The 55,895-nt window shown below is 71.5% G+C and carries 52 protein-coding genes and 1 pseudogene (1 of these 53 running past the window's edge); 27 read left to right on the top strand and 26 right to left on the bottom strand.

Annotated features, from left to right (window positions below; genetic code table 11):
• A protein-coding gene (locus ACIBJH_RS26050) for an O-antigen ligase family protein (RefSeq protein ID WP_399119317.1) crosses the window boundary here: on the bottom strand, window positions 1-603 show its 5' portion. The gene continues 465 nt to the left of window position 1, outside the view; 603 of the gene's 1,068 nt are visible here — the first part of the coding sequence; it begins with the start codon at window positions 601-603; the stop codon falls past the left edge of the window.
• Window positions 604-835: 232 nt separating this feature from the next.
• On the opposite strand from ACIBJH_RS26050, the gene lnt reads away from it, so the two are divergent.
• Together lnt and ACIBJH_RS26040 are read left to right on the top strand one after the other, a co-directional pair.
• Entirely contained in the window at window positions 836-2,446 is a 1,611-nt protein-coding gene (lnt, locus tag ACIBJH_RS26045; protein ID WP_399119262.1) for an apolipoprotein N-acyltransferase, read from the top strand.
• A 76-nt stretch (window positions 2,447-2,522) separates the two neighbouring features.
• Window positions 2,523-3,002 carry an NUDIX hydrolase gene (locus tag ACIBJH_RS26040; RefSeq protein WP_399119261.1) on the top strand — a complete coding sequence of 160 codons (480 nt, stop codon included), beginning with the start codon at window positions 2,523-2,525 and terminating at the stop codon, window positions 3,000-3,002.
• Window positions 3,003-3,078: 76 nt separating this feature from the next.
• Here ACIBJH_RS26040 and ACIBJH_RS26035 read toward each other — a convergent pair whose 3' ends face one another.
• The 7 genes from ACIBJH_RS26035 to ACIBJH_RS26005 all read right to left on the bottom strand — a co-directional run bounded on the left by ACIBJH_RS26035 (window position 3,079) and on the right by ACIBJH_RS26005 (window position 11,197).
• Window positions 3,079-3,441 carry a hypothetical protein gene (locus ACIBJH_RS26035; RefSeq protein ID WP_399119260.1) on the bottom strand — a complete coding sequence of 121 codons (363 nt, stop codon included), beginning with the start codon at window positions 3,439-3,441 and terminating at the stop codon, window positions 3,079-3,081.
• A gap of 109 nt (window positions 3,442-3,550) precedes the next feature.
• Entirely contained in the window at window positions 3,551-5,110 is a 1,560-nt protein-coding gene (locus tag ACIBJH_RS26030; RefSeq protein WP_399119259.1) for an MFS transporter, read from the bottom strand.
• Between the two features lie 73 nt (window positions 5,111-5,183).
• Window positions 5,184-6,536: an alpha/beta hydrolase gene (locus tag ACIBJH_RS26025; RefSeq protein WP_399119258.1), complete on the bottom strand. Its 1,353-nt coding sequence runs from the start codon at window positions 6,534-6,536 to the stop codon at window positions 5,184-5,186.
• A gap of 145 nt (window positions 6,537-6,681) precedes the next feature.
• The gene (locus ACIBJH_RS26020; RefSeq protein ID WP_399119257.1) at window positions 6,682-7,542 is read right to left on the bottom strand and encodes a PaaX family transcriptional regulator C-terminal domain-containing protein; all 861 of its coding nucleotides are present in this window, start codon (window positions 7,540-7,542) and stop codon (window positions 6,682-6,684) included.
• 109 nt (window positions 7,543-7,651) lie between these two features.
• Window positions 7,652-8,200, bottom strand: a complete 549-nt coding sequence (locus ACIBJH_RS26015) for a hypothetical protein (RefSeq protein ID WP_399119256.1) — start codon at window positions 8,198-8,200, stop codon at window positions 7,652-7,654.
• Window positions 8,201-8,356: 156 nt separating this feature from the next.
• On the bottom strand, window positions 8,357-10,477 hold the full coding sequence (gene ligA, locus ACIBJH_RS26010) for an NAD-dependent DNA ligase LigA (RefSeq protein WP_399119255.1): 2,121 nt from the start codon (window positions 10,475-10,477) through the stop codon (window positions 8,357-8,359).
• A gap of 72 nt (window positions 10,478-10,549) precedes the next feature.
• Window positions 10,550-11,197, bottom strand: coding sequence for an Lrp/AsnC family transcriptional regulator (locus tag ACIBJH_RS26005; protein WP_399119254.1), 648 nt, complete (start codon window positions 11,195-11,197; stop codon window positions 10,550-10,552).
• Window positions 11,198-11,358: 161 nt separating this feature from the next.
• Between ACIBJH_RS26005 and ACIBJH_RS26000 the strand changes: the two genes are divergently transcribed.
• The 8 genes from ACIBJH_RS26000 (at window position 11,359) to ACIBJH_RS25965 (ending at window position 20,227) form a co-directional block, all read left to right on the top strand.
• Window positions 11,359-12,945, top strand: coding sequence for an ABC transporter substrate-binding protein (locus ACIBJH_RS26000; protein WP_399119253.1), 1,587 nt, complete (start codon window positions 11,359-11,361; stop codon window positions 12,943-12,945).
• Window positions 12,920-13,999: an ABC transporter permease gene (locus ACIBJH_RS25995; protein ID WP_399119252.1), complete on the top strand. Its 1,080-nt coding sequence runs from the start codon at window positions 12,920-12,922 to the stop codon at window positions 13,997-13,999. Before ACIBJH_RS26000 ends, ACIBJH_RS25995 begins: the two co-directional genes overlap by 26 nt.
• 20 nt (window positions 14,000-14,019) lie before the next feature.
• Window positions 14,020-14,886 (top strand): ABC transporter permease, encoded by an 867-nt coding sequence (locus tag ACIBJH_RS25990; RefSeq protein ID WP_399119251.1) that lies wholly within the window; start codon window positions 14,020-14,022, stop codon window positions 14,884-14,886.
• Window positions 14,883-15,668 carry an ABC transporter ATP-binding protein gene (locus tag ACIBJH_RS25985; protein WP_399119250.1) on the top strand — a complete coding sequence of 262 codons (786 nt, stop codon included), beginning with the start codon at window positions 14,883-14,885 and terminating at the stop codon, window positions 15,666-15,668. The genes ACIBJH_RS25990 and ACIBJH_RS25985 overlap by 4 nt, the downstream gene beginning before the upstream one ends.
• Window positions 15,665-16,600, top strand: coding sequence for an oligopeptide/dipeptide ABC transporter ATP-binding protein (locus tag ACIBJH_RS25980; RefSeq protein ID WP_399119249.1), 936 nt, complete (start codon window positions 15,665-15,667; stop codon window positions 16,598-16,600). The genes ACIBJH_RS25985 and ACIBJH_RS25980 overlap by 4 nt, the downstream gene beginning before the upstream one ends.
• 216 nt (window positions 16,601-16,816) lie before the next feature.
• The gene (locus tag ACIBJH_RS25975; RefSeq protein WP_399119248.1) at window positions 16,817-17,980 is read left to right on the top strand and encodes a M24 family metallopeptidase; all 1,164 of its coding nucleotides are present in this window, start codon (window positions 16,817-16,819) and stop codon (window positions 17,978-17,980) included.
• A 52-nt stretch (window positions 17,981-18,032) separates the two neighbouring features.
• Window positions 18,033-18,515 carry a DUF4440 domain-containing protein gene (locus ACIBJH_RS25970; protein WP_399119247.1) on the top strand — a complete coding sequence of 161 codons (483 nt, stop codon included), beginning with the start codon at window positions 18,033-18,035 and terminating at the stop codon, window positions 18,513-18,515.
• 101 nt (window positions 18,516-18,616) lie between these two features.
• The gene (locus ACIBJH_RS25965) at window positions 18,617-20,227 is read left to right on the top strand and encodes a protein kinase (protein WP_399119246.1); all 1,611 of its coding nucleotides are present in this window, start codon (window positions 18,617-18,619) and stop codon (window positions 20,225-20,227) included.
• A 21-nt stretch (window positions 20,228-20,248) separates the two neighbouring features.
• On the opposite strand, the gene ACIBJH_RS25960 is transcribed toward ACIBJH_RS25965, so the two are convergent.
• The 3 genes from ACIBJH_RS25960 to paaI all read right to left on the bottom strand — a co-directional run bounded on the left by ACIBJH_RS25960 (window position 20,249) and on the right by paaI (window position 22,970).
• Entirely contained in the window at window positions 20,249-21,037 is a 789-nt protein-coding gene (locus ACIBJH_RS25960; RefSeq protein ID WP_399119245.1) for an SAM-dependent methyltransferase, read from the bottom strand.
• Between the two features lie 158 nt (window positions 21,038-21,195).
• Window positions 21,196-22,542, bottom strand: a complete 1,347-nt coding sequence (gene paaK / locus ACIBJH_RS25955; RefSeq protein ID WP_399119244.1) for a phenylacetate--CoA ligase PaaK — start codon at window positions 22,540-22,542, stop codon at window positions 21,196-21,198.
• A complete protein-coding gene (gene paaI / locus ACIBJH_RS25950; RefSeq protein WP_399119243.1) occupies window positions 22,539-22,970 on the bottom strand; it encodes a hydroxyphenylacetyl-CoA thioesterase PaaI in 432 nt (143 codons plus the stop codon). The genes paaK and paaI overlap by 4 nt, the downstream gene beginning before the upstream one ends.
• A 94-nt stretch (window positions 22,971-23,064) precedes the next feature.
• On the opposite strand from paaI, the gene ACIBJH_RS25945 reads away from it, so the two are divergent.
• The 9 genes from ACIBJH_RS25945 to paaE all read left to right on the top strand — a co-directional run bounded on the left by ACIBJH_RS25945 (window position 23,065) and on the right by paaE (window position 29,992).
• Window positions 23,065-24,270, top strand: a complete 1,206-nt coding sequence (locus ACIBJH_RS25945; protein WP_399119242.1) for a thiolase family protein — start codon at window positions 23,065-23,067, stop codon at window positions 24,268-24,270.
• Entirely contained in the window at window positions 24,267-25,037 is a 771-nt protein-coding gene (locus tag ACIBJH_RS25940; RefSeq protein ID WP_399119241.1) for an enoyl-CoA hydratase/isomerase family protein, read from the top strand. The genes ACIBJH_RS25945 and ACIBJH_RS25940 overlap by 4 nt, the downstream gene beginning before the upstream one ends.
• Window positions 25,034-25,900, top strand: coding sequence for a 3-hydroxyacyl-CoA dehydrogenase family protein (locus ACIBJH_RS25935; RefSeq protein ID WP_399119240.1), 867 nt, complete (start codon window positions 25,034-25,036; stop codon window positions 25,898-25,900). Before ACIBJH_RS25940 ends, ACIBJH_RS25935 begins: the two co-directional genes overlap by 4 nt.
• Before the next feature lie 127 nt (window positions 25,901-26,027).
• On the top strand, window positions 26,028-27,020 hold the full coding sequence (gene paaA / locus ACIBJH_RS25930; protein ID WP_399119239.1) for a 1,2-phenylacetyl-CoA epoxidase subunit PaaA: 993 nt from the start codon (window positions 26,028-26,030) through the stop codon (window positions 27,018-27,020).
• Window positions 27,017-27,301 (top strand): 1,2-phenylacetyl-CoA epoxidase subunit PaaB, encoded by a 285-nt coding sequence (gene paaB, locus ACIBJH_RS25925; RefSeq protein ID WP_033278572.1) that lies wholly within the window; start codon window positions 27,017-27,019, stop codon window positions 27,299-27,301. The genes paaA and paaB overlap by 4 nt, the downstream gene beginning before the upstream one ends.
• Before the next feature lie 9 nt (window positions 27,302-27,310).
• On the top strand, window positions 27,311-28,147 hold the full coding sequence (gene paaC, locus ACIBJH_RS25920; RefSeq protein ID WP_399119238.1) for a 1,2-phenylacetyl-CoA epoxidase subunit PaaC: 837 nt from the start codon (window positions 27,311-27,313) through the stop codon (window positions 28,145-28,147).
• Window positions 28,141-28,647, top strand: coding sequence for a 1,2-phenylacetyl-CoA epoxidase subunit PaaD (gene paaD / locus ACIBJH_RS25915; protein ID WP_399119237.1), 507 nt, complete (start codon window positions 28,141-28,143; stop codon window positions 28,645-28,647). The genes paaC and paaD overlap by 7 nt, the downstream gene beginning before the upstream one ends.
• On the top strand, window positions 28,647-28,883 hold the full coding sequence (locus ACIBJH_RS25910) for a hypothetical protein (protein WP_399119236.1): 237 nt from the start codon (window positions 28,647-28,649) through the stop codon (window positions 28,881-28,883). Before paaD ends, ACIBJH_RS25910 begins: the two co-directional genes overlap by 1 nt.
• The gene (paaE, locus tag ACIBJH_RS25905) at window positions 28,880-29,992 is read left to right on the top strand and encodes a 1,2-phenylacetyl-CoA epoxidase subunit PaaE (RefSeq protein WP_399119235.1); all 1,113 of its coding nucleotides are present in this window, start codon (window positions 28,880-28,882) and stop codon (window positions 29,990-29,992) included. Before ACIBJH_RS25910 ends, paaE begins: the two co-directional genes overlap by 4 nt.
• Window positions 29,993-30,059: 67 nt before the next feature.
• On the opposite strand, the gene ACIBJH_RS25900 is transcribed toward paaE, so the two are convergent.
• Entirely contained in the window at window positions 30,060-31,682 is a 1,623-nt protein-coding gene (locus tag ACIBJH_RS25900; protein WP_399119234.1) for a protease pro-enzyme activation domain-containing protein, read from the bottom strand.
• A gap of 142 nt (window positions 31,683-31,824) precedes the next feature.
• The gene (locus ACIBJH_RS25895; protein ID WP_399119233.1) at window positions 31,825-34,710 is read right to left on the bottom strand and encodes an AAA family ATPase; all 2,886 of its coding nucleotides are present in this window, start codon (window positions 34,708-34,710) and stop codon (window positions 31,825-31,827) included.
• 198 nt (window positions 34,711-34,908) lie between these two features.
• Between ACIBJH_RS25895 and ACIBJH_RS25890 the strand changes: the two are divergent.
• Window positions 34,909-36,600: pseudogene (locus tag ACIBJH_RS25890) on the top strand (amidohydrolase).
• Here ACIBJH_RS25890 and ACIBJH_RS25885 read toward each other — a convergent pair.
• Together ACIBJH_RS25885 and ACIBJH_RS25880 are read right to left on the bottom strand one after the other, a co-directional pair.
• On the bottom strand, window positions 36,578-37,237 hold the full coding sequence (locus tag ACIBJH_RS25885; protein ID WP_399119232.1) for a YceI family protein: 660 nt from the start codon (window positions 37,235-37,237) through the stop codon (window positions 36,578-36,580). The pseudogene ACIBJH_RS25890 and the gene ACIBJH_RS25885 overlap by 23 nt on opposite strands.
• 158 nt (window positions 37,238-37,395) lie before the next feature.
• Complete coding sequence (locus tag ACIBJH_RS25880; protein WP_399119231.1) at window positions 37,396-38,178, bottom strand: polysaccharide deacetylase family protein; 783 nt, start codon at window positions 38,176-38,178, stop codon at window positions 37,396-37,398.
• Between the two features lie 320 nt (window positions 38,179-38,498).
• On the opposite strand from ACIBJH_RS25880, the gene ACIBJH_RS25875 reads away from it, so the two are divergent.
• Window positions 38,499-39,071 (top strand): hypothetical protein, encoded by a 573-nt coding sequence (locus ACIBJH_RS25875; RefSeq protein ID WP_399119230.1) that lies wholly within the window; start codon window positions 38,499-38,501, stop codon window positions 39,069-39,071.
• 48 nt (window positions 39,072-39,119) lie between these two features.
• Window positions 39,120-39,425: a hypothetical protein gene (locus tag ACIBJH_RS25870; protein ID WP_399119229.1), complete on the top strand. Its 306-nt coding sequence runs from the start codon at window positions 39,120-39,122 to the stop codon at window positions 39,423-39,425.
• Between the two features lie 71 nt (window positions 39,426-39,496).
• Here the strand turns inward: ACIBJH_RS25870 and ACIBJH_RS25865 are convergent, their stop codons facing one another.
• Window positions 39,497-40,111 (bottom strand): PASTA domain-containing protein, encoded by a 615-nt coding sequence (locus tag ACIBJH_RS25865; protein WP_399119228.1) that lies wholly within the window; start codon window positions 40,109-40,111, stop codon window positions 39,497-39,499.
• A 277-nt stretch (window positions 40,112-40,388) separates the two neighbouring features.
• Between ACIBJH_RS25865 and ACIBJH_RS25860 the strand changes: the two genes are divergently transcribed.
• The 5 genes from ACIBJH_RS25860 (at window position 40,389) to ACIBJH_RS25840 (ending at window position 45,332) form a co-directional block, all read left to right on the top strand.
• Window positions 40,389-41,870 (top strand): purine-cytosine permease family protein, encoded by a 1,482-nt coding sequence (locus tag ACIBJH_RS25860; RefSeq protein WP_399119226.1) that lies wholly within the window; start codon window positions 40,389-40,391, stop codon window positions 41,868-41,870.
• Complete coding sequence (locus ACIBJH_RS25855) at window positions 41,867-42,421, top strand: cysteine hydrolase family protein (protein ID WP_399119225.1); 555 nt, start codon at window positions 41,867-41,869, stop codon at window positions 42,419-42,421. Before ACIBJH_RS25860 ends, ACIBJH_RS25855 begins: the two co-directional genes overlap by 4 nt.
• Complete coding sequence (locus tag ACIBJH_RS25850) at window positions 42,418-43,125, top strand: GntR family transcriptional regulator (RefSeq protein ID WP_399119224.1); 708 nt, start codon at window positions 42,418-42,420, stop codon at window positions 43,123-43,125. The genes ACIBJH_RS25855 and ACIBJH_RS25850 overlap by 4 nt, the downstream gene beginning before the upstream one ends.
• Before the next feature lie 35 nt (window positions 43,126-43,160).
• Entirely contained in the window at window positions 43,161-44,165 is a 1,005-nt protein-coding gene (locus tag ACIBJH_RS25845; protein ID WP_399119223.1) for an ADP-ribosylglycohydrolase family protein, read from the top strand.
• 252 nt (window positions 44,166-44,417) lie between these two features.
• Entirely contained in the window at window positions 44,418-45,332 is a 915-nt protein-coding gene (locus ACIBJH_RS25840; protein ID WP_399119222.1) for a PfkB family carbohydrate kinase, read from the top strand.
• A gap of 13 nt (window positions 45,333-45,345) precedes the next feature.
• On the opposite strand, the gene ACIBJH_RS25835 is transcribed toward ACIBJH_RS25840, so the two are convergent.
• From ACIBJH_RS25835 to ACIBJH_RS25790, 10 genes are all read right to left on the bottom strand, one after another.
• A complete protein-coding gene (locus tag ACIBJH_RS25835; protein ID WP_399119221.1) occupies window positions 45,346-46,767 on the bottom strand; it encodes a family 2B encapsulin nanocompartment shell protein in 1,422 nt (473 codons plus the stop codon).
• A gap of 195 nt (window positions 46,768-46,962) precedes the next feature.
• A complete protein-coding gene (locus ACIBJH_RS25830) occupies window positions 46,963-48,345 on the bottom strand; it encodes an FAD-binding oxidoreductase (RefSeq protein ID WP_399119220.1) in 1,383 nt (460 codons plus the stop codon).
• Window positions 48,346-48,373: 28 nt separating this feature from the next.
• On the bottom strand, window positions 48,374-49,480 hold the full coding sequence (locus tag ACIBJH_RS25825; RefSeq protein ID WP_399119219.1) for an acyl-CoA dehydrogenase family protein: 1,107 nt from the start codon (window positions 49,478-49,480) through the stop codon (window positions 48,374-48,376).
• Entirely contained in the window at window positions 49,477-50,487 is a 1,011-nt protein-coding gene (locus tag ACIBJH_RS25820) for an ABC transporter substrate-binding protein (protein ID WP_399119218.1), read from the bottom strand. The genes ACIBJH_RS25825 and ACIBJH_RS25820 overlap by 4 nt, the downstream gene beginning before the upstream one ends.
• A 44-nt stretch (window positions 50,488-50,531) precedes the next feature.
• Window positions 50,532-51,632, bottom strand: a complete 1,101-nt coding sequence (locus ACIBJH_RS25815; RefSeq protein ID WP_399119217.1) for an LLM class flavin-dependent oxidoreductase — start codon at window positions 51,630-51,632, stop codon at window positions 50,532-50,534.
• A gap of 24 nt (window positions 51,633-51,656) precedes the next feature.
• Entirely contained in the window at window positions 51,657-52,625 is a 969-nt protein-coding gene (locus ACIBJH_RS25810; RefSeq protein WP_399119216.1) for an ABC transporter substrate-binding protein, read from the bottom strand.
• Window positions 52,622-53,338: an ABC transporter ATP-binding protein gene (locus ACIBJH_RS25805; RefSeq protein ID WP_399119215.1), complete on the bottom strand. Its 717-nt coding sequence runs from the start codon at window positions 53,336-53,338 to the stop codon at window positions 52,622-52,624. Before ACIBJH_RS25805 ends, ACIBJH_RS25810 begins: the two co-directional genes overlap by 4 nt.
• A gap of 2 nt (window positions 53,339-53,340) precedes the next feature.
• Entirely contained in the window at window positions 53,341-54,225 is an 885-nt protein-coding gene (locus ACIBJH_RS25800; RefSeq protein ID WP_399119214.1) for an ABC transporter permease, read from the bottom strand.
• The gene (locus tag ACIBJH_RS25795; protein WP_399119213.1) at window positions 54,222-55,067 is read right to left on the bottom strand and encodes a sulfurtransferase; all 846 of its coding nucleotides are present in this window, start codon (window positions 55,065-55,067) and stop codon (window positions 54,222-54,224) included. The genes ACIBJH_RS25800 and ACIBJH_RS25795 overlap by 4 nt, the downstream gene beginning before the upstream one ends.
• Window positions 55,064-55,774 carry an alpha/beta hydrolase gene (locus ACIBJH_RS25790; protein WP_399119212.1) on the bottom strand — a complete coding sequence of 237 codons (711 nt, stop codon included), beginning with the start codon at window positions 55,772-55,774 and terminating at the stop codon, window positions 55,064-55,066. The genes ACIBJH_RS25795 and ACIBJH_RS25790 overlap by 4 nt, the downstream gene beginning before the upstream one ends.
• Window positions 55,775-55,895 lie beyond the last annotated feature (121 nt).

The following is a 55,895-nucleotide window of genomic DNA, read 5'->3' as shown; positions in this document are numbered from 1 at the left end:
GAGCCCGTCCGGCAGTACGTTCCCGGCGATGGCCCAGGTCGCCCCGGTCACCAGCGCGGCGGCCAGGCCGAGGCCCACGACACCGAGACCGCGGAGTCGCATCCGGCCGGCGGCGAACGAGCACAGCAACACCGCCGTGCACGTGACGAACCCCGAGACCGATCCCAGGACGAGCGCGGTGACCGTGATCCCGGCGGCCAGCAGCCGCAGTGCGAGGCGCAGGGCCGGGGCCGGGGCGGCCCAGGCCGCGCAGCACGCGGAACCGACGGCCAGGGTCAGCAGCGCCGCGGTGGCACCGGCGTGGCCGAGCGGGGCGGTGAACTGGGGGCCAGGGGCGAGCCGTGGTTCGGCCAGTGCCAGACCGAGGCCGGCCAGTGCACCGGTACAGGGCGCGGCGACCGGCACGAGCGCTCCGGAGATCCGCCCCGACGCGTACCCGGCGGAGACCGCCAGGACCGCGAGCAGCACCCCCTCGGGCCTTCCGTCGTGCATCGCGGCGGTGATCAGCGACCACGCGGCACACGCCCCGAGCACCGCGACACCCACGGCATCCGAAACGTTTCGTCTCTCACTGTCGGCGTCCGGACCGGTCGCCGACGCCATCCCCGTGGAACCCACCCCGCCGCCCCCTGAACCGAGCCCCCCGACCCGTGACAGACCCCGGCCGCCGGCCTGGACCGACCGCACGACAGGGGCTCCGGCACACCGTAACGGGTGATGACCGATTTGTGGACGAGTTGCGCAGGAACGATGCGGCTCCCGGCCTGTTCAGTGCCCCGTGCTGCGATCCGGACCGTGCTGTCGGCCCCAAGGTCAACCGCCGTACACTCCCGGAGTGACCGTCACCGCAACTTCCGTGGACGAGTCGGACCAGCTGGAGCCCCAGGCCGCGCCCGCAGCGCGCCTCGCCCGGCTCGTCCGTCTGGTCCCGGCCGCCGTAGCCGCCCTCTCCGGAGTGCTGCTCTACGTCAGTTTCCCGCCCCGCACACTGTGGTGGCTGGCGCTGCCCGCCTTCGCCTGTTTCGGGTGGGTGCTTCGTGGCCGCAGCTGGAAGGCGGGCCTGGGCCTCGGCTACCTCTTCGGCCTCGGATTCCTGCTGCCGCTGCTGGTGTGGACCGGCGTCGAGGTCGGCCCCGGCCCCTGGCTGGCGCTGGTCGCGGTCGAGGCGATCTTCGTCGCGCTGGTCGGCGCGGCCATCACCGCGGTGTCGAAACTGCCCGCCTGGCCGCTCTGGGCGGCGGCACTGTGGATCGTCGGCGAGGCGGTACGCGCGCGTGCCCCTTTCCACGGCTTCCCCTGGGGCAAGATCGCGTTCGGCCAGGCGGACGGCGTCTTCCTGCCGCTCGCCGCGGTCGGCGGCACCCCGGTCCTCGGCTTCGCCGTCGTCCTGTGCGGCTTCGGCCTGTACGAGATCGTGCGCCTGGCCCTGGAGACCCGGCGCACCCATGAGGTACGGCGGTCCGCCGCGGCCGTGGCCCTGCTGAGCGTGGCCGTACCCGTCGTCGGCGCGCTGGCGGCACGGTCCCTGGTGAGCGACAAGGCCGAGGACGGCACCACGACCGTCGCGGTCATCCAGGGCAACGTCCCGCGCGCGGGGCTGGAGTTCAACGCCCAGCGCCGTGCCGTCCTCGACTACCACGTCAAGGAGACCCTGCGGCTGGCCGCGAAGGTCAAGGCCGGCAAGGTCGCGAAGCCCGACGTGGTGCTGTGGCCGGAGAACTCCTCCGACGTCGACCCCTTCGCCGACGCCCAGGCGTACACGGACATCGACGAGGCGGCCAAGGCGATCGGCGCGCCCATCTCGGTCGGCGGCGTCGTCGAGCGGGGCGGCAAGCTCTACAACGAGCAGATCCTCTGGGACCCGGTGAAGGGCCCGACCGACACCTACGACAAACGGCAGATCCAGCCGTTCGGCGAGTACCTCCCGATGCGCTCGCTCCTCGGGGCGATCAACAAGAACTGGACCAGCATGGTCCGCCAGGACTTCAGCCGGGGCACCAAGCCGGGCGTGTTCACCATGAACGGCGCCAAGATCGGCCTGGTCACCTGCTACGAGGCCGCCTTCGACTGGGCCGTGCGCTCCGAGGTCACCGACGGTGCCCAGCTGATCTCCGTGCCCAGCAACAACGCGACCTTCGACCGCAGCGAGATGACCTACCAGCAGCTCGCCATGTCCCGGGTCCGCGCGGTCGAGCACAGCCGGACCGTCACGGTCCCGGTCACCAGCGGCGTCAGCGCGATCATCATGCCGGACGGGAAGATCACCCAGAAGACCGGCATGTTCGTAGCCGACTCCCTGGTCCAGAAGGTGCCGCTGCGCTCCTCGGAGACACCGGCCACCAAGCTCGGCATCCTGCCCGAGATGGCCCTGGTGCTCGTCGCCGCGGGCGGCCTGGGCTGGGCGATCGGCGCGGGTGTGCGCCGACGGCGCGCGGGCGACGCCTAGCCATCGCCCGTCGTATATCCGCCGCACGCACGACAGTTCGTGGAGTGGCCATGGATCGTCCCGTTAGGGTCTGACCATGGCTACTCCTGATTTCATTCGTACGATCCGGGAATCCGCCGGGCACCAACTGCTCTGGCTTCCCGGGGTGAGCGCCGTGGTCTTCGACGACGCGGGACGCGTGCTGCTGGGCAAGCGGTCGGACAACCACGAGTGGGCGTTGCCCTCCGGCATTCCCGAGCCCGGTGAGCAGCCCGCCGTGTGCGCGGTGCGCGAGGTGTTCGAGGAGACGGCCGTCGAGTGCGTGGCGGAGCGGGTCGTCATGGTCAACGCCGGGGGCCCGATCAGCTACCCGAACGGTGACGCCTGCCAGTTCATGGACATCACCCTGCAGTGCCGGGCCGTCGGCGGCGAGGCGGCCGTGAACGACGACGAGTCCTTGGAGGTCGGCTGGTTCGAGCTGGACGCACTGCCCGAACTCAGCGACCACCAACTGTTCCGGATCAAGCAGACCCTGGCCGACGCACCCACATGGTTCGACACCTCGACTTCTGACTGAAGTGGTCTCCCCGCGGCGGTGACCCTGTGTCGGGGTGCTCATTGCGAACTCCGCATGGCGAAGTCCTGACGCGGTCCTACGAGGCCGCGTCGGCTTCGGCGTTCACCTCGATCACTCGTGCCCCGGCGATTCCCAGTGCCTCGACGATCCGGTCGGCGGCGGACGAGGAGAAGAGGCCGCTGGTCACGCTCAGGAGGAACAGAGGCGTGGGAGGATGCTCGGCCTCGCGCAGCAGGAGGAACGCTTCGCCCTCCGCCGGAGAGAAGGCGAAGCAGAGCCACTCCCCGAGGCTGTCGTAGGCGGTCTCCGCACCACCCCAGCGTTCCTCCAGCACCTCACGGTCGACCTCGACCCCGGCGAGCCACTTGATGTCGCGTGAATTGACATCTCCTTCAGGGATCCGCTTCAGCGCCGCGGGGTCCAGGTCTCTCAGGTTCATCCCTACCGTGTCTCTGTGACGATGAGCGGAGCTCCAGGCCTGCCGCCCCACTTCGGAATCCTGCCCTACGGCCCTGCGTCGTCACCCGGCCGCGTGCCCGCTCTCGCGGTCAGGATGAGGAAGCTCTGCGGCCGCGGAGCGTGGCGAGGGCCAGCAGCGCCGAGCACAGGGCCGCGCTGCCGCAGACGACGAAGCCGATCGAGTAGCCGTGGCCGAGGGCGTCCAGGGCGAGGGGGTGCAGGTCGGCCAGTTTCGGGGAGGCCGCCGAGGCGCCGTTCACCGCGAGCGGGCCGCCCTCCTCCAGTACGGCCGTGCCGGCGCCCTTCAGCGCCTGGGGCAGGGCGGAGTTGTCGAGGGAGTCGGTGAAGCTGCTCGCCGCACGGCTCAGGGCGACGGCGCCGATGACGGCCGGGCCGAGGGTGAAGCCGAAGTCGCGCAGCAGGTTGGTGGTGGCGCTCGCCATGCCCGCCAGGTGGGTCGGCACGGTGTTCACGGCCGTCGCCGTGATCGACGAGACGGTGATCGCGAAGCCCAGGCCGACCAGACCGAGCGGCAGGATCAGTGAGGTGAAGGCGGTGTCGGTGATCGGGAGGGTGGCCGCCCAGTAGTCGCCCGCCGCGATCAACAGCAGCCCGGCGCCCAGGAGCAGACCGGGGGCAACGGTGCGCAGCAGTCGTTCCGTCAGCGGCAGCATCGCCAGGGTGATGCCGTTGAGGAGGACGAACGCCAGGCCGGTGCGCATGGGTGCCTGGTCCTGCACGGGGCCGAGCCGGATGCTCACGGAGTAGGCGGTGCCGAGGAAGGCGAACATGCCCACCACCGCCACGACCGAGGCGACGGCGAAAGCGCGGTTGCGGAAGAGGTCCAGGCGCAGGAGCGGGGACTTGGCGTGTTTCTCGGCCAGGACGAAGGCGGCGAGGAACACGGCGGCCAGGACGAAGGCGATGACGATCGAGGGCGAGGCCCAACCGTCCGTCGGGCCCTGGATGATGGCGTAGAGCAGGGCGAACAGGCCCAGGCCGATGGTGACCTGTCCCGCGATGTCGAGTGAACGGCCTTCAGGGGCGCTGGAGTTGACGGCGAACAGGGCGCTGACCGCGACGCTCGCCACGGCGACGGCGGTGACCACGACGAAGGACCAGCGCCAGGAGCCGTAGGTGGCGGTGACGCCGCCGAGCAGCGGGGCGATGAACCCGCCGGTGGAGAGCAGTGCCGCCCACATCGCGATGACGCGGGCGCGTTGCGCGGGTGAGGTGGTGCCGGCGGCCAGGACGGCCAGCGAGGTCGGGAACAGCGCGGCGGCACCCAGACCCGCCAGGGCCTGTCCGGTCCAGAGTTGGTGGACGCCGGAGGACGTGGCGCTGACCAACTCGCCCACGGCCAGCAGCGAAGCGCCGCCGACCAGCAGCCGCTTGCGGCCGAAGAGGTCGCCGAGCAGGCCGAAGGTCAGCTCCAGCACGGCGACCGGGAGCAGGAACGCGTCGGAGATCCAGGTGAGTTGGGAGCCGACCGGATGCAGGTCGGACTGGAACAGCCCGTTGAGGGTGGCCGGTATGGCCAGGCCGATCTGCGCGAGGCAGACGGCGAGAAGACCGGCGACCAGGGTGCCGGTGGTCAGACCGGGGCCGGTGGCGGTTCTGGTGGAGGGTTCGGTCGGTTCGGTCGTCATTGACACGGAGGCTCCTGATGCGTGCAGGACGCGCGGGGACGGTAGTTGGGAGATGCGGGCGGGGTCTTCGGCGTCAGCGCGTGCCGGTCAGACGGCCCGGGCGGTAGTCCGTGAACGCGGCGCCGTCGAGGCCCAACTCGTCGGCCCCGCGCTGTAGTTGGGCGGCGGAGGCGGAGCCGTCCCAGTGCCCGGTGTCCAGCCGGTGTTCCACCGCGTGCAGACCGGCGACCACTTCGGCGGTGGTGAAGTTGCAGTGGCTCTGGCGGGCCACATAGGCCTGGCGCAGGAGTGAGGAGTCTCCGGCCGCGCGCACCCGCCCGGCGAAGGCCGATTCCTGTTCCACGGGCACGAGTTGGTCGGCGGTGGTGTGGATGTCCAGCAGCGGCACGGCCAGGCCCTGCCCGGCGGTCGAGGTCTGCTTGAGACGGGTCACCGCGGCCGGGTCGGCCGTGATGTCCGCTCCGCGGGTGAGCCGGTTCAGATCGGTGCGCAGGTCGAGCCCGGCGTCGCGGTAGAGCGCCTCGACCTGCTTCGCGTGGGTGGATCCGCGCAGCAGCCCGGCGTAGTCGACGCCCTTGTTCCAGGACGTGTTGCCGCCGGCCGACTGTTCCACCGACCAGCGCGCCGGGACGATGAACCCCAGCAGGCCCTCAGCCAGCCACGCGTACTGCTGCTGCTCCTGGCCCGCGAAGTCCCCGCGTGCGGGCGGCTGTTGGCCGGGTGCCCAGTCGGTCAGGTTGAGGTAGGCGGCGGCCAGGGCGATCCGGGCGCGTCCCGCCGGAGTCTGCTGCGCCGCTTCCACGGCCTTCGTGAGGCGGTCGGCGAGGGCGCCGCCGTCGGCCTGGCTGTCCAGGTTCACCAGGGCGTCGGCGTCGGCGGGGTCGAAGAACGTGGCCAGGGTGTACTCCGCGTCCAGCTGGTAGTTGTCCAGATCGACACCGCCCGCGACCAGGCCGCACAGCCCGAGCGCACCGTCGACGCGTCCGGCGCCGTCGCGGGCGATCCGGGCGTTGACGAGACCGCCCATGGACTGGCCCACGGAGATGACGCGGGTCGGTGTACCGACCTCCCGGCGGAACGCGGTGAGCGCGGCGAACTGGTCCCGCTCGGCCGAGTCGAGCGCCCACATCGAGCCGTTCGGGTCGTAGGAGGAGCCGGCGAGGGCGTAACCGGCGGCCAGCAGGGCCTGGGCCACCGCGGGCGACGGGGCGTCGGCAGCGGTCGTAGGGCCGAAGCCGTGACTGAACAGGAGCAGGGTGCCGTGCCAGTTTTCGGGTGTGTCCGCGATCCAGGTGGCTCCGTCGGTCAGCGTGCCGGAGTAGTGGGCGGCGGTGGCGGCGTGGGCGTCGGCCACCGGACCGAGGAGGGCGGTTGCGAGGGCGGTCGCGCAGGCTGCGGCGAGGGTTGAGAAACGGGGTCGGGGCATGACGGCGGCTCCGCGGGTCGAGTGGGAGGCCGAGCTGGAAGAGCGCTGCGAATGTAGGGCTCTTTTTTCATTGCCGTCAAGAGACTGACCAATAAAGGGTCGGACGTGTCCGCGTGGGGCGCACCGGATCCAGTGCGAGTCGGGATCAGTCCAGCGTCAGGGTGTCCAGCAGGCGTGCGGCGGCGCGTGCCGCCGGGCGGTCCCAGCGGCTGGCCAGGCCGCGGAAGACGGTCTCCGCCTGGGCGGCCGGCCAGTCGGCGGGCAGGTGCTCGGCGGGCAGATGCGGGTCCCGTCGTACGAGGTCCAACCAGTCGGTGTGCAGCAGGAGTTGGCCCGCGAGTTCGTCGCCGGAGGCCGTCGCGGGCAGCGGGTCGGTGCGGTCCCAGCGCTCCAGGAACGCCCGGTAGCGCGCGCCGATGGCCGGTACGTCGAACGCCTGCTCAAGCACCTCGCGGACGTCGGTCGGCGACTCCACCTCCGCCCGGAACACCCGCAGATACGGCTCCAGGCCGAGGCCCGCCACCATCTCGCGGACGTCGACGGGTGCCGGGGCCACCCACAGGCCGTTCTGCAGGGGGCCGAAGCCCGCCCAGATCAGCCGGGAGCGCAGATCGTGCCGCTCGCGGCTCCATGCCTCGGGCAGCGAGAAGCCGACCATGGTCCAGCGGCCGTCCCAGTCCCGGTTCACCGCGCCGGTGCGCCAGATGCGGTCGCGGCCGTCCGTCAGTACCTGGACGGCGTGCGGTGTGAGGCCGAAGTAGGTCTTGCGGCCCTGGCGGCTGCGCTCCAGCAGATCGCGTTTGACCATGCGGTTCAGGGTGGTCCGCACCGCTTCCTCGGTGCTGCCCAGCCTGCCGAGCGCGGCGATCACGCTGCCCGACGACACGGCGATGGGCCGCCCCAGCACATGGGCACCGAAGAAGGTCAGCATCAGGGACTGGGTGCGCGGCTCGGGGCCGCTCTCGGCGGCGGGTCCTGCGGCGACATCGACACTGGTCACCGGCACAGCCTAGGCCCGGGGCGGGCGTGCGGTGCCGGTACGCCATGAACTGTGTCAAGTCTGTAACGGCGGTTTGTTGTGTGCCGAATGACGATGTTGCCGGACTCCGAGGGGGTCAGAAGGCGAACGCCTCCGTCAGGCGCAGGTTGTAGCCGTCCTCTTCCATCAGGACGACCGTGACGCCGAACGGCGAGGGGTGGTCCAGATCGAGGGGCGTGAAGGCGTAGTCGACCGCGGCCTGCACGGGCGCCACCAGTTTGGCCTCGGGCTGGGGAGCCGGGGCCGGCTGCCAGTGCGGTGCGGCCGATGCCGGGTCCTCGGTGTAGGGGAACTGGTGGAGCGTGTGGCCCTCCTTCGTGGCGTGCACCATGTTGAGGCACGGCGACGGGCCGTCGACGGGGAGTTCGCAGACGGTGGCGACGTCATGGGTCTCCCAGGCGAGGACGATCTCGTCGGCGCTCGCCGCCGCGGCGATGTTCGAGAGCGACGCGATCGCGGTGAGGGCGTCCCGGCCGGGTTCGACCGGGCGCAGCCAGATCAGCCCGACCAACTCGCCACGCACGAGCGGCATGATGACCGGGCGGGGCACGGCGCCTTCACTGAGACCCGCGACGTACGCGCTCTTCATCGACTCCGTCAGCGCGTCGAACGTACGCGTGTCCATGAACTCCCCATCCGCAGCGGCTGTGTGGCGTCCATTCTGCCCTTGTCGCGGAGTGCGGGAGGTCGCTCCTGGGAGTGAAAGGGGCCCCGACCGGACGGGGGAGACCGGCCGGGGCCGCACACCATGAAGGACGGCCGACCGGCCCGGTTCGTTCCCTCAGCCGAGGTAGTCGGCGATCAGGACCGCGAACTCCTCGGGGGTGGCCAGCCGGATGCCGAGCGATTCGGCCTTGGCGCGCTTCGACCCCGCGTTGGCGCCCGCGACGACCAGGGTGGTCTTCTTGGAGACGCTGGAGGAGGAGCGGCCACCGGCACGTTCGACGAGTTCGTTCATCTCGTTGCGGCTCAGCTTCTCCAGCGGGCCGGTCATCGCGCCGGTGACGACCACCGCCATCCCGGCCAGCGGACCGTCCGCCGTGGCCGCACCCGCACCCGCACCCGTATCAGCGTCCAGCGTGCCGTCGCCTTCGGCCGCCGCCTCGTCCGTCACGGGCGTCGGCGGCGTCGCGCCGGGTTCGGTCATGTTGACCCCGGCGGCGGCCAACTTGTCGATGAGCGGGGCCAGTTCGACGAGTTCGGCGACGATCGAGGGTGCCTTCTCGGTGCCGATGCCCTCGACCCTCTGCATCGTCTCCGCGTCGGCGGCGCGGATGTTGTCCATGGTGGCCAAGTACCGGGCGATACGGCGTGACATTGACCGGCCGGTGCCGCGTACCCCGAGCGCGCACAACACCCGGGACAGCGGCTGCCCCTTGGCCGTGACAATGGCGGCGAGGAGGTTGTCCGTGCTGGTCTCGCCCATCCGCTCCAGGTCCAGGAGTTGCTCGCGGGTCAGGGCGAACACGTCGGCGAGATCGGCGACCAGGCCCGCCTCGACGAGCTGGACGACGCGGGTGTGGCCCAGGCCCTCGATGTCGAGCTGGTCGCGGCCGGCGGCGTAGGACAGGGCGGCGACCAGGTGGCAGTTGCGGCCCTGTTCGCAGCGCCAGCGCAGTTCGCTGGTGTCGATGCCGGAACCGCAGCGCGGGCACACCTCGGGGAAGGCGATGGGCTGTTCCTCGCCGGTCCGTAGATGCGCGACGGGCGCCTCGACGCGCGGGATGACATCGCCGGCCCGGTGGACCATGACGTGGTCGCCCAGACGCAGATCGCGGCGGGTGATGTCGCCCGGGTTGTGGAGGGTGGCGTAGGTGATGGTGGCCCCGTCGATCTCCACCGGTTCCAGGACGGCGCGCGGGGCGATGATGCCGGTGCGGCCCACGTTCCACTCCACCTCCAGCAGTCGGGTGATCTTCTCCACGGCGGGGAGCTTGTAGGCGATCGCCCAGCGCGGGGCCCGCGAGCCCGCCCCGGCGGCCCGCTGGTCGGCGGCGAGGTCGGCCTTGATGACGATCCCGTCGATCCCGAACGGCAGCCCGGCCCGCAGCGCGGCGATCTCCCGCACCCGGCTCAGCACCTCCTCGACCGTGTCGGCGGTGATGCCGGGCACGGGTGTGGTGGCGGTGGTGTTGACGCCCAACTCGGCGGTCCGGTCCATGAGTTCGCTGTGCGCCAGCTCGCCCAGCCGCTCCGCGAGTCCCGCCTCCGTGTCGGCGAGCGGCAGCAGGCCGTAGCCGAAGAACGTCATCGGCACGGTGTAGGCGCGCTCCTTGGCGCGCAGCGTGCCCGCCGAGGCGCCGCGCGGGTTGGCGAACGGCTGTCCGTCGTGCGCGGTGCGGACCTCGTTGGCGTGCTCGAACTGGGCGGTGGTCATGAGGACTTCGCCGCGCACCTCGACGGTGACCGGCTCGGTCAGCTCTGCGGGCAGGCCCTCGATGGTGCCGATCGCGTGGGACACGTCCTCCCCGGCCGTCCCGTCGCCGCGGGTGATCAGCCTGGTGAGGCGACCGTCGACGTAGCGGGCCGCGATCGCCAGGCCGTCGAGCTTCGGCTCGACGCTGAAGCGCGTGATCTCGTGGTCGGTTCTTCGGGCCAGCGAGACGGTCCAGGCGGTGAACTCCTCTGGGGAGAACACATTGTCCAGGCTCAGCATCGCCACCGTGTGCGGGACATCGCCCTCGACCGCGCCGCCGGCGACCTTCCCGGACGGGGAGTCGGGCAGCACCTGATCGGGATGGTCGGCCTCCCACGCGGCGATACCGCGCACCAGCCGGTCGTAGGAGTCGTCGTCCAGCGCCGAGGTGCCCCCGGTGTAGTAGGCGGCCGACGCCTTCACCGCGTCCTCGACCGCCTGCGCGTAGCCGGCGGCATCCACGATCACTGCAGCTGCTGTAGTCATGACCTCATCCTGCCTGCCACCACTGACAATGCCCCGGGCGTGAGCGGCCGGGGCGCACGGAGTCCGTGCCCGTCAGTCCTCCGGATCGGAGGTGCGCTGGAGGTCGGCCCGGCCCTCGGCGGCGCGGATGAAGCGGGTCATGCCGAACTGGCTCGTGCCCGAGGCGTCCTGCGGAGCGCCGGTCGTCGTCTCGCCGGAGCGGGGCGCGGACGGCAGGACGTAGGGGCGGCGGAGCACCTCGTCCAGGATGATCACCGTCTCGGTGGCGCGGACCGCGGGGATCGTGGACAGCCGGTCGGTGACCAGGCGGTGCACGGCGGTGACGTCGGCCACCCGGATCTGGATCATGGCGTCGTGCTGTCCGGTGGTGACGGCGCAGTACTCCACCTCCGGCATCTGGGCGAGCGCCGTGCGGAACTGCTTCCACAGTTCCTGGCGGACCGTGACGAAGATCAGGGCGCAGATCTCAAGACCGACCCGGTTGTGGTCGACGCGGGCGCTGAAGCCGTTGATCACACCGTCGGCACGCAGGGCTTCGAGGCGGGTGTAGGCGTTCGCACGCGAGACACCGACGCGTTCCGCGAGGGCCGCGACGGAGATACGGCCCTGGGTGCGCAGTACATCCAGGATCTTGAAATGCACCGAATCCAGGGCAAGGCCGATGCCGATCCGTCCAGAGCGGCGTTCGGGAGGGGTCTCCGGAGTCGACAGATCTTCCATGTTCGCGCCTCTCCGTTGCATTTCGTCTCGCGGTGATCCCGTCGGCCGAAAGTCCTGGTTAGTTTCAGCCCACCCTAACGGCGAATCGTCCAGGTCCCCTCCCGGTGCCCGTCCGTTCCCGCCCCGCCTTCTTCCGCTCCGCCCTGCTCACGGAGGCACGCATGCCCAGATCCAGTGCCGGGTCGTACCCGGTGGCACTCTCCCTCGTCGCGGTCGCGGCGCTCGCCCTGAGCGCCTGCTCCGGCGGTACGAGCGCCTCCGGTTCCTCGGCCGGCAAGACCCTGGTCGTCGACACGTCGTTCAACCTGAAGACCGCCGACCCGGGCCGTGAGTTCGAGCCGACCGGGCAGATCGTGGACAAGGCGCTCTACGAGACGCTGCTGACCTTCAAGGGCTCCGACGTCACCAAGCCGGTGCCGGGCCTCGCCTCCTCGTACGAGCAGTCCGCGGACGGCAGGACGCTCACCCTGCATCTGCGGTCCGGCGCGAAGTTCGCGGACGGCAGCGCGGTCACCGCCGACGACGTCGTGTTCTCGCTGAACAGGGTGATCGCGCTCAAGGGCAACCCGTCGTTCCTCCTCGACGGCGTGACGGTCACCAAGACGGACGCCTCGACGGTCACCCTGGTGTCGAAGAAGGCCAACCCCGCCCTGCCCTTCATCCTCCCCAACCCCGCGCTCGGCATCCTCAGCGCCAAGACCGTCCAGGCCCACGGCGGCTCGGCGACCTCGACGGACGGGGCGGAGAAGTACCTCAACACCACGTCGGCGGGCTCCGGTCCGTACACGCTGACCTCGTTCAACACCAACACCGAGGTCGTCCTCGCGAAGAACCCCAAGTACACGGGCGCGGACAAGCCGACCTACGACAAGATCGTCATCCGCAACGTCCAGGCCCCCACCCAGAAGCTGAACGTCCAGCGCGGCGACAGCCAGATCGCCCTCGACCTCACCTCCGACCAGGTCACCGGGCTCGCCGGGGGACTCAAGGTGGACAGCGGCGCGTCCTCGGACGTGATCTTCCTGCTGCTCAACCGGAACACCAAGGTCAGTTCCACGACGGCCGACGCGAAGTTCGCGGAGGCGGTGCGCAAGGGCATCGACTACAAGAGCCTGCTCTCGCTCGCCGGCAGCGGCTCCGTCCAGCCCGCCGGGATCATCCCCTCGACCTTCCTCGGCGCCCTGCCCGCCTCCGCGGCCGCCGGCCGCGACCTCGCCGGGGCGAAGGCGGCCCTGAAGGCGAGCGGCATCGCCAAGCCGTCCGTGACGCTCGGCTACGCCAGCGACCTGACCGTCGACGGACTGTCCCTGCAGACACTCGCCGAACGGGTCCAGGCCCAGCTGAAGGAGGTCGGCATCACCGTCACGCTGGCCCCCGCGCCGACCACCACGGAACTGGACAACTACCGCAACGGAAAAGAGCAGTTGGGCCTCTGGTACTGGGGCCCGGACTACCCGGACCCCAGCGACTACCTGACCTTCCTGCCCGGCAACCTGGTCGGCCTGCGCGCGGGCTGGAAGGCCGGCGCCGACCCCGCCCTCACCGCGCTCGGCGACAAGGCCGCCACCACGATCGGCGACGACGCCCGCAAGACGCTGTACGAGCAGATACAGACCAAGCTGAACACCGACGGCCCCTTCATCCCGCTGATGCAGCCGAGCCGCAACACGGTCTACGCCGCGTCCGTCACCGGCGTCGCCTACAACCCCGTATGGACGATCGATGTCGCCGCGCTGGGCACGAAGTAGGGACACAAGGGGTGGCAGGCGGCTCCTCGCCCGCCACCCCCTGGCCCGCTTCCTCCTCCGCCGTACCGCCACCGCCGTCCTGCTCGCCGTCGGCGTGACCCTGGTGACGTTCGTCCTCACCAACCTCGTCCCGGGCGACCCGGCGGCGGCCAACCTCGGCCAGCGGGCGATCGGCGACCCGGCGATCGTCGCGCAGTGGCGGCACGCGAACGGCCTGGACAAACCGCTGCCCGTCCAGTACGTCACCTACCTCGGCAACCTGCTCCAGGGCGACCTCGGCGAGTCCCAGCAGAGCCATCAGCCGGTCCTCACCGACCTGTCCACCGCCGTCCCCGCCACCCTGGAACTCGCCGGGGCCGCGATCGTCGTCTCGCTGATCGTGGGCGTGGCGTTCGGCGTCGTGGCGGCGCTGCGCCGGGACCGCTTCACCGACCAACTCCTGCGGGTCGTCAGCCTGTTGGGCGTGTCGGTGCCGACGTTCTGGCTGGCGCTGCTCGCCTTCTACATCTTCTTCTACCGACTCGGCTGGGCCCCGGGCAGCGGTCGCCTCGACCCCGGCATGACCGCCCCACCCCATGTCACCGGCCTCTACACGGTCGACGCGGCACTCGCGGGCCAGTGGCCGGTGTTCTGGAACGCGGTGGGCCATCTCGCCCTGCCCGCACTGGTGTTGACGGCGTACACGGTCGGCCTGCTCACCCGTTTCACCCGCTCCGCCGTCCTGGAGGTCCTCAACCAGGACTACGTCCGCGCGGCCCGCGCCAAAGGCCTGCCCGGCCGTACCGTCCTCTTCCACTACGTCCTGCGCGCGGCCCTCGTGCCCGTCGTCACGGTCGCCGGACTGGCCTTCGGCGCCCTCCTCTCGGGCACCGTCCTGGTCGAGTCGATCTTCGCCTGGCCGGGCCTCGGCGCCTACGCCTACCGCAGCGCGACCACCCTCGACCTGCCCGCCGTCATGGGCGTCGGCCTGGTCGTCGGCCTGGTGTACCTGACCGTCAACCTCGCCGTGGACGTCCTGTACGGCGTGATCGACCCGAGGGTGAGGGTCCAGTGAAGGGCAGTCCTGAAGGGCGAGTGAAGTTCTCCCTCCTACGACGCCTGCCACCCGCCTGGCGCCGCCCCCTCGCCGTCACCGGCGGCCTGGTCGCCGTGTTCTGGCTGCTGATCGTGGTCGCCGCCCCGCTGCTCGCCCCGCACGACCCCCTCGCGCAGAACCTGCCCCGGCTGGCCGCTCCAGGCGCCGGACACTGGTTCGGCACCGACGAGTTGGGCCGGGACGTGCTGAGCCGGGTGCTGTACGGCGCCCGGGTCTCCATCCCCCTGGCCCTCCTGCTGGTGGCCATGTCCCTTTTGGTCGGCGGGGTGTTGGGAGCCTGCGCCGGGTTCTTCGGACGCTGGGTGGACGAGACCGTGATGCGGATCGCGGACCTGGTGTTCGCGTTCCCCACCGTCATCCTCGCGATGGTGGTCGCCGCCGCGCTCGGCGCCAGCCTCCAGAACGCGGTACTGGCCGTCCTGGTGGTGTCCTGGCCGTCGTACGCACGCGTCACCCGGGGCCTGGTGATGGGACTGCGCAACCGTGAATTCGTGCTCAGCGGACGGCTGTTGGGCTTCTCCGCCTGGCGTTCGCTGCGCGTCGACATTCTGCCCAACGTCCTCGGACCGCTGCTCGTCCTGGCCACCCTCGACATCGGTACGGCGACCCTGCTGCTGTCCGGACTGTCCTTCCTGGGGCTCGGGGCCAAGCCGCCGACCGCCGAGTGGGGCGCGATGGTGGCGGACGGCACCCAGCAGTTCGACAAGTGGTGGATCGGGGTCTTCCCGGGCCTGGCCATCCTCACCGTCGTGCTCGCCTTCAACTTCCTCGGCGACACGCTCCGGGACGCCCTCGACCCCGGCACGGCCCGCACCATCGGCGCGGAGAAGGAGCGTGTCGGATGACCGCCGGCAATGTGCTGGAGATCAGCGGCCTCACCCTCGACCTCGGCGGCCGTCGCATCCTCGGCGGAGTCGACCTCGCGGTGCGGCCCGGTCAGGTGCATGGGCTCGCGGGGGAGAGCGGTTCGGGCAAGACGATGACCGGGCTCGCGGCGCTCGGTCTGCTGCCGCCGGGCGCCCGTACCGGCGGCCGGATCGAGTTGGAGGGCACCGACCTGCTGACCCTGCCGCCCCGTCAACTGGCCGCGCTGCGCGGCCGATCGGTGAGCATGGTGTTCCAGGACCCGTCCACCAGCCTGCACCCGATGCTCAGCATCGGACACCAGCTCACCGACCATCTGCGCCACCACCTGAAGCTGAACCGCAAGGCGGCGAAGGAGCGGGCCGCCGAGCTGCTGACCCAGGTCCGCATCCCCAACCCCCGTGAGGCGCTGGGGCGTTACCCGCACCAGTTCTCCGGCGGGATGCGGCAGCGCATCGCGATCGCCATCGCGCTGGCCTGCGAGCCGAAGGTGCTGATCGCCGACGAGCCGACCACCGCCCTCGACGTGACCGTGCAGGCAGGCGTACTGCGGCTGTTGCGCGGCCTGTGCGACGAACTCGGCCTCGCCGTCCTGCTGGTGACCCACGACCTCGGTGTGATGTCCGCGATCGCCGACGAGGTGAGCGTGATGCGCCACGGCCTGGTCGTCGAGACCGGCCCGCGCGGCCGGGTCCTCACCGAGCCGCGGCACGAGTACACCCGCCAGCTCCTGGACGCGCTCCCCGGAAGGAGCACCGTATGACCCCCCTCCTCTCCGTCGACGACCTGGTCGTCCAGTACCACCGGCCGGGCGCCTCGCCCACCCGGGCCGTCGCCGGGGTCAGCCTCCAGGTGCGGGCGGGCGAAGTCGTGGGCCTGGTGGGCGAGTCGGGCTGCGGCAAGTCCACCCTGGCCCGGGCGGTCTGCGGCCTCACCCCGGCCGCGGAAGGGCGGATCACCTACGACGGCACACCGGTACGCCCCCTGCGCGTCCGCCGCCGCGATCCCGCCCTCACCGGCGTCCAGATGGTCTTCCAGGACCCCTACGGCTCCCTCAACCCCCGGCGCCGGGTGGGCGCGCAGATCGCCGACGGCATCCGTACCGCGACCGGGCGGGGGGAGGCGGTGGACGGGGCGACTCCGGAGGACCTGCTGACCCGGGTCGGCCTGCCGGCGGAGGCCGCCGAGCGCTATCCGCAGGAGTTCTCCGGCGGCCAGCGGCAGCGCATCGCCATCGCCCGCGCGCTCGCCGCCCGGCCCCGACTGCTCGTCGGGGACGAACCGATCTCCGCGCTCGACGCCTCCGCCCAGCTCCAAGTGGCCACGCTGATGCGGTCGTTGGCCGTCGAGTCGGGCGCCGGACTGCTGTTCATCAGCCACGACCTGTCCGTCGTACGGCTGATCGCGGACCGGATCGCGGTCATGTACCTCGGGCGGATCGTGGAGACCGGACCCACCGCCGAGGTCTGGGCCGAACCCCGACACCCTTACACCCGCGCCCTGTTGGCCGCCGTACCGAAGCCGGACGGAGCGGGTGTGCTGCCCGCCGAACTCCCCGGCGACGTCCCCGACCCCGCCGAACCGCCCAGCGGCTGCCGTTTCCACCCCCGGTGCCCCCAGGCCTTCGACGGCTGCGACCGCGAGGAACCGCAGCTGATCGCGGGGGGTGTCGCGTGTCGTCTGTACGCGGCGTGATCGGGAGGGGCGGCGGGGGCCGTGCGCTCGCCGCAACGCCGATCCGCACCCCTCGCGGCTCGCGCGCGGCGCCGCTCCACCCGGGCAGCGCTTGATCGCGGTGCCCTGCCCGCCGTCCGTGTGCCCGGGGCTCCCTTCCGCACGCGGCGGAACCTCGCCCGCAGATCGTCCCGCAGACCGCACGCCGAGCCTCGCGCCGAACCTCACGGAGAGCCGATGTCCGCCACCCCGCCGCCCGACGGCGACCACCCCCGCCACCCGGCCGCACCACTCACGAGCCTCTACCCGGCCGACCGCCTCCACCGCGCCCGGGAGGCGGCGGCCCGGGCCGGTCTTGACGCCCTGCTGATCTCGCCCGGAGCCGACCTGCGCTATCTGACCGGCTACGACGCCCTGCCGCTGGAGCGGCTGACCTGCCTGGTCCTGCCGGTCGACGACGACCCCTTCCTGCTCGTCCCGGCCCTGGAGGAACCCGCCGCCCGGGCCTCCCCGGCCGGTGACCTCGGCATCGAGATCACCGGCTGGCACGAGACCGACGACCCGTACGCGCTCGTCGCGGCCCGGCTGCCCGCCCGGACGGCCCGCGTCGGCGTCGACAACCGCATGTGGGCGGAGAAGTCCCTCGCCTTCCGCGCCGTACTCCCGGGCGCGGAGCAGGAGTTGGCCGGGGCGGTGCTCAACGGGTTGCGGATGCGCAAGACCCCGCAGGAGGCGGACGCCCTGCGCCTGGCCGGTGCGGCCATCGACCGGGTGCACGCCCGCATGGGGGAGTGGCTGCGGGCCGGACGCACCGAACGCGAGGTCGGCCGGGACATCGCGGACGCCATCGTCGCCGAGGGGCATGTGCGGGCCGACTTCGTCATCGTCGGCTCCGGCCCCAACAGCGCAAGCCCGCACCACGAACTCTCCGACCGCGCGATCAGCCCCGGAGACCCGGTGGTGGTCGACATCGGCGGTACGACCCGGGACGGCTACTGCTCGGACTCCACGCGCGTATACGCGGTCGGCGAGCCGCCCGCCGAGTTCCGCCGCCTCCACGACGTGCTGCTGCGCGCCCAACGCGCCCAGACCGACGCCGTACGACCGGGTCTGACGGCAAGTCAACTCGACGCCGTGGGACGGGACATCATCACCGACGCCGGATACGGGCCGCACTTCATCCACCGCACCGGACACGGCATCGGACTGGAGAGCCACGAGGAGCCGTACATCGTGGCCGGCAACCCGCTCCCGCTCGCGCCCGGCATGGCCTTCTCCGTCGAACCCGGCATCTATCTGCCCGGCCGGTACGGAGCGCGGATCGAGGACATCGTGATCTGCGCCGAGACGGGCGGCGAACGCCTCAACCGCAGGCCACGGAACCTGGTCGTCCTTCCCTGACCGACGACCCGGGCCACCCCGCTCCACCAGTCACCCACCCCAAGGATCCGCCATGCCCGCTCCACCGCCCCCCTCCGCCCGTCCCGCCGCCGACGGCGGTGCCCGCCCGGGTGGCGCGCCCGCCGAACTGGCCGAGGTGTGGACGGTGATCACGGGAATGTACGAGGGCTACACCGCGGGCGACCGGGAGCGCATCGACTCCTTCCTCGACCCCGAGGCCACCATCTGGGACTCGGCGACCCGCGAACTCATCCGCGGCAGAACGGAGTTGAACCGGGTCCGGGACGGCCGCCCCACCTCCGAGGGCGGCCCCGACGAGACCGGCCTCACGGCCTACGACCAAGTCGTCGACGTCTTCGGGGACTTGGCGGTGGCCCGCTACTGGCTACGGGTCGACTACCGTGCGGCGCCGCCGGAACTGGCCCGCATCACGGCGGTCCTACGGCGTGCCGGTCCCGACGGGCGCTGGCTCGTCGTGCACCTGCACGAGGACATCCACGGGCAACTGTCGGCCGATGGCGGGTTGTTGGCCTGACGTCGGTGATCGCACCCCTAGGATGTCGGGTCGGAGCCCGGCCGCGTCGACCTCACGGTGGACCCGGTGATCGTCGGGCCCGCTCAAGGAGGACATGTTCCGTGCTTTCGCTCGATGGGTCCGACCCCTCGCACATAGGCCGCTACCGTCTGGTCGGCAGACTCGGCGAGGGCGGGATGGGGACGGTGTACCTCGCCCGGTCGCCCGGCGGCCGTCCCGCCGCCGTGAAGGTGATCAACGACCAACTCCGGCACGACGAGCACGCGTTGAGCCGGTTCCGCCGCGAGGTGGAGACCCTGGCCACGGTCCGCAGCGCCTACACGGCCTCGCTCATCGACGCGGAGCTGGACACACCGCCGTACTGGCTGGCCACCGAGTACGTGCCGGGGCCCACACTGCACGCCGCCGTCGTGAGCGGTGGACCGCTCCCCGCGGACCTGGCCCGGGTCATGCTGGCCGCCCTCGCCGAGGGGCTTGACGCCATCCACGTCCGCGGTGTGTGGCACCGCGACCTCAAGCCGCACAACGTCATCCTCTCCGCCACCGGCCCGCAGCTGATCGACTTCGGCATCGCCAGGTCCACCGACGCGTCCAACCTCACGCAGGCCGGCAGCGCGATGGGCAGTCCCGGATACATCGCGCCGGAGACCTTCACCGGCGGCCGGACCGGTCCGGAGGCGGATGTGTTCGCCCTCGGCGCCACCCTGGCGTTCGCCGTCACCGGCCGACCCCCTTACGGGGACGGGCCGTTCGCGGCCGTGTCCTACCGCTCGGTGCACGGGGAGATCGACCTGGCGGGCGTGGACCCCGGCGTCGCGGAGCTGATCGAGGCCTGCGTGCGCAGCGATCCCGCGCAGCGCCCCACCCCGCAGCGCATCATCGAACTCGCCCGGGCCGAGGCCGACCTCGTCCACCATCCCGCCTACCAACGCGCCCTCGCCGTCGGCTCGTTGACGGACCGGGAGCGGGCCGCGACCGTCGTCGACCTCGGGGGCGGTGCGGTCTCCCTGGCTCCGGACGCGCTGACGGCCACCCTGGACAGCGCCCGGCAGCCCCACGCCGTCACGCTCCTCGCCCCTGAGGCGGGCTTCGACACCCCCGCGCCGGGCGCCTACGGTCCCTATCCGCCTGCGCAGCCGGACAGTGGCGGAAACCGACGCGGGCGCCGCGCGCTGTGGGCCGCCGTCGGCGCGGCCTCACTGGTCGTCGCCGGCACCGCCTCACTGCTGGTGTCCCACGCCTTCCAGGACAAGGACTCCACCTCCGCCCACGCCTCACCGTCCGCGAGTTCCAGCCGGGCCGCCGACACGTCGGCCAGTCCGTCCGCGAGCGGTGCGACGGCGTCTCCTTCCGCGTCCGGCACGGGCGCGGCCAAGCTGCCCGACGCCCTGGTGGTGAAGCCGCCCTTCACCTTCGACCCCGGGAAGGTTCTGGAGACCGTCCGCTCCAGGCTGATCATGCAGACGGACGGCAACCTGGTGCTCTACGACCAGGACGGCACCGCGCACTGGGCGAGCCAGACCTCGGGCGAGGGGAACACGGCGGTGTTCCAGGCGGACGGCAACCTGGTGGTCTACAACGCCCAGACGCAACCGGTGTGGGCCAGCAACACGGGAGGCGCCGCCGGGGCGACCCTCAAGGTGCTGGAGGACGGCAACATGGTCATCGCGACCGACGGCGGCGTCGTATGGCAGACCGATACCGCGCATTGACAGCACGGTAGGTGCGAGGGCTCAGGGGATCCGCGCGACCGCCGCGTAGATCCCGCTGCCCTCCGGGGTCTCGCCCGGTGTCGGGGGGTTCCACTCCGTCGCCGTCACCAGGCCGGGCTCCACCAGGTCGAGGCCGTCGAAGAAGCGGGCGACCTCCGGGCGGGTGCGGAAGCCGAGCTTGATGCCGCCCTTGGCGTACTCGGCGGTGACCTGCGCGGCCAGTTCGGGGTAGAGGTCGGACGCGGCGTGCGACAGGACCAGATAGCTGCCGGACGGCATGGTGGCGACGAGGTCATGGACGATGCCGTGGGCATCCTGCTCGTCCGGGATGAAGTGCATCAGCGCGATCAGCGAGAGGGCGATCGGGCGGCCGAAGTCCAGGACGTGGCGGGCGTGTTCGACGATCGCCTCGGGCTCGCGCACATCGGCCTGGATGTAGTCGGTGACCCCGTCGGGGTGGCTGATCAGCAGCGCCTCGGCATGGCGCAGCACGATCGGGTCGTTGTCGGTGTAGACGACCTTCGCGGCCGGCACCGTCCGCTGCACGATCTGGTGCAGGTTGGGCGCGGTGGGGATGCCCGTGCCGATGTCCAGGAACTGGTCGATGCCCCGGCCGGCCAGCCAGGTCGCCGCGCGGTGCATGAACTGACGGTTCTGCCGGGCCGCGTCCTTCGCCTCGGGCGGCAGTTTCTCCCCCACGGCCTCGTCGACCGGGTAGTTGTCCTTGCCGCCCAGCAGCCAGTCGTAGACCCGCGCGGGATGGGCCTTGCCGGTGTCGATCTGCGGGGCCGACTGCGGGTCGGTCGTCATGGCAACTCCATCGTGCCGAGCGGACGGATCGGGACAAGCTCTCGATCATCGTACTCGGGACGGTCATGTGGCCTGTGGGGGAGGGGAGTTGGGGGGGGGGGGGGGGGGGGGGGGGGGGGCCCCCGCCCCCCCCCCCCCCCCCCCCCCCCCCACGGACGTCACTGCTCCCGCAGGTCCTTGACCCGGCGGATCTTGCCCACCGAGCGCTCCAGCGTCTCGGGGTCGACGATCTCCACGTCCACGGTCACGCCCACACCGTCCTTGACGCCCTTGCCGATCGCGGCCGCCGCGGCCGTCCGCTGCTCGGGGCCGGCGCCGGGGCGGGCCTCGGCGCGGACCGTCATGTGGTCCATCCGGCCGCGCCGGGTCAGCTGGATGGTGAAGTGCGGGGCGACGGCGGGGGTGCGCAGGATGATCTCCTCGATCTGGCTGGGGAAGACGTTCACCCCGCGCAGGATGATCATGTCGTCGCTGCGGCCGGTGATCTTCTCGATCCGCCGGAAGGCCGGGCGGGCCGTGCCGGGCAGCAGCCGGGTCAGGTCACGGGTGCGGTAGCGGATGATCGGCAGCGCCTCCTTGGTGAGGGAGGTGAAGACCAGCTCGCCGTTGTCGCCGTCGGGGAGCACCTCGTCGGTGAACGGGTCGACGACCTCCGGGTAGAAGTGGTCCTCCCAGACGTGCAGGCCGTCCTTGGTCTCCACGCACTCCTGCGCCACCCCAGGGCCGATCACCTCCGACAGGCCGTAGATGTCGACCGCGTGGATGTCCATGCGCTCCTCGATCTCGCGGCGCATCTCCTCCGTCCACGGCTCGGCGCCGAAGATGCCCACCTTGAGGGAGCTGGTGCGCGGGTCGATGCCCTGGCGCTCGAACTCGTCGAGGAGGGTCAGCATGTAGGACGGGGTGACCATGATGATCTCGGGCTCGAAGTCCTGGATGATCTGCACCTGTCGGGCGGTCATGCCGCCGGAGGCGGGGATCACGGTGCAGCCCGCGCGCTCGGCGCCGTAGTGCGCGCCCAGACCGCCGGTGAACAGCCCGTAGCCGTACGACACATGGACCTTGTGGCCGGGACGGCCGCCGGCCGCGCGGATCGAACGGGCCACCACGTCCGCCCACATGGAGAGGTCGTTCTCCGTGTAGCCGACGACCGTGGGGCGGCCGGTGGTGCCGCTGGAGGCGTGCACGCGGCGGACCTGGTCCATGGGGACGGCGAACATGCCGAAGGGGTACGTCTCCCGCAGATCCGCCTTGGTGGTGAAGGGGAACCGGGCCAGATCCTCAAGGGTGCGGCAGTCGCCGGGTTTGACCCCGGCCTCGTCGAACTTGCGGTGGTACAGCTCCACGTTGTCGTACGCGTGCCGCAACGTGGCCTGGAGCAGGCCGAGTTGGTGCGCACGCAGTTCCTCGCGGGTGAGGCGCTCGGCGGCGTCCAGCAGCGCTTCGGGCAGCGGTTCGCCCAGGCGTGGGCTCTCGGCCACCGGGGCCTTCGGGTCGCTGCTCATGGAGACTCCTTCGTCCTCGTGCTGTCGATACTGCGGCTCCGTCCCCGGAACTCCGCGATCACCTGGTCGCCGCGCACCACGCTCACGTCGTAGATCCCACTGCGGCCGAACCGGGTGCGCTCGCGCGCGGTCGCCACCAGGACGTCACCCTCGTGCGCCGGGGCGACGAAGTCGATGTCGGCCGCGGCGGCCACGGTCACCGGGCCGTGGCTGTTGCAGGCACAGGCGAAGGCGGAGTCGGCGAACAGGAAGAGATAGCCGCCGTGGGCGGTCCCGTGTCCGTTGACCATGGCCGGGGTCACGGTCATACGGAGCACGGCGGTCCCTTCGCCGTGCTCGACGAGCTCGATACCGAGAGCCCGGGACGCCTCGTCCGCGGCGAACATCTTCTCCGTGGGACCGGGGGCCGTGTTCGTGGCCTGCGTCATTTTCCACCACCTTGTGGACCGACCGAACATTCGGTTAGCGTGCGGCACGGCCAAGTAATCCAGCATCACCACTGCCTGTCAAGAGGTGGAACGCATGCCCCTGACCAGCTCCGAGCCCTCCTCCGCCGAGGTCTATCTGATCGACGGGGCCCGCACCCCGCAGGGCCGCTACGGCGGCGCCCTTGCCTCCGTACGGCCCGACGACCTGGCGGCGCTGGTCGTCGGCGAGGCGGTCCGCCGGGCCGGGATTCCGGCCGAGGAGGTGGACGAGGTGATCCTCGGCGCCGCCAACCAGGCCGGCGAGGACAACCGGGACGTGGCCCGGATGGCCGTCCTGCTGGCGGGGCTGCCGCACACCGTGCCCGGCTACACCGTCAACCGGCTCTGCGCCTCGGGACTGACCGCCGTGGCCTCGGCCGCGCAGGCGATACGCGCCGGAGAGGCGGACCTCGTCGTCGCCGGCGGTGTCGAGTCGATGACCCGGGCGCCTTGGGTCATGGCCAAGCCCGGCACCCCGTGGGCCAAGCCGGGGGAGGTGCACGACACCTCACTGGGCTGGCGCTTCACCAATCCGCGCTTCGCCGCCCAGGACACCCTGTCCATGGGCGAGACGGCCGAGGAGGTCGCCGCGCTCGACGGCATCACCCGCGCCGACTCCGACGCCTTCGCGCTGCGCAGCCATCAACGGGCCGTCGCCGCACAGGAATTGGGCCACTTCGACCGGGAGATCGTGCCGGTCGCGGTGAAGGACGGGGAAGTCACCCGAGACGAGGGCCCGCGCCCCGGCACCACGCTGGAGAAGCTCGGCTCCCTGCGCACCATCTTCCGCGCCGGTGGCATCGTCACCGCCGGCTCCTCCTCGCCGCTGTCCGACGGCGCCGCCGCCCTGGTCGTCGCGAGCGGGGCGGCGGTCCGACGTCACGGACTCACCCCCAGGGCCAGGATCGTCACCTCCGCCTCGGCCGGAGTGCAGCCCCACCTCATGGGTCTGGGCCCGGTCCCCGCCACCGAGAAGGCGCTCGCCCGCGCCGGATGGGGAACCGGCGACCTGGACGCCGTAGAACTGAACGAGGCCTTCGCCGCGCAGGCGCTCGCGGTCACGCGTCGCCTCAAGCTCGACGAGGACAAGGTCAACGCCGACGGCGGCGCCATCGCCCTCGGCCACCCCCTCGGCTGCTCCGGCGCCCGCATCCTGCTCACGCTGCTCGGTCGCCTTGAGCGGGAGGACGGTCGCCGGGGTCTGGCCACGCTGTGCGTGGGTGTCGGCCAGGGCGTCGCGATGCTCGTGGAGCGGGTGTGAGCGCCCCCACGTCGTACGAGACTCTCCGCGTCGACGAGCGCGCGGACCGCGTCGTCGTCACCCTGCACCGCCCCGACGCCCGCAACGCCATCAGCGGGCTGATGATCCGTGAACTGCACGCCGTCTGCGAGCAGTTGGAGCACGACCCGAAGCTGCTGCTGCTCACCGGTCACGGCGGGGTCTTCGCGGGCGGCGCCGACATCGCGGAGCTGCTGGAGCGCGGGCGGGACGAAGCTCTGCAGGGCATCAACAGCCGGCTGTTCGAGCGCGTACGCCGACTGCCGATGCCGACCCTCGCGGCGGTGGACGGATGGGCACTGGGCGGCGGCGCGGAGTTGTCGTACGCCTGTGATCTGCGGATCGCCGGTCCGGACGCCGTCTTCGGGAACCCGGAACCCGGCCTCGGGATCCTCGCCGCGGCCGGTGCCTGCTGGCGGCTGCCCGAGCTGGTCGGTGAGTCGGTGGCCAAGCAGGTGCTGCTCGCCGGACGGAACCTAGACGCGGCGGCGGCGCTGGCCGCAGGGCTTGTCATCGACGTCGTACCGGCGGAGAAGCTGCTGGACGAGGCGCACGCGCTGCTCGACCGGATGGCCCGGTCCTCGGCCACCGCGCTGCGGCTCACCAAGCTCGTGGTCGATTCGCCGGGCGCCCACCCGATCGCCGACGACCTCGCGCAGGCCGTGCTCTTCGAGGGGCAGGACAAGAAGGACCGGATGACACTCTTCTTGAATAAGAGGGGCCTGGAGAAGAGGAGTAGCCGCGCATGAGCCCAACACCCCATTCCGCGCCAGCAGTTGTAGGAGTCATCGGCGGCGGCCGGATGGGCGCCGGTATCGCGCAGTCCTTCGCCGCCGCCGGGTCGTCCGTGACCGTCGTGGAGAGCGGTGAGCAGGCCTCGGCCGCCGCGCTGGACCGGGTCGCGACCGGACTGAAGCGGGCCGCCGAGCGCGGCCTGCTCGGCGAGCCCGCGGAGCAGGTGCTCGACCGCGTCACCATGGCCGACGCGGTCGACGGGCTGCCCGCCGACGCCGACCTCGTCGTCGAGGCCGTCCCCGAGGACGCCGGGCTCAAGGCCCGGGTGCTCGCGGCGGCCGAGCGGGCGGTGGGGGCGACGACCGTCCTTGCCACCAACACCAGCTCCCTGTCGGTCACCGAACTCGCCGCCGCGCTCACCCGGCCCGGTCGCTTCCTGGGCATGCACTTCTTCAACCCGGTGCCCGCCTCGGCGCTCGTCGAGATCGTCGTCGCGCCCGGCACGGAGGCCGCCACCGTCGGAGCCGCCCTCGACTGGACGCACGCCCTCGGCAAGAAGGACGTGACAGTCAAGGACTCGCCCGGCTTCGCCAGCAGCCGCCTCGGGCTGGCGCTCGGCCTGGAGGCGATCCGCATGGTCGAGGAGGGCGTCGCCGAGCCGGAGGCGATCGACGACGCGATGAGCCTGGGCTACAAGCACCCCATGGGGCCGCTGCGCCTGACCGACCTGGTCGGTCTCGACGTACGGCTGGCCATCGCCGAATACCTGCACTCCACCCTCGGCGAGCGCTTCGCTCCGCCGCAGCTGCTGCGCGACAAGGTCGCCCGCGGTGAACTGGGCCGCAAGACGGGACAGGGGTTCTACACGTGGGAGTGAGCATGGGCGGGCGGATGGCGTTTCGCGGGCCGCTGACCAGCCATTCGCCCGGCAGGTCTTGCCTCACCGGGGGAAACCCTTCACACTGGGAACCGAACGAATGGTCGGTAGGGGAGTTGAGGTGTCGATGACGAGCACAGGCACGGAGGCGTCAGCCGCCGACCGGGACGAGACGCGGTTCGAGGAGCAGTTCGACGCCACGATCGCGAAGGACCAGCGGATCGAGCCCCGCGACTGGATGCCCGACGGCTACCGCAAGACCCTGATCCGGCAGATCGCGCAGCACGCGCACTCCGAGATCATCGGGATGCAGCCGGAGGGCGACTGGATCACCCGCGCGCCCTCCCTGCGCCGCAAGGCGATCCTCTTCGCGAAGGTGCAGGACGAGGCCGGACACGGGCTGTATCTGTACTCGGCCGCCGAGACCCTGGGCGCGGACCGCGCCGAACTGACCGAGGCGCTGATCGAGGGCCGGCAGAAGTACTCGTCGATCTTCAACTACCCGACGCCGACCTTCGCCGACGTCGGCGTGATCGGCTGGTTCGTGGACGGCGCGGCGATCTGCAACCAGGTGCCGCTGTGCCGCTGCTCGTACGGGCCGTACGCGCGGGCCATGGTGCGGGTGTGCAAGGAGGAGTCCTTCCACCAGCGCCAGGGCTTCGAGCTGCTGCTCACGATGATGCGCGGGACGGACGCGCAGCGGGCCATGGTGCAGGACGCGGTGGACCGTTGGTGGTGGCCGTCGCTGATGATGTTCGGCCCGCCCGACGACGACTCGCCCAACTCGGCCCGCTCCATGGCCTGGAAGATCAAGCGGCACAGCAACGACGAACTGCGCCAGCGCTTCGTCGACATGACCGTCCCGCAGGCCGCGAAGCTCGGAGTCACCCTGCCCGACCCGGAGTTGAGCTGGAACGAGGAGCGCGGCCACCACGACTTCGGCACCCCCGACTGGTCCGAGTTGCAGCGCGTGATCAAGGGAGACGGACCGCGTAACGCCGAGCGGGTCTCCCGCCGCAGGGCCGCCCACGAGGAGGGCGCCTGGGTCCGGGAGGCGGCCACCGCCCACGCGGCCAAGCAGGCCGCCCGTACGAAGAAGACCGAAGGAGCGGCGGCATGACGCAGGACTGGCCCCTGTACGAGGTGTTCGTGCGCGGCAAGCGCGGACTGAACCACGTCCACGTCGGCTCGCTGCACGCCGCCGACGACGCGATGGCCCTCACCCACGCCCGCGACCTCTACACGCGGCGCAACGAGGGCGTGTCCATCTGGGTCGTGCGCTCGGAGCACATCGCCGCCTCGACCCGTGACGAGAAGGACCCGTTCTTCGCGCCGAGCGCCGACAAGGTCTACCGCCACCCCACGTTCTACGACATCCCCGAAGACGTCCCCCACATCTAGGAGCAGGGAATGAGTGACGACCACGTCTATCTGTCCCTGGCCGAGGGGCACGACGACAGCGACGCCCGCTGGGCCTTCGGCACCGGCTTCGAGGACCCGCTGCACGGCGTCGACCAGAGCGTGCCGGAGGGGACGGACACCGCTCAACTGGCCGCGTACTGCCTGGCACTTGGCGACGACGCGCTCGTCAGCGCCCAGCGGCTGGCCCAATGGTGCACCGCCGCCCCCGAGTTGGAGGAGGAGGTCGCGCTGGCCAACATCGGGCTCGACCTGCTCGGCCAGACCCGCCTGCTCTACGCCCGCGCCGGTCAGGTCGACGGCACCGGACGCGGCGAGGACGCCTACGCCTACTTCCGCGACGCCGACGCCTTCCGCAACGTACGGCTGGCCGAACTCCCCAACGGCGACTTCGCGTTCTCCATCACCCGCCTGCTGGTGCTGTCCTCCTGGCGACTCGCCCTCTTCGAGCGCCTCGCCGTCACCACGTCGGACCCGGTGCTCGCGGCCATCGCCGCCAAGGGTGTCAAGGAGCTTGCGTACCACCGCCAGTACGCCGCCGAGTGGGCCGTCCGGCTCGGCGACGGCACCGAGGAGTCACAGCGGAGGATGCGGGACGCGCTGGTCGCCGTCGCGCCCTACGTGGACGAACTCTTCGCGGAGACGGGGGAGTTGGAGGCCGAGGTGCTGGCCGTGCTCCACCAGGTCACCGACGCCGCCGGGCTCGTCTGGCCCGAGGTGGCACCCGTCCCCGGACACGGCCGCGACGGCGACCACACCGAACACCTCGCCCCTCTGCTCACCGAACTCCAGAGCGTGGCCCGCGCCCACCCGGAGGCGGCATGGTGACCACCCTGCTCGACGCGCGGCGCGCCCGGCACATCGCCGCGCAGGTGCCCGACCCCGAGATGCCCATGCTCACGCTGGCCGACCTCGGCGTACTGCGTGACGTCGAATTGCGCGAGGACGGGACGGTCGTCGCGAGCCTGACGCCCACCTACTCCGGCTGCCCCGCCATGGCCGAGATGCGCGCCGAGGTGGCCGCGCGGCTGACGGACGCCGGGTACGCGCGCGTGGAGATCCGTACGGTCCTGACCCCGCCCTGGAGCAGCGACTGGATCACCCCGGCCGGCCGCGCCAAGCTCACCGAACACGGCATCGCGCCGCCCGGCGCCGCCCCGCGCGGTCCGCTGGTGCTCACGCTGTCGCCGACCCGCCGTACGGTGGCCTGCCCCCGCTGCGGGGCGACGGACACCGAGGAGACCTCGCACTTCGCCGCGACCTCCTGCAAAGCCCTGTGGCGGTGCCGCGCCTGCCGCGAGCCGTTCGAGTACGTCAAGGAGATCTGATGGCGAGCCCCCACCACTCGATTGTGGCGAGCCCCCGACACCTGCTCGCGATGAGCGCGGTGAGCGCCCGGTCCCCGCTCGCAGTGAGCCCGGCGAGTCCTCAACTCCAGCCCGTGGAGGGCACGATGAGCCGCCGGCTCCCGCTCGCGGAGGTCACGGCGAGCACTCGGTCCCCGTTCGCGGAGAGTCCGGCGAGTCCCCAACTCCCGCCCGTGGAAAGGACGGTGGACCAGTGACCGCCCCGGCCCCCACCACTTCCACCACCCCCGCCCGCCCGGCGCGCCGCCGCCCGGCCTTCCACGCGCTGCGGGTCGCGGCCGTAGAGCCGCTGTGCGAGGACGCCGCCGCCATCAGCTTCGACATCCCCGACCACCTCGCCGAGGAGTTCGCCTACCGGCCCGGCCAGTCGCTCACGCTCCGCCGCGAGGTCGAGGGTCGCGACGAGCGCCGCTCGTACTCCATCTGCTCCCCGGCGGGAGCGCGCCCGCGCATCGGCGTACGGGTCGTCCCCGGCGGCCTGTTCTCCTCCTGGCTGGTCGACGAGGTACGCCCCGGAGACACCGTCGAGGTGATGGCCCCCACCGGTGCCTTCACCCCCGACCTGACCCTCCCCGGCCATCACGTCCTGATCGCCGCGGGCTCCGGAATCACCCCGATGCTGTCCATCGCGGAATCCGTCCTCGCCGCCGACACCCGCTCCCGCGTCACGCTCTTCTACGGCAACCGGCGCTCCGACACGGTGATGTTCGCCGACGACCTCGCCGACCTGAAGGACCTGCACCCCGGCCGCTTCCAGCTCGCGCACATCCTGTCCCGGGAACCGCGCGAGGCCGAGATCCTCTCCGGCCGCCTCGACGCCGACCGGCTCACCACGCTCGTCGACGCCCTCGTGGACGTGGAGACCGCCGACCACTGGTGGCTGTGCGGCCCGCACGGCATGGTCCGGGACGCCCAGCACGTCCTCGCCGCACTCGGCGTCCCCGCCGACCGTGTCCACCAGGAGCTGTTCTACGCCGACGACGAGCCCGTCCGGCCGAACGAACACGTCGACAAGGCCTACGGCGGCCCGGTCAGCCAGGTGAGCGTCACGCTCGACGGGCGTACCACCAACTCCGCGCTGCCCAAGGACAGTTCGATCCTCGACGGCGCCCAGAAGACCCGGCCCGATCTGCCGTTCGCCTGCAAGGGCGGCGTCTGCGGCACCTGTCGCGCGCTGGTCACCGACGGCACGGCGGACATGCGGCGCAACTACGCCCTCGAACCCGCCGAGGTCGACGCGGGTTACGTCCTCACCTGCCAGACCTTCCCGGTGTCCGACACCCTCGCCGTCGACTACGACAGCTGACACTTCTACGGACGTGCAGAGCGGGCCGGGAGGGATCCCGGCCCGCTCTTGGCTCAGTTACCGACGGTCAGCCGAGGAGCTTGGCCGCCAGGGTCGCCGCGTTGTACGAACCCCAGCCGGTGGTGAAGTCCCAGCCGCTGGCGGCGGAGTAGGCGCCGTTGCTGCCGCTGGTGATGTCGTGGAAGCCGGTGCCGCTCGCCGTGTAGAGCGCGGGGTTGGCGAAGCCGAGGTTGGCCTTGCCGGCGGCCGCGGCCTGCTGGTTGTAGAGCGCGCCGAAGGCCGCCCACTCGGGCGCGGCGGCGCTGGTGCCGCCGACCGTGCCCCAGCTGCCCTGCGAGTAGATCGAGACGCCGGGGCTCGGGTTGGCGAGCGCCGACACGTCGGGCACCTGGCGGTAGCCGCCGCCCGCGGTCTTCTGCACCGCGGTCTGCCAGCTCGGGATCTTGAAGACGGAGGACTTGCCGCCGCCACCGCCCGACCACGCCGTCTCCTTGCTCCACGCGTTGGCGGAGGTGACGGTCAGCGTGGTGCCGCCGACGCCGGTGACGTACGGGTCGCTGGCCGGGTAGTCGACGGTGGTGGTGCCGTCGCCCGCGTCGTCCGAGCCGTCGTCGCCGGAGGCCGCGTAGAAGCCGAGGCCCTCGGCCGCGCCCGCCTTGAAGACGGCGTCCACGGCGTTGATGTTGGAGGTGGTGCGCTGGCTCTCGGAGGCGCCCCAGCTGATCGAGGTGGTCGGGATGCCGCTGTCGACGATGGCCTGGTAGGTGTCGACCTCACCGGCGTCGGAGTTGGGGCCCTCGAAGACGGTGACGTTCGCCTTCGGGGCGATCGCGTGCAGGACCTCGATGTCCAGCTCGACCTCGACCTGACCGTCACCGAGCGCGCCGGAGCCGCCGTCGACCTTCGAGACGGTCGGAGTGGGCGAGCCCAGGCTGTAGTTGGTGTCGTACTTGGTGATGTTGGCCTGCTGGAAGCCGTCGAACTCCAGCAGCGCGATCTTCTGGCCGCTGCCGGTGTACGTGCTGGAGACGTTGTAGCCGCCCTTGATCTGGGCCGGGGTGTAGCCGCCGCCGGGGCCGTTGTGCGGGTTGACCTTGGCGGAGCCCTGGTGGTGCAGCTGGGCGCGGTTGTTGAGGCCGGTCACGTCGCTGACGAGCCCGGCGATGCCGGTGGGCAGGGTCGGCGCGGTCTCGTTGGCGTAGAACGCGCGGCCCGACTTGGCGTCCTTCCACGTCGACAGCTTGGTGCCGAACGCCTTCTCCAGCTGGGCGGCGGTGCCGCTGGCGTCGACCAGCAGGTTCCCCGAGTGGACCTTGCCGACGGTCAGACCCTGGGCGAGCAGGAAGTCCTTGACCTGCTTGACCTCGGCGTCGGTCCGGCCGAACCGGGCCGCGAACTGCGCCTTCGTCAGATAGTGGCCGTACGAACTCGACCGCGGATTGCTGACGCCTGCGACGAACGTGTCCAGCGCCTTGTCGTTTCTGGGCGTCAGGCTGATGGCCACCGATATGCGCTTGCCGGCGGCGACGGCGCCGGTGCGGGACGCGTCGTGGTTCAGGCCCTTGAGGACATCTCCCGCGACGGCGGCGCGAGTTGCGTGCGGCTGGACGGCGGCGTAGGCGCTGGGGACGGCGGCGGCGAGCAGGGCCGGTACGGCGACGAGGCCGACCAGCTTCAGACGTGACGTCACGGAAGTCCTCCGAGGAGTGGGGGGTTGCTGTCCCGGAAGCGGAACGGGTTTCACCGTAGGAACACCGACCCCACCCGCATAAGCGGGGGAACCCTTGCGTCACGTGTTAACAGCGGGTGTCACATGAACCGCGGACGACAGGTCAGCGGCGGGTGTCGAGGGTGCGGGGGGTCCGCAGCCTGCCCGGCTGACTGATCGTCACCGCCTGTGTGACGGGCTGCTGTTGGTCGTCGTCGCCGACGCTCACGGTCGCCGCTCCGGACGCGATCACGGCGACCGCCATGGCATGGGCGAGCGCGGTGCGCGAACGGACGCCGACCTTGCGGTAGACCCGAGAGAGGGTGCCCTCGACCGTCTTGACGCTGATGAACAGCTCGGCGGCGACCTCCCGGTTGGTGGCACCCCCGCCGACCAGTTCGGCCACCCGTGCCTCCGTGGGAGTGAGTTCGGGCCGTCCGTCACCGTCCCGGTCGCCGGCCTCCAGCCGGGCCAGTTCGTCGCCCGCCCGCGCCGCCAGCGGAACGGCACCGATACGGGTCGCGGTCTCCAGCGCCTCGCCGAGCGCGGTACGGGCCGCGTTGCGGTGGCGGGCCCTGCGCTCGACCGCGCCGAGCGAGATGAGAGTGCGTACCAGGTCCACGGGCAGGGGGAGTTGACGCAGCCGGTCCACGGCGGTGCGCAGCCGTACCGACCCCTCCTTCGCCCGGCCGAGACCGGCCTCGCGCAGCCCCTCCGCGCGTTCCAGGGCCGCCAGTACGCTGCCGGGCGCGTCGCCGGACACGCGTGCGCGGGCCTCGTCGAGCACCGCCCCGGCCTCGTCCGTCTCGCCCAGCACGACCAAGGCCTCGGCCAGGTCGCTGTACCAGTGCAGCAGGGGAGGGTCGGCGGCCGACATGGCCTCGCCGAGTTCCTTCACGCGCTGCAGCGCCTCGACCGCCGCGGCGGCCCCGCGCGGATCGCCGGCCAGCAACTCGGCCTGCCCCAGCACCGCGAGGGCGCGCAGCAGGAACAGCCGGTCGCCGTCCGCCTCCGAGGCCCGCACCGCCTGCCCGGCCAACTCCCGTGCCTCGTCGGCACTGCCGCCCGCGGTCGCCGCGAGCGCCGCCGCGTACAGCGCCGGAGCCGCCTGTACGCCGGTCTCGGCCACGGCACGGGTGCAGCGGGCGGCGGTGTGCAGCGCTTCCCGGCAGTGCCCGGCGCGCACTTGGATGCGGGTCAGGGCGACCAGGGTCGCCATGAACTCCTCGACCCCGGCGAACTCCCCGATCTCCGCGAGGAGTTCGGTCACCCGCCGCTGGGCCTCGGTGACCTTGTCGGAGTCCAGCGCGAGGATCGCCCGCATCCGGATCAGGCCCCAGCTCTCCGGTCCGGCGCCCGCGCCGCCGGTCAGCGAGAGCGCTTCCGCCAACGCGGCGTCGGCGGCGACCGGTTCACCGCCCAGCGAGCGCACCCGGGCCAGGGTCGCGAGTGCCCCGATCCGGGTGTCGGTGTCGCCGGCCACGGCCGCCTGCCGGGCCGCGCGCCGGGCATGTCTGGCGGCCTGCGCCAACTCCCCGCAGAGCAGGCCCCGTACCGCCGCCCAGTGATGCAGCCACGCCTCCGCCTCGGGATCACCGGCCGCGTCCCGGAGCCCTTCCTCGATCAGCGCGTGCGTACCGTGCAGGGCTTGACCGGCGTTGCGCAGCAGGACCAGCCGCGCCCGCACCCGCTGCCGGGCCGAGCCCGATCCGGCGAGGACGGTCTCGGCCGCTTGTCCCGCCTCCTCCAACTGCCCGGCGTCACAGGCGTATTCGGCCGCCGCCAGCAGCCGGTCGGCGTGCTCGGCCGGTCGGTCGCGCGGAGTGCGCAGGGCCGCGAGCCCGGCGAGTTCGAAGGCCGCGTCGGGGTCACCGTCGCGGCGGGCGGACTCGGCGGCGGCCAGCAGGGTGCGGGCGGTGGTCTCGTCCTCGTAGGGGTGGGCGAGCGCGAGGTGCCGGGCCCGCTCCACGGGATCGGTGACCGCGGCGGCCAGGAGCGCGTGCGCCTGTCGCCGGCCGTACTCGGGAGCGTCGGCGTAGACGGCGGCGCGGAGCAGCGGATGCCGGAAGCGGACGGTCCCGTGGGCGTCGGCGGTCGCGAGCCCGATCTGCTCGGTCTCCGCCAGGTCCGCGGCCGGATCGTCGAACCCGGCGGCGCGCAGCAGCGTGAGCGTGGGGCGGGCGGCGGCGCTCGTGACGAGGAGGGTGTGCCGCGTGTTCTCCGGCAGGGTGTGCACCCCCTCCAGCAGCAGGGTGCGCAGCCGGTGCGGGACGGGCAGCGTCCGGCCGAGGCCGACGGCCGCCGCGTCGCGCGGGGCCGCCCGCTCCAACTCCAGGGCGTACCAAGGGTTTCCGGCGGCCGTGTCCTGGACGGCCCGCAGCACCGCCGGTGGCAGGTCGGCGGGCAACAGCCGTGCCACCTCGTCGTCGGTCAGTGGTGGCACGGGCAGTTCGACGGTGCCGGGCGGGCAGCAGCGCGGCCGTTCCGGTTGTTCGCCGTCTGCCACCCGCTCGGCGGCCACCACCCTCACGTCGAGGCCCTCGACACGGCGTACGACGAAGGCGAGCACCTCTGCGGTCTGTTCGTCGAGCCACTGGAGGCCGTCGAGGACCAGCAGCACCGGGCCGGTGGCCGCGAGGGTGCGCAGCACGTCGAGAACGGCGACACGGACGGCGAGCCCGCCACGGTCGCCGACCGGTACCTCGCCGCGCAACAGGGCGGCCTGCAGGGCCAATTGGGGTTCGGGTGCCAGTGCATCGAGGCAGCTCTCCGGCACGCGTGCGAACAGGTCGACGAGACCGGCGAACGGCAGCCGGGCGTCCTCCTCGGCGGGCGAGCAGTGCAACACCGTTCCGGACGGCTGGAGATGGGCATCCGATGACGCCACGAGGGCGGCCACGAGCACGGACTTGCCGATCCCCGCCGGACCGTGGAGCAGCACTCCCTGACGGTCCGTCAACTCGGTGCGGGCGGTGCCGATCAGCTCGCGGTGCCCGGTCAACGACCGCACTTCCGCGCCACGGAGGGGCGGGCGGGGCGGTGGGTGCGGCGGGTCTCCGGGCATCTGAGCATGTGTTCATGACAACCGTTACGGAATCGCCTTGTCAATGACCATCGGGAGCGGCGGACGAGCCCGACCGGCCAATTGGCGCATGATCTCGATTTTAGCCGACAGCGATGGCGCACTTCCTTCGTTGATGCCCGCCATATGTGCGTGAAGCGGCTGATCGCCCGTACAACGGCCTGGTCAGCGGATGCACCGAGGAAATGGGAGAGAACGATGACTGATCACGGAGCCGATCTGGTGATCCGGGCCGGGGCGATCCACACGCTGGTCCCCGGCCAGGCCCCGCAGCGGGCGCTGGCTGTGCGGGGCGACCGCATCACGGCCCTCTCGCCCGACCCCGACGGACTCGACCACCTGCTGCGCCCGCACACCACCGTGCACGACCTGCCCGGCGCCACCGTGCTGCCCGCCTTCGACGACACCCACACCCACCTGATCTACGCGGCGCTCGGCGCGCACGACGTCCCGGTCCATGAGGCCCGCGACATCCCCGAGTTCCTGGAGCTGATCCGGGAGCGGGCGAAGACGACTCCCGAGGGCGAGTGGATCCGCACCACCACCAACTGGTAGGAGCTGAATCTGGCCGAGCGGCGCATGCCCACCGCCGCCGAACTCGACACGGCCACCGACCGCCACCCCGTGCTGGTCAAGCGCGGCGGCCACAACGACGTCGTCAACAACTACGCGCTGCGCCTGGCCGGCATCACCGAGGACACCCCCGTACCGCCGGGCGGTGTCATCGGCCGCGACGCCGACGGCCGGCTCGACGGGCGGCTGATCGACAACGCCATGGGCCTGGTGGAGCGCCTCGTCCCGGCCCCGGACCGGGCCGGGCGGATCGACGGGCTGCGGCTGGCCACCGCCCAGTACGCAGCCACCGGCATCGGCACGGTCCGCGACTGCGCGGTCGGCCTTGAGGACTACGCCGTGCTGTTGGCCGCCCGCGAGACGGGGGCGCTCGGCATCCGGGTGCGCGCCCTGATCTCGGCGCTCGGCATGACCAGTGCCGCCCAGGTGGAGGACCTGCTCGACGCCATGGAGAAGTGGCGCGACGACTCCGACCCGTGGCTGCGGGTGTGGGGCGTGAAGTTCGGGCTCGACGGCGGCCTGGAGGCCGGCGCGACCGAGGAGCCGTACGCCTGTGACCACGCGTTCTCCGGGACGCTGACCTGGGAGCCGGACGCGCTGGTGGAGGCCGCCGAGGCCGTGGTCCGGCGTGGCTGGCGGGTCGGCACCCACGCCTACGGCGACCGTGCGGTCCGCACCCTCCTGGACGTCTACGAGCGGGTCCTCGCCCGCAACCCCGGACTGCCCGCCGGCGCGCTGGTCATGGAGCACGGCGGTCTGGCCGGACCCGAACAGCGCGCCCGCGCCGTCGAGTTGGGCATCCCCGTCACCATCCAGCAGCCGCTCCTGCACGACACCGCCGAGGTCGAGGAGGGCTTCTGGGGCCCGGAGCGCGTCGCCCGCCTCTTCCCCGCCCGTGGCTGGATCGACCTGGGCGCCCAGGTCAGCGCCGGATCGGACTTCCCCGTCGGCCAGTTCGGCGCGATGCGTTCGGTCTACGGCATGATCACCCGCCAGACCGTCATCGGCCCCAAGGGCCCGGAGCACGCCATCACCTACGACGAGGCCCTCACCCTGCACACCGCCAACGCGGCGCTGCTGCTGGGCGACCAGAATCTGCGCGGCACGCTCAGCCCGGGCCGCCTCGCGGACCTCACCGTCTGGGAGCAGGACCCCGCCCGTTGCCCGAGCGACGTCCTGCGCGACCTGAACCCGCTGCACACGTTCGTGGGCGGCGGTCTCGTCACCCGGCCGGCATCGTCCTGATCGCGGCGATGTCGAACTGGAGCCGCACCTTCTCGCTCACCATCGCACCGCCCTCGGCCAGCCGGGAGTTGTAGGTCAGGCCCCAGTCGGAACGGTCGATGGTGGTGGTGCCGTCGAAGCCGACCCGTTCTACACCGAACGGGTCGGTGACATGTCCGATGTAGGTGAGTTCCAGGACGACGGGACGGGTGGTGTCCTTGATGGTGAGGTCACCGAGCATGCGGTAGACATCGTTGCCAGACATTTGCACCGCGGTACTGGCGAAACGCATCCGCGGATAGGTCGCGGAGTCCAGGAAGTCCCGGCCCACCAAGTGGGCGTCGCGCTGTTCCACGCCCGTGTCGACACTGCCGGTGGACACCACGATCTCCGCCCGCGAACGGGCCGGGTTGCGGCCGTCGAAGTACAGCCGGCTTTTGTATTCGGCGAAGGACCCGCGCACGGTCGTCACCATGGCGTGCCGGACGGAGAAACCGATCCGGCTGTGCGCGGGGTCGATCATCCACTCTCCGGTCAGCGCCGCCAGGGCGGGATCGGGCAGGCCGGAGGCGGTGAACGCCGGTGGGGCGGCGGGGCGTTGCGGAGCTGTGGGGGGTGCCGGGCGGCGGAGGGGCGCAGCACGGTTGAACAGGTTCATGCTTCACGTAGTTACTGCACGGGTGAAATCGCCGCAAGCCTTCATGGCGAATCGACAGCAGCGCGAATCGGCACCGACACGCTTAAATACCGCCACCTCGTCGGCCGTTCCACATTTCCCACACATATTCGTCACCCGAAAAACGACGGCCGTCAATTTCAGCGCATCGGGAAACCGAACGAATAACCCTGCTGCTTCAGCCACGGCAGGATCTCGCGGAGCGCGGCCACGGTCTCGGAGCGGTCGCCGCCGGCGTCGTGGAACAGGATGGTCGGCCCGTTGGGCAGTTCGCTCTTGACGGTGGTGACGATGGCTCCGGTGCCGGGGAGTTCGAAGTCCTTGGAGTCGACGTTCCACCCCAGCGGGCGCATGCCCTGCGCGGCGGCGAGATGACGGCTGTACGGCGTGAACGCGCCGCCCGGCGCCCGGTAGTACAGCGGCCGTACGCCCCCGGAGGCCTTGGTGATCATGGCGGCGGCGTTCAGGATCTCCTGCTTCTGGTAGGACTCGGACTTCTTGTCCATGGTGGTGTCGTGCGACACCGAGTGGTCGCACAGCCGGTGCCCGGCCGCCACCACCGCCTTGACCAGGTCCGGGTGGGCCTCGGCCATCGGGCCGACCATGCAGAAGGTGGCCTTCACTCCGTACTCCTTGAGCACTTGGAGCACCTGCGGTGTCCAGGTCGGGTCGGGCCCGTCGTCGATGGTGATGTTGACGCCCCGCGTGCCCCGGTCGGAGGCGTGCACGATCTCCGCCGACACGGCCGCGACCCGGGCCGGGGCCGAACTGGTGGCGCCAGGACGCCCGTTGGCGCCGCCCCGCTGCGCGTCGACCACACCGGCCTGCGCGGTCCACACCGAGGTGGCCGCCGCCACCGCCGTCACACCGACCGCCGCCGCGAGTACCCGGCCGTACCAACCCCGCCCGCCATGACGTGCCATGTCCGCCCTGTTCCCTGTCCTGTTGTCCGGTTCCATGCATTCGTCAGGACGGGATAAACGAGCGGAGGGATCCCGCTGTTACGGATTACGGACAATTTTCCGGGAGTTCGAGGACCGCGGACGACGATCCCGGTCGGCGCGGCGCCACCGGCCGGGCGGTGCCGACTTGACGGCGAGAGGGCCCGCACGTCCATCGGCCCAGGGTCTGTCCATGTTTTCGACGAGCATCGAAATCGTTGAGGCGGGCGACCGCCTCGCGAACGATGTCCCGGTGAGCGGGGCGACCTCCCGCCGCAGCACTCAATGGGGGTAATGGCTCTATGGCAAGACGAAACGGGGCGAGACGCGGTCTGACCACCGTCCTCGCGGTGGGTGCCTTCGTGTTCGCGTCGGCGACCGGAGTGGCCGCCGGCGCGAGCGGGCCCGCCCGGGCCGACTTCGCCGGACAGGCGCGGGAGTTGGGACTGACCGGCGCGCAGGCGCAGGGACTTCAGCAGCGGGTGGACTCCTATCTGTCCTCGACCGGCGGCACACAGGTGTCCGTGAACAGGATCCTCATCGGCGACAGCGGTGAGATCGTCCTGACCCTGCCGGGAGAGAAGACGGTTCGCGAGGCGAGCGCGCCCAGGAAGCCGTTGGTCGAACTCTGTCCCGGCAACACCATGTGTGCCTGGAAGGGCACTTGGTACGAGGGCGACAAGATCAGCATGTGGGCCTGCTACAACTTCCGCATCCCATGGCTGCAGAACGGATCGTGGATCAACAACCAGTCCAAGGGGACGGTCGCGAACTTCCTGGACGACAACGGCGTCTCGCAGTGGCACGACGCGGGTGCCTTCTCGCAGGACCCGGACGCTCCCTGGTACTGGGTCCACTGGATCAAGAACTGCTGACGGACCCCCGCTGACAGTAAGTCACCTCTCGCGAAAGGCAGTACCAACATGATGACTCGGACACGTCTCGCGGCCACCCTGTGCGCCGCCGCCTCCGTGGTCGCGATCGGTCTGGCGACTCCGGCGGCGGCTCAGTCGGACCAGGCAGCCGCCTCGTGCACCACCTCCCGCTCCTCCGACGGAAAGTACGTGGGAGTCAGTTGCACCACCGGTCGCTACTACGTCGTCGGCACGGCGTGCAGCGCGGGCGGCTGCACCACGATCGGGGGGAACATCGTCAACGCCCCCAACACCTCGGTGGCCTGGGCGGGCAGCGGCTACTTCGCCGGTGACATCATGGCCGTCTTCGTCTGAGCGCCGCGACGTGCCGGGGCCGCGGGATGCGGTCCCGGCACGAGGGCGAGGAGGCTGTCGATCGGACGGGTTCATTCACATTGGGCGGGCGGGGTGGGCTTCTTGCCGATCTTGATCGAGACCGAGGACCCGGAGGGCAGTACGGTGCCCGCGGTCGGAGACTGCCGACTGACCGTGTTGACGTTGTTGCAGTCGACGACGCTGCCGACGGTGCCGAGGACGTATCCGGCAGCCCTGAGATCCTGGTCGGCCTGCGCCTGCGAGTCACCCACCACGTTGGGCACGGTCGTCACACCGGCCACCGAGGCCGACACGGACGCCAGGACCCGGCTGTATCCGGTGTCCGACGACGTGTCGACGACCGTCACACTCCAGCCCACGGTCCCGGTCTGGTTGATGAACACCGGCTGCGATCCGCCGCCGACCGGGAAGACGGTGGTCGACGGGTTGAAGCCCGGCCCGCTGATCACCAGCGCGTCCTCCGAGGTATTGGCCACGCAGTCCGCGCTCCACTGCACCAGGGCGTTGTGGCCGTAGAGCACGGGGGAGGGCGTCACCGAGATGGTGGCGGTCGCGGTGACCGCGCAGTTCAGTCCGGGATCGTCCGCGTAGGCGGGTGTCACGGCGAACGCGGTGGCCACCAGCGCCGCCACGACGAGCACCACCGCCTTCGGCGAGCGCGCCACCCGGGCCGCCCACCTCCGCAGCCCCGCCCTTGTTCCGGCGAGCACGCGACGACGCGCCGGTTTCGATGCTTCTCTCATAACTCCCCCAAGGTGGATGCACTCCGTACACCGAGCGGCCCGGCGCCGTCGGCGACCGATGGCCAGCGTGCTGCACCGGCACGCGGAAGTCGCCCATGGATCCGCTCAGCGGAACGGCCGTGGACCCACCCGTTCCTCTTGACGCCCGTCACCACCGCACCTAGCCTCGACTGAACACGTCTAGACAGGTAGGTCGACGATGGCGGACTCCCAGACTTCCCAGTCCCGGCAACTTCAGGTCGAGACCCACGGCCTCGATGTGATCGGCGACGACGAACGCAAAGGCACCCCTCGCACGCTGTTCTGGCCCTGGTTCGGGGCCAACGTCTCGATCCTGGGCCTGAGTTACGGCGCCTTCGCGCTCGGCTTCGGGATCTCCTTCTGGCAGGCGCTCGTCGCCGGTGTGATCGGCATCGTGTTCTCCTTCCTGCTCTGCGGCTTCATCGCCGTCGCGGGCAAGCGCGGCTCCGCGCCCACGATGGTGCTCAGCCGAGCCGCCTACGGCGTGCGCGGCAACCGGCTGCCGTCGGTGATCTCCTGGATCCTCACCGTCGGCTGGGAGACCGTCCTCACGGCGCTCGCGACGATGGCCACGGCGACGGTCTTCGACCGGCTCAGCTGGGGCGGCGGCACGGAGACCAAGGTGGTCGCGCTGATCATCGTCGGCGCGCTCATCGTCGTCGGCGGAGTCATGGGCTTCGACCTGATCATGCGGCTCCAGACGGTGATCACCGTGGTCACCGCCGTGCTCACCGTCGTCTACATCGCGCTCGTCGCCGACCACATCCACTGGAGCACGGTCAGTGCCCTACCGGCGGGCTCCGCCCAGGAGTTCATCGGCGCGCTGGTGTTCATGATGACCGGCTTCGGCCTCGGCTGGGTCAACGCCGCCGCCGACTACTCCCGCTATCTGCCCCGGAGTTCGTCCAGCAGAGGCGTGATCGGCTGGACCACGTTCGGCGCCTCCGTCGCTCCACTGCTTCTGCTGGTCTTCGGTCTGCTGCTCGCCGGTTCCTCCAGCACGCTCAACAAGGCGATCGCCGCCGACCCGATCGGCGCGCTGACGACGATCCTGCCCACCTGGTTCCTGGTCCCGTTCGTCGTGGTCGCGGTGCTCGGCCTGGTCGGCGGCGCGGTCCTCGACATCTACTCCTCCGGCCTCGCCCTCCTCTCGGCGGGCCTGCGGGTGCCGCGCTACCTCGCCGCGCTCGTCGACGGCGTCCTGATGATCGCGGGCTCCATCTACATCGTGTTCTTCGCCGACAACTTCCTCGGCCAGTTCATGGGCTTCCTCACCACCCTCGGCGTCCCCATCGCCGCCTGGTGCGGCATCATGCTCGCCGACCTCGCCCTGCGCCGCCGCGACTACGACGAGGGCGACCTCTTCCGCCCGACCGGCCGCTACGGCGACGTCCAACTCACGCCGCTCCTCCTCACCCTCGGCGCCACCGCGATCGGCTGGGGCCTGGTCACCAACACGGCCGCCAGCTGGCTGACTTGGCAGGGCTACCTCCTCGACCCGCTCGGCCTCGGCGGCAAGTCCGGCGCCTGGGCCTACGCCAACCTCGGCGTCCTGGCCGCGCTCGCGCTCGGCTTCCTCGGCACCCTCGTGCTGGGCCGCGCCCGCATCCAGGACCAGGAGCAGCAGGCCGCCAGCCCCGAGGCGGTGGCCGCCCTATGACCACCGCATCCGGCCATCTCGCCGTCATCGACATGCAGCGCGTCTTCGCCGAACCCGACAGCCCCTGGGCCACCCCCCGCTTCGAGGAGGCGGCGGCAGGCGTACGACGACTGCTGCCGGCCTTCGGGGACGACGTCACCTTCACCCGCTTCATCGCCCCCGACAAACCCGAGGGCAGCTGGCGCGCCTACTACGACCAGTGGCCCTTCGCCCTCCGGCCGCCGGACGCCCCGCTCTGGCGGCTGACCGACGAATTCGCCGCCCGGGCACGGCACTTGGTGGACGCACCCACCTTCGGCAAGTGGACCCCGGAACTCGCCGACCGCGTCGCCCCCACCGGCCGCCTCTTCCTCGCGGGCGTCAGCACCGACTGCTGCGTCCTGTCCACGGCCCTCGCCGCCGCCGACGCCGGAGCAGAGGTCCTGGTCGTCGCCGACGCCTGCGCGGGTGTGGACGACGACTCCCACGCCAAGGCGTTGCACGTCATGGACCTGTACCAGCCCCTGATCCGAGTGGTCACCGCCGCCGAGGCGGTCGGGGAGGCCTCATGACCGGCGTCCGCCTCAAACACCAGCGCATCACCGAGGTCCTGGCCAAGGAGATCCGCAGCGGCCACCGCCCCGCCGGCGAGCAACTCCCCGGCGAACACGCCCTGGCCCAACGCTTCGGCGTCAGCCGTACGACCGTCCGCGCGGCCCTCGCCGAACTCAGCGAGGCCGGCCTGATCGCCACCCGCACCGGCAAGGGCTCCTACGTCCTCTTCGACGGCCGCCCACTGGACGACAGCCTCGGCTGGGCCCACGCGCTCGCCACCCAGGGCATCGACACCCGGGTCAGGACACTCGCGGTCGACGCTCGGCGGGACGAGGAACTGGCCCGCCAACTCACCCTGAACACCAGCGAGTTCGTGTGCGTCGAGCGGATACGCGAACTGGTCGCGGACGCGGTCGTCGTGTCGTACGAACGCAGTTTCCTGCCACCCGTGCCCGGGGTACGGGACCTGCCGGCGCGCGGGCTCGGGCAGGACTCCCTGACCGATGTGATGCTGCGGGCCGGGCTACGGCCCGACCACGGCGAGCAGCGGGTGAGCGGGCGGCGGATCGACGGCCGGGAGGCGGAACTGCTGCGCCGCGAACCGGGTGACTGGTTCCTCGACACGCGCCGCACCAGCCGGGCCGCCGACGGCTCCTTCGTCGAACATGTCGTGAGCCTCCTCGACCCCGACCACTTCCAACTCACCCTCGCCTTCGGCTGAACCGCCGAACCCGCGAACCGCACCGGAAAGTACCCATGACCCTCCAGAGCCGCGCCACCGGAGCCCTCCACGGACTCGCCCTCGGCGACGCCCTCGGCATGCCCACCCAAATGCTGTCCCGCCCACAGATCACCGCCCGCTACGGCCCCTTCCTCACCGGCTTCCACCCGGCCGACCCGGACCATCCGCTGGCCGCCGGAATGCCGGCCGGAGCCGTCACCGACGACACCGAACAGGCCCTGCTGCTGGCCGAGTTGCTGGTGGAGGGCAAGGGCCGGATCGACCCGGCGGAGCTGGCCCGTCGCCTGGTCGTCTGGGAGGACGACATGCGGGCCCGGGGCTCCCTCGACCTGCTGGGCCCGTCCACCAAGCGCGCGGTGGAACAGGTCCTCGCGGGGACCCCGGCGGACGAGGTGGGCCGCTACGGCACCACCAACGGAGCGGCGATGCGCATCGCCCCCGTGGGCATCGCGCTGTCGGTCGCGGACCCGGCCGCGCTGGTGGACCGGGTGGTGGAGGCGAGCGCCCTCACCCACAACACCGGGGTCGCGCTCGCCGGTGCCGCAGCTGTGGCCGCCGCCGTGAGCGCGGGAGTTGACGGGGCGTCGGTTCCCGAGGCGATCGAAGTGGCCGTGTCGGCGGCCCGGTTGGCGGCGGGGCGTGGACATTGGGTGGCCGCCGCCGATGTCGCCGAGCGGATCGTGTGGGCGACCGGCCTGGTACGGGGGCTCACGGAGGCCCAAGTCTGCGAGCGGGTCTACGCGTTGGTCGGGACGAGCCTGGCCACACAGGAGTCGGTCCCGGCCGCCTTCGCCGTCCTGGCGGCCTGCCCCGACGACTCCTGGCGGGCCGCGCTGCTCGCGGCATCCGTCGGCGGCGACTGCGACACGATCGCCGCGATCGCGGGCGCTGTCGGCGGCGCCTGCCACGGGGTGGACGCCTTCCCGACCGACGCGCGGGAAACGCTCGTCCGCGTCAACCCGGGGCTCGACCTGGATGCGATGGCGGCGGCGCTGCTGGGTCTGCGGGAGGGGTCGTGAGCAGCGGGCTCCGGCACCTCGGCACCGTCGGCGGCGGCCTGGATGTCACGGCGGCGGGTCTGTTCGGTCTGCGGGTGCGGTCATGAGTGGGCGGGTGCGGCACCCTCAGCAGCGGCGTCGACCTGGATGCCAGGATCGCGGCGCTGCTGGGTCTGCGGGAGCGGCCGTGAGCAAGGGGCTCCGGCACCTCGGCACTGCCGTGGTCGACCCGGATGCCACGGGCATGACCACGCTCGGCCTGCGGGAGGGATCATGAGCGCACGGCTCTGGCACCTCGGCAACGTCGTCGTCGATCTCGTCCTGGAGGTCCCCGCCCTCCCCGAGCGTGGCGGTGACGTCCTCGCCACCCGCACCGAACGCACCCCCGGCGGCGGCTTCAACGTCATGGCCGCCGCCGCCCGCCAGGGCCTCCCCGTGACCTACGCCGGAGCCCACGGCACCGGAGCCTTCGGTGACCGGGTCCGTGCCGCGCTGCGCGCCGAGGGCATCGACGTCCTCCTCGCCCCGCGCCCGGAACCGGACACCGGCTTCGTGGTCTGTCTGGTCGACGTTGACGGTGAGCGCACCTTCGTCACCAGCCCCGGTGCCGAGGCCACCCTCGCCGCTGCCGACCTTGTCGAACTCCGGCCCGGTGCAAGCGACTTGGTGTACGTCACGGGATACAGCCTGCTCTACGACAGCAACCGGGCGGCTCTGCTCGATCTTCTGCCCCGACTGGACCCGGCCGTCACACTGGTCGCCGACCCGGGCCCGTTGGTGGCCGAAATCCCGGGCGACGCCCTGGATTTGCTGCTCGCCCGCGCCGACTGGTGGAGCTGCAACGCCCGCGAGGCCGCGCTGCTCACCGGCGTCGACGACCCGGCCGAGGCCGCCCGCGCCCTCCAATCCCGGCTGGGACGCGGCTCGGTGCTGGTCCGCACCGGTCCCGGCGGCTGCCTTGTGCGCCAGGACGGACGCCTCGTGGAAGTCCCCGGGTTCGCCGTGGACGCCGTCGATCTCAACGGCGCGGGCGATGCGCACACCGGTGTCTTCATGGCCGCCCTGGCCCGGGGGGCCGACCCGGTGGCCGCCGCCCGCCGGGCCAACGCGGGTGCCGCTCTGGCGGTCACCGCGCCGGGCCCGGCGACCGCGCCGGACGCGGCACGACTGGACGCGTTCCTGAACTAGCCGTCCATGAAGGTCAGTTGCCGTCCCGGCGGGAGACCTCGACGTTCTCCAGGATGCCGATCGCGTCCGGCACCAGGACCGCCGCCGAGAAGTAGGTGCTCACCAGGTAGGAGATGATCGCCTGCTCGTTGATGCCCATGAACCGTACGTTGAGGCCCGGTTCGAGCTCGTCCGGGATGCCCGTCTGGTAGAGGCCGATCACGCCCTGGTCGTCCTCGCCGGTGCGCATCGCGATGATGGACGACGTACGGGACGCGCTGACCGGGATCTTGCCGCACGGCAGCAGCGGTACTCCACGCCAGGCCGGCAGATGGTGGCCGCCGACGTCGATGCCGCTGAAGTAGACACCCCGCTTGTTGCACTCACGGCCGAACGCGGCGATCGCCCGTGGATGCGCGAACAGGAACTTCGTGTCGCGCCGCATGCTCAGCAACTCGTCCAGGTCGTCGGGGGTCGGCGGCCCGGAGTGGGTGGAGATCCGCTGGTCGTAGTCGGCGTTGTGCAGCAGCCCGAAGTCCCGGTTGTTGACCAGCTCGTTCTCCTGCCGCTCACGCAACGCCTCGACGGTCAGCCGGAGTTGTTGCTGGGTCTGGTTCATCGGCTGGTTGTAGAGGTCGGTGACCCGGGAGTGCACCTTCAACACGGTCTGGGCAACGCTCAGTTCGTACTCGCGTGGCGCCAGGTCGTAGTCCACGAACGTGCCCGGCAGGTCCGGCTCGCCCGCATGCCCGGCGCTGAGCGCGATCGCCGCCTCACCGAAGGTGTTGAGCGGACCGGGCTCGTCCGTGGCGCGTGCCTCGACATGCGCGCGCAGCTCCGCGTGCCGGTCCGCGACGGCCTGGTACGCCGCGTGCGGCAGCGTCAGCACCGTGGTGGCCGTCGCCGCGCGGGCCGTGAACTCCCAGGCGCCGTCGGCTTCGGCGAGCACCTGGCCACCGAAGGTGTCGCCGTCGGCCAGCAGCCCGACGACCGCCTCGTCGCCGTAGGGCCCTTCCCCGAGCTGTTCCACCTTGCCGTGCGCGACCAGGAACACCGAGTCGGCGGGCTGGCCCGCCTGGACGATCAACTGCCCCGGCGCGTAGTCCCGTTGCTCGAACCGCTCGGCCAGCGCGTCGAGCGCGTCACCGTCCGTGAAGCCGCGCAACAGCGGGAGTTCGTTCAACTCGGCCGGGACGACCCGTACTTGCGCACCGGTCTGCACGAACGTCACCCGACCGTCGCCGCGCGTGTACGACAGCCGGCGGTTGACGCGATAGGTACCGCCGGGCACGTTCACCCAGGGCAGCATGCGGGTCAGCCACCGGGAGCTGATCCCCTGCATCTGGGGTTCGGACTTGGTCGTGGTCGCCAGAGTGCGTGCCGCGGCGGTTCCGAGGCTCTGCTGTTCCCGCTCCTCGGAGCCCGCCTCGGGCGCGGTACCGGTCTCGACCGACATGGTGCCTTCTCTCCTGTCGCACGGATGACGGAATGCCTGCGTCCCGTCACGTTCCGTGCGTACAGCTACCCGTCTTCGGTCACGACGAGTGATGATCCCGGACGGCGGTCGAGGCACATGCCGCTCGCACGTGCCTCCGCACCACCCCCGGTTGACCCGGCATCACCCTTTCGGGGGTATCCGATCCGGGTCGGCTCAGAGCGTCTTGCCGGGATTGAGGATCCCGTGCGGATCGAAGGCGTCCTTGAGCCGTCGCTGCAACGCGTGGGCGGTGGGCCCGAGTTCGTCCGCCACCCACTGCCGCTTCAGTACGCCCACGCCGTGCTCGCCGGTCAGCGTCCCGCCGAGCCGCAGCGCCAGCGCGAAGATCTCGCCGGCCGCCTCCCAGGCCGCGTCCGGCAACCGGTCCAGGGCGGGATCGACCACGATGATCGGATGGAGGTTGCCGTCCGCCGCGTGCGCGAGCGTGTACACGGGCACGGCATGACGGGCCGAGATCGCGCGGATCTCGCGGACCGCCTCCGCGAGCCGGGAGCGCGGCACCGCGATGTCCTCGATCAGCGGCCGGCCCAGCCGCTCCAGCGCGGGCAGGGCGAGCCGGCGGGCCGCGAGCAGCGCCTCCGCCTCCACCGGGTCCGCCGTGGTCTCCACGGTCGTGGCCGTCGCCGCGAGCACCCGCGCGACCTGCTCCGCCTCGGCGCTCGCCCCCGCGCCGTCGCACTGCACCAGCAGCAGCGCCGCACCCCGCGCGCCGAGCGCCGGGTCGACGGCGTGCAGCACCGGCCCGTCGAGCAGCTCCGCGAGCGCCGGTACGACCCCGGCCCGCCCGATCGCGTACGACGCCTCGGCCGCCGCCTCGAAGGAGTCGAACCAGGCGGCGACCGTGGCCGTCGCCACCGGCACCGGACGCAGCCGCAGGGTCGCCGAGGTGATGACGGCCAGGGTGCCCTCGGAGCCGGTCAGCAGCGCGGTGAGGTCGTACCCGGTGACCCCTTTGACGGTACGGCGGCCGGTCGTGACCACCGTCCCGTCGGCGAGGACGGCCTCCAGCCCGAGCACGCTGTCCCGCGTCACCCCGTATTTCGCGCACCGCAGCCCGCCCGCGTTGGTCGCGATGTTCCCGCCGATCGTCGAGATCGCCGCACTCGCCGGATCCGGCGCGTACCGCAGCCCGTGCTCGCCCGCAGCCCGGTCCAACTCGGCGGTGATCACGCCCGGTTCGACCATGGCGAGCTGGTCGTCGGCCGAGAGTTCCAGGATGCGGTTCATCCCGGACAGGTCCAGCACGAGCACGCCCTCACCGGCCGACGCCCCGCCCGACAGGCCGCTGCCCGCGCCCCTTGGCACCACCGGCACGCGCAGCGCGTTCGCGTGCCGGAGCGTGACGGTCACGTCCTCGGTGCGCCGGGCGTGCACCACGGCCAGCGGGACACCGTCCGGCCGGGTGCCCGACCGGTCGGTGGCGTGCGCGGCCAACGTGCGGAGATCCGTGGCCAGTTGGTCGGGCGGCAGATCCCGGGCGAGCAGACCGAGGAGCCGGGCGGCGGCGGTGGGAGTGGTCGGGGGAGCTGTGGTCACGGGTTCCGTACCCTCACTGTGCGTGCCTTCACGGATTCAGCGCCTTCGTTCCGATCGCGAGCAGGGAGATGTCCTCCTGGGGCGCGTGCACGGGCGCGCACTGGATGTCCCGGAAGTGCCGCTCCAGCGGATTGCCGCGCGCGAGACCGGGATTCCCGAGCAGCCGAACCGCCAGCTCCACGGCCCGTACGCCGTGCCGGTCGGCCAACACCCTTGCCCCCAGGGCCTGTTCGGGGGCGTACGAGGTGTCGCCTGCGTCGACGCGCGCCGCCCCGACGAACACCAGCTCCTCGGCGGCGGTCAGCAGCACCTCGATCTCCCCGGCGGCCCTGCGGAACCGCTCCGTACGGGCCACCGGATGCCCGAGGTTGGCGGGGACGCGCTCGTGGGCGAACGTGTGGAAGAAGGACTGCGCGGCCCGCGCCACTCCCAAGTACAGGGCTGCGAGCGGGAGATGGAGGGCCGCGCCCGCCCGGTTGTCCTGCTCGGCCGCCGCGCCGTACGGACCGATGCCGATGACGTGCTCGTAGGGGATCTCCACGTCCCGGAACGCCACGTCGTGGCTGCCGCTGGCCCGCAGCCCCAACTGGTCCCAGCGGCCCGTGATTTCGATACCCGGGGAGCCGCCCGGGACCAGGAAGGTGCCGACGCGCGGCTCCGGTTCGTCGGTGGTGGCCCACACCAGGAACCAGTCCAGGCCCTCCGCCCCGGTCACGAAGCGCTTGGTGCCGCTCAGCGACCAGCCGTCGGGGGTGCGCCGGGCGAGCGTGGAGGGGAGTCCGCCGCGTGCCGGGGAGCCCAACTCGGGTTCCACGCGCGCGTGGTTGACGAGCACGGGCCGTTCGAAGGACTCCTTGACGAGCCGCGCGTACAACTCCTCGGGCCAGTGCGGCTGTACGGCCTGCCGTGCGTGTGTGTTGAGGGTCATCGCCACGATCAGGGCGACGGACGGGTCGCCCTGCCCGATCCGGTGGAGGATGCGCGCGCTCTCTTCCACGCGGGCGCCCTGGCCGCCGTACTGCTTTCCGATGGTCGCGGTGAGGAGTCCGGCCTCGTGGGCGATACGGAGGGACTCGTCGGGGAACGCGCCCGACCGGTCGTAGCCTGCGGCCAGTTCGGCGATGCGGGCGGTCACAGGGCCTTCTTCAGGTCGGAGTTGAGTGCGGTGGTCCAGAAGGACTTCACGTCCAAGTGCTCCTTCAGCGCGCCGAGTTCGGTGAAGGCGTCGGCCACCTTCTGCTGCGAGGCGATCGTGTCGTCGCCGACCGTCCTGGCCTGCGTGGGGCGTTGCTTCTGCGCGGCGACCAGGTCCGACTTGGCCTGCGCCACCGGCTGGTGGGTGGCGTCGGCGGTGACCTTGGCGAAGCCGTCCACGTGACCGTCGCGGACGTAGGCGTACGCCTTGGTGATCCGGGCGATCAGATCCGCCGCGGCGGCCTTCTGGGCGGGGCTCTTCAGGACGCTGTCACGGGCGGACCAGAGGAAGTTGCCGGACAGGATGTCCGCGCCGGAGCCGACCGTGCGGGCGCCCTGCTGGTGGGCCGTGATGATCGACGTGCCGTAGGAGGCGAAGGCGTCGATGGAGCCGCCGTTCAGGGCCGCGAGGCCGTCGTTGGGGAGCAGCGGCTTGGCGTCGATGTCCGACCACTTGAGGCCGGCCTGCTTCAGCAGTTCGTAGAGGAAGTAGTGGGCGGTGGTGTTCTGGACGTAGCCGACCTTCTTGCCCTTCAGACCGGCGATGTCGGTCACCGTCGAGCCCTTGGGGACGACGACTTCCTGGTTGAGGGTGGTGCCGCGCTGGACGGCGACGACCTTGAAGTCGGGCTTGCCGTCGGCGGCCGAGAAGATGGGCGGGATCTCGCTGGACGAGGCGAGGTCCAGTGCTCCGGCGCGGACGGCCTGGAGCTGCTTGTCGCCGCCCGGGAACAGATTCCACTTCACCTTGTACGGGGTGTCGTCGAGGTGGGCGTACGTGAGGACGGCCTCGTCGACCTTCCAGCCGGTGTCACCGACCCGCAGGGTCACGGAGGAGACGTCGGAGGAAGCGGAGTCGGCCGTCGCGCTGCCTCCGCAGGCCGCGGCGAAGGGCAGGAGGAGGGCGAGGGCGGCGGTGGACGCGCGCAGGGTGTGACGCAACAACACGGGGTCTCCATAAGGGTGTTCGCAATCAGCAGGTGAGGGACGGGTCAGGCGGCGTGCGAGGCGGTCGCCCGGTGGGCGAGTTCCTGGCGGACCAGGGGCAGGACGTGGCGTGCGTAGTCGATCGCGTCGTTGAGCGGGTCGTAGCCGCGGATCGACAGCAGGTCGCAGCCGGTGTCGACGTAGTCGAGCAGCGCCTGCGCCACCGTCTCGGGCGTGCCCACAAGGGCAGTCGACGCACCGGCCGCGTTGGTGGCGACGGCGGGCGCGGTCCACAGGCAGCGGTCCTGGACCTCGCCGCGCTCGGCGATGTCGAGGAGGCGCTGCGAGCCGACGTTCGCCGGGCGGCCGGCGGTGCGGTAGTGGCGGAGCGACTCGGTGTTCTTCGCCTGGTCCTTGAGGACACCGAGGGTGCGGTGGGCCTTCTCCCAGGCCAGTTCCTCGGTGGGCGCGATGATCGGGCGGAACGACACCCAGATACGGGGATGCGGGCGCCCGGCGGCATCCGCGACCGCGTTCACGGCGGCGATCTGCTCGGCCGTCTCCTTCAGCGGCTCGCCCCACAGCCCGAAGATGTCGCCCTGCCGGCCGCCCACCCGGTACGCGTCCTGCGAGGAGCCGCCGACCGAGATCGGGACCAGGCCGTTCACCGGCTTCATGTCGGAGTAGTAGCCCTCGAACCTGAAGTACTTGCCCTCGTGCGAGACGGGTCCCTCGGCCTGCCACACCTTCCGCAGGATCTGGATGTACTCGTCCGAACGCTCGTACCGTTCCTCCTTGTTGAGGTAGTCGCCCTCCCGGCGCTGCTCCTCGTCGCTGCCCCCGGAGATGATGTGCAGGGTGAGCCGGCCGTTGCTGATCCGGTCGAGGGTGGCCAGGGCGCGGGCCGCGTGCGTCGGGAAGATCACGCCGGGGCGGTGGGCGAGGATCGGGCGGATCCGCTCGGTGTGGGTGGCGACGAACTGGGCGATCTGGAAGGCGTCCGGCGAGGCCGAGTGGTAGGCGACCAGGGTGTGGTCGAAACCGCCGTCGTCCAGTGCCCGGGCGTACTTGCGGAGGTGGTCGACGTCGAGACCGGTACGGCTGGACGCGGCGGGACCCGAGGCCCCGGAGTCGGTGTGGACGGCGCTGATGAACTCGACAGGCATGAGCGAACTCCTAAGACGTGAAGGTCACTTGATCAGGGAGGCGTCGGTGGACTTGGCCACGTCCACGTTCGGGTCGAGGACGCCGATGCTGTTCATGAGGTCGGCGACCTGCTGGACGGTGGTGTCGACGTCCGCGGTGATCGGCAGCACCTGGCTGTAGGCGGCCGAGGCGAGGGCCTTCGCCACCGAGGCGTCGGCGCCGTTGCGCTGCTCGATGGCCTTGGCGTACGCGTCCTGGTGGGTGCTGGTCCACTTCAGAGCCGTGCTCAGACGGTTGAGGAAGTCGCTCAGGGCGGTCTTCTTCGCCGAGTTGGCGAGGGCCTTCTCGGAGGCGTTGACGAAGCCGATGCCGCTGACCCGGCCGTCCCCACCGTCGACGAGCAGCCTGCCGCCCTGCTCCAGACCGACAGCCTGGTAGACGCCGAAGGTCGCCCAGATCTTGATCTTCCCGGAGGCGAACGCGGCCTGAGCGTCCGTCGGCAGCAGGTACTGCACCTTGACGTCCTTGTAGCCGAGCCCGTTCTGCTTGAGGACGTTGGCCAGCAGATACTCCGAGACGCTGCCCTTCGCCGAGGACACAACGACCTTCTGGCCCTTGAGATCCTTCACGCTGTTGATACCGGAGTCCTTGCGGACGACGATCCCGACGTGAGTGCCGTCGTTCTTGAGGGCGGCCACGTTCTTGATCTTGACGCCGCCGCTGAGCGCCTGGAGAGCGGGCAGGTCGGCGGAGAACCCGGTGTCCGCGGCGTCCGCCTGTACGGCCTGGTAGAGGGGGGCCGCGCCCTGGAACTCGGCCCACTTCACCTTGTACTTGGCGCCCTTGAGCGCGTCCGAGGCGGCGATGATCGTTTGGAGGGTCTTGGCCTGGTCGCCGATGGTGAGGGTGACCTGTCCACCGGAGGCGGTGTCCGCCGAGGAGTTGCCGCCGCAGGCGCTCAGCGCCAGCAGGGCGGTCAGGCTCAGGGAGGCGGCGGCGAATCTGCGGATCACGAGGGGTTTCCTTCCAGGGTACGGGTCACGCCGAGCCAGTTCAGGAGGCGGGCGCGCAGGGTCACGAACTCGGGGGCGGTCAGATCACGGGGACGGGGCAGGTCGACGGTCAACTCGTGGGCGATACGCCCCTCGTCCATCACCAGCACGCGGTCGGCGAGCAGCAGCGCCTCCTCCACGTCATGGGTGACCAGGAGGATCGCGCACCCGTGCAGCCGCCACAGCTCGGCGACGAGCGCCTGCACCTTGCCCCGGGTCAGGGCGTCCAGGGCGCCGAACGGCTCGTCCAGGAGCAGGAGTTCGGGCTCCCGGACCAGGGCGCGGGCGAGCGAGACGCGCTGGGCCTGACCGCCGGACAGCGTCTTGGGCCAGACGGTCGCGCGCTCCGCGATGCCGACCTCGTCGAGCGCCTTGAGGGCAAGGTCCCTGTCCGGGCGGCCCGGCAGTCCGAGCACGACATTGCGCCACACCTTCAACCAGGGGAGCAGGCGCGGCGATTGGAAGGCCGCGCTGCGCCGCGCGGGTACGGTCACCTCGCCGCCGATCTCGTCGTCGAGCCCGGCGAGGATCCGTAGCAGTGTCGACTTGCCGCAGCCGCTGTGCCCGAGCAGGGCCACGAACTCGCCCTCACGGATGTCCAGATCGAGCGCGTGCAGGACGGTGTTGCCGTCGAAGGCCCGCGAAAGGCCCCGTATCTCCACGGAGTTGGCCATGACTACACCTCGCCCTCGAAGTTGGCCCGCCAGGTCAGCAGGCGGCGCGACAGGATCCGTACGGCGAAGTCGCAGGCCAGCCCGAGCAGCGCGTACACGACGAGGCACAGCACGATCACGTCCGTGCGGAAGTACTGTTGGGCGTTGCTCATCAGATAGCCGAGCCCCGCGTCCGCGTTGATCTGCTCGGCGAACACCAGCGCCAGCCAGGCGGTGGACAGCGCGTACCGGAGTCCCACGAGTGCCCCGGGCAGTGCGCTCGGCAGGATGACGTACTTGATCAGACCGAGCCGGCCGAGGCCCATCATCCGTGCGGCCTCGACGAGTTGGGCATCGGTGGAGCGGATGCCGCCGTAGATGTTGAAGTACAGCGGATAGGTCACACCGAGCGCGACCAGGGCGATCTTCGGGGTCTCCTCGATGCCGAACCAGACGATGAACAGCGGGATCAGACCCACCCAGGGGATCGCCCGGAACATGCCCATCGAGGAGTCGATGACGTCCTCGCCGAGCCGGAACAGCCCGGCCACCAGCGACAGGACGAGCGCGACGCTCGCACCGATGAGGAATCCGATGGCGGCACGGCGACCCGACGCGGCGATGGCACGCGGGAGTTCACCGTCCTTCGTCAGATCGACGGCCTGTCGGACGACGTCGACGGGGGAGGCCAGCACGGATTCGGGCAGCACCCCGGTGGCGGAGGTGATGAACCAGAGCAGCACGAGGCCGACCGGTCCGGCGGCCCGCCGTACGGAGCGCGGGACGGTGAAGCGGCGGGCGGTCTTCGCCGTGCCCCGGATGGTGACGCGGGCCGCCGCTGCCGGGACCTTGTCCTCGGGGGCCGAATGCGCGGGCAGCACCGCCGCGTTCAGCGGTTTCGTCGTCATGGCCTGCCTCCCGTCGCCGCCGGGCGCGCGGGGTCGGCGGACCAGGCGGACCAGGAACCGGGGAAGAGCGTCGCCTCGAACCCGGCGATCTCCAGCGCCGCGATCTGATGGGCGGCGGTGACCCCGGACCCGCAGTACACGCCGATGCGGACCGCCTCACCGGCACCGCGCTCCTCGAACCGCTTGCGCAGCTCCTCGGGCGACAGGAAGGTCCCGTCCGCCGCCAGGTTCTCCCCGGTCGGCGCGGACACCGCCCCCGGGACGTGCCCCGCGCGCGGGTCCACCGGCTCGACCTCGCCCCGATACCGCTCACCGGCGCGGGCGTCCAACAGCAGCCCGGACACGGCGAGTTCGGCGGCACCGTCCCCGTCGGTGATCGGCAGCGCACCCGCGCGGAGTACGACGTCACCGGGTTCCGGATCGGCGGGGAGCCCGGACTCCAGCGGCAGCTCAGCCGTGCGCCAGGCGCCCAACGCCCCGTCCAGCAGCGTCACTTCGTCGACACCGGCGTAGCGCAGCAGCCACCAGGCGCGCGCTGCCGCCGTGTTGCCCAGGTCGTCGTAGACCACGACGGGTCGCCCGCTGTCGATGCCCCAGCGGCGCGCGGATTCCTGCAGTTCCGCGAGGTCGGGCAGCGGATGCCGACCGCCCTCCGGGCTCGCCGGTGCGGCCAGTTCGGTGTCCAGGTCGATGTAGACCGCGCCGGGGATGTGTCCGTCGGCGTAGTGGTCGCGGCCGTAGCGATCGCCCAGGGCCCAGCGGACGTCGAGGAGCACCGGCGGTTGCTCGGAGCGGAGGAGTTCGGCCAGTTCGGGGACCGTGGTCGTCACGCGGCGGCTCATGTCAACTCCTCGGCGATCGCGGGAAGGCCGGGGGAGAGGCGGAGCCGTTCGAGGAAGAGGACGACCGTGGCGGCGACGGTGCGGTGCAGGGCGTCGTTGAGTACGTCGTGCCGGCCGTCCACGAAGGTCACGGTGTGCACGTTCGAATGACCGTCGTAGACGTTCAGTGCCCGGTCGAGCGGGCTGATCGTGTCGTCCTTGCCGTGCAGGGCCAGCACCGGGACGCGCACCAGGTCCAGGCCCGGTCCCGGCAGTTCGGCGGTGTTGTCGACGGCACCCCGGCGGAACTCGGAGTCGTTGGTCAGGCGCCCCTGATGGGTCGGGCAGGCGGTGCGTGCCGCGGCCTCCTCCTCCCAACTCCCCGAAGTCCAGGCGCCGGTGGGCAGCCCGGCCAGGATCAGGGCGTCGATGCCCGCGGTCTGCTCGGCGGCGAGCTGCAGGGCGTACCGCGCGCCCGTGTCGGAGCCGACCAGCACCTTCGGGCCCGGCAGCGACTCGTCGGCGAGCAGCTTGGCGGCCTGCTCCAGCACGGCGGGGTCGGCGGCCGGGTCGCCGAGGGCGCGGACGCGGTAGGCGTCGTAGCCGAGCCGACGGCCGAACCGTTCGTAGACACCGCCGTGTTCGCCCCGCCCGGCCAGCACGATCAACGTGCCGCGCGCGGCGAGGCCTTCGGGTTCGTCCCAGGACGAGACGGAGTGAGAGGGCATGGGGTGACAACTCCCAACGAGGGGAAAGGGGAGGGGAATCCAGCAAGGGGGGCGGAAGCGAGCAGGCCGGAGCCGCCGTCACGTGTCAGTGCGCAGGGCGGACGTGATCAGCGAGAACTCG

The sequence above is a fragment of the Streptomyces sp. NPDC050548 genome (genome assembly GCF_044457385.1).
Lineage (GTDB): Bacteria > Actinomycetota > Actinomycetes > Streptomycetales > Streptomycetaceae > Streptomyces.
The sequence above is the reverse complement of the archived record's forward strand: the minus strand, read 5'-3'. Positions and strand labels throughout refer to the sequence as shown.

Coding starts and splice junctions, on each gene's coding strand:
- paaK (WP_399119244.1), bottom strand. CDS start 22,542: ATGAGCAGCGACCCGAAGGCCCCGGTGGCCGAGAGCCCACGCCTGGGC.
- ACIBJH_RS25980 (WP_399119249.1), top strand. CDS start 15,665: ATGACCCCCCTCCTCTCCGTCGACGACCTGGTCGTCCAGTACCACCGG.
- ACIBJH_RS25800 (WP_399119214.1), bottom strand. CDS start 54,225: ATGACGACGAAACCGCTGAACGCGGCGGTGCTGCCCGCGCATTCGGCC.
- ACIBJH_RS25855 (WP_399119225.1), top strand. CDS start 41,867: ATGACCACCGCATCCGGCCATCTCGCCGTCATCGACATGCAGCGCGTC.
- ACIBJH_RS25795 (WP_399119213.1), bottom strand. CDS start 55,067: ATGAGCCGCCGCGTGACGACCACGGTCCCCGAACTGGCCGAACTCCTC.
- ACIBJH_RS25975 (WP_399119248.1), top strand. CDS start 16,817: ATGTCCGCCACCCCGCCGCCCGACGGCGACCACCCCCGCCACCCGGCC.
- ACIBJH_RS25995 (WP_399119252.1), top strand. CDS start 12,920: ATGTCGCCGCGCTGGGCACGAAGTAGGGACACAAGGGGTGGCAGGCGG.
- ACIBJH_RS25970 (WP_399119247.1), top strand. CDS start 18,033: ATGCCCGCTCCACCGCCCCCCTCCGCCCGTCCCGCCGCCGACGGCGGT.
- ACIBJH_RS25935 (WP_399119240.1), top strand. CDS start 25,034: ATGAGCCCAACACCCCATTCCGCGCCAGCAGTTGTAGGAGTCATCGGC.
- ACIBJH_RS25945 (WP_399119242.1), top strand. CDS start 23,065: ATGCCCCTGACCAGCTCCGAGCCCTCCTCCGCCGAGGTCTATCTGATC.
- ACIBJH_RS25790 (WP_399119212.1), bottom strand. CDS start 55,774: ATGCCCTCTCACTCCGTCTCGTCCTGGGACGAACCCGAAGGCCTCGCC.
- ACIBJH_RS25885 (WP_399119232.1), bottom strand. CDS start 37,237: ATGAACCTGTTCAACCGTGCTGCGCCCCTCCGCCGCCCGGCACCCCCC.
- paaA (WP_399119239.1), top strand. CDS start 26,028: ATGACGAGCACAGGCACGGAGGCGTCAGCCGCCGACCGGGACGAGACG.
- ACIBJH_RS25805 (WP_399119215.1), bottom strand. CDS start 53,338: ATGGCCAACTCCGTGGAGATACGGGGCCTTTCGCGGGCCTTCGACGGC.
- ACIBJH_RS25985 (WP_399119250.1), top strand. CDS start 14,883: ATGACCGCCGGCAATGTGCTGGAGATCAGCGGCCTCACCCTCGACCTC.
- ACIBJH_RS26035 (WP_399119260.1), bottom strand. CDS start 3,441: ATGAACCTGAGAGACCTGGACCCCGCGGCGCTGAAGCGGATCCCTGAA.
- ACIBJH_RS26005 (WP_399119254.1), bottom strand. CDS start 11,197: ATGGAAGATCTGTCGACTCCGGAGACCCCTCCCGAACGCCGCTCTGGA.
- ACIBJH_RS25870 (WP_399119229.1), top strand. CDS start 39,120: ATGATGACTCGGACACGTCTCGCGGCCACCCTGTGCGCCGCCGCCTCC.
- ligA (WP_399119255.1), bottom strand. CDS start 10,477: ATGACTACAGCAGCTGCAGTGATCGTGGATGCCGCCGGCTACGCGCAG.
- ACIBJH_RS26015 (WP_399119256.1), bottom strand. CDS start 8,200: ATGGACACGCGTACGTTCGACGCGCTGACGGAGTCGATGAAGAGCGCG.
- ACIBJH_RS26030 (WP_399119259.1), bottom strand. CDS start 5,110: ATGACGACCGAACCGACCGAACCCTCCACCAGAACCGCCACCGGCCCC.
- ACIBJH_RS26000 (WP_399119253.1), top strand. CDS start 11,359: ATGCCCAGATCCAGTGCCGGGTCGTACCCGGTGGCACTCTCCCTCGTC.
- paaD (WP_399119237.1), top strand. CDS start 28,141: ATGGTGACCACCCTGCTCGACGCGCGGCGCGCCCGGCACATCGCCGCG.
- ACIBJH_RS25845 (WP_399119223.1), top strand. CDS start 43,161: ATGACCCTCCAGAGCCGCGCCACCGGAGCCCTCCACGGACTCGCCCTC.
- ACIBJH_RS25875 (WP_399119230.1), top strand. CDS start 38,499: ATGGCAAGACGAAACGGGGCGAGACGCGGTCTGACCACCGTCCTCGCG.
- paaB (WP_033278572.1), top strand. CDS start 27,017: ATGACGCAGGACTGGCCCCTGTACGAGGTGTTCGTGCGCGGCAAGCGC.
- ACIBJH_RS25860 (WP_399119226.1), top strand. CDS start 40,389: ATGGCGGACTCCCAGACTTCCCAGTCCCGGCAACTTCAGGTCGAGACC.
- ACIBJH_RS25960 (WP_399119245.1), bottom strand. CDS start 21,037: ATGACGACCGACCCGCAGTCGGCCCCGCAGATCGACACCGGCAAGGCC.
- ACIBJH_RS26040 (WP_399119261.1), top strand. CDS start 2,523: ATGGCTACTCCTGATTTCATTCGTACGATCCGGGAATCCGCCGGGCAC.
- ACIBJH_RS26025 (WP_399119258.1), bottom strand. CDS start 6,536: ATGCCCCGACCCCGTTTCTCAACCCTCGCCGCAGCCTGCGCGACCGCC.
- paaI (WP_399119243.1), bottom strand. CDS start 22,970: ATGACGCAGGCCACGAACACGGCCCCCGGTCCCACGGAGAAGATGTTC.
- ACIBJH_RS25880 (WP_399119231.1), bottom strand. CDS start 38,178: ATGGCACGTCATGGCGGGCGGGGTTGGTACGGCCGGGTACTCGCGGCG.
- ACIBJH_RS25840 (WP_399119222.1), top strand. CDS start 44,418: ATGAGCGCACGGCTCTGGCACCTCGGCAACGTCGTCGTCGATCTCGTC.
- ACIBJH_RS25815 (WP_399119217.1), bottom strand. CDS start 51,632: ATGCCTGTCGAGTTCATCAGCGCCGTCCACACCGACTCCGGGGCCTCG.
- paaC (WP_399119238.1), top strand. CDS start 27,311: ATGAGTGACGACCACGTCTATCTGTCCCTGGCCGAGGGGCACGACGAC.
- ACIBJH_RS25835 (WP_399119221.1), bottom strand. CDS start 46,767: ATGTCGGTCGAGACCGGTACCGCGCCCGAGGCGGGCTCCGAGGAGCGG.
- ACIBJH_RS25850 (WP_399119224.1), top strand. CDS start 42,418: ATGACCGGCGTCCGCCTCAAACACCAGCGCATCACCGAGGTCCTGGCC.
- ACIBJH_RS25910 (WP_399119236.1), top strand. CDS start 28,647: ATGGCGAGCCCCCACCACTCGATTGTGGCGAGCCCCCGACACCTGCTC.